At 72.3% G+C, this 56,205-nt stretch carries 51 protein-coding genes (2 of these 51 cut by a window edge); 30 read left to right on the top strand and 21 right to left on the bottom strand.

Annotated features, from left to right (window positions below; genetic code table 11):
- From sufD to ACQPZZ_RS24335, 8 genes are all read left to right on the top strand, one after another.
- Nucleotides 1–159 carry the 3' end of a Fe-S cluster assembly protein SufD gene (gene sufD, locus ACQPZZ_RS24370; RefSeq protein WP_363641100.1) on the top strand. 966 nt of this gene lie to the left of the window's left edge, so 159 of the gene's 1,125 nt are visible here — the last part of the coding sequence; its start codon lies beyond the left edge, outside the window; it ends in the stop codon at nucleotides 157–159.
- Nucleotides 156–485: a non-heme iron oxygenase ferredoxin subunit gene (locus ACQPZZ_RS24365; protein WP_346228942.1), complete on the top strand. Its 330-nt coding sequence runs from the start codon at nucleotides 156–158 to the stop codon at nucleotides 483–485. The genes sufD and ACQPZZ_RS24365 overlap by 4 nt, the downstream gene beginning before the upstream one ends.
- A gap of 6 nt (nucleotides 486–491) precedes the next feature.
- On the top strand, nucleotides 492–1,244 hold the full coding sequence (gene sufC, locus ACQPZZ_RS24360; protein WP_432922414.1) for a Fe-S cluster assembly ATPase SufC: 753 nt from the start codon (nucleotides 492–494) through the stop codon (nucleotides 1,242–1,244).
- Nucleotides 1,244–2,506: a cysteine desulfurase gene (locus ACQPZZ_RS24355; protein WP_432922411.1), complete on the top strand. Its 1,263-nt coding sequence runs from the start codon at nucleotides 1,244–1,246 to the stop codon at nucleotides 2,504–2,506. The genes sufC and ACQPZZ_RS24355 overlap by 1 nt, the downstream gene beginning before the upstream one ends.
- 3 nt (nucleotides 2,507–2,509) lie before the next feature.
- Nucleotides 2,510–2,947, top strand: a complete 438-nt coding sequence (gene sufU / locus ACQPZZ_RS24350; RefSeq protein WP_363641106.1) for a Fe-S cluster assembly sulfur transfer protein SufU — start codon at nucleotides 2,510–2,512, stop codon at nucleotides 2,945–2,947.
- A gap of 67 nt (nucleotides 2,948–3,014) precedes the next feature.
- Nucleotides 3,015–3,404 (top strand): metal-sulfur cluster assembly factor, encoded by a 390-nt coding sequence (locus tag ACQPZZ_RS24345; RefSeq protein WP_432922408.1) that lies wholly within the window; start codon nucleotides 3,015–3,017, stop codon nucleotides 3,402–3,404.
- Between the two features lie 552 nt (nucleotides 3,405–3,956).
- Nucleotides 3,957–5,504: a DEAD/DEAH box helicase gene (locus tag ACQPZZ_RS24340; protein WP_432922405.1), complete on the top strand. Its 1,548-nt coding sequence runs from the start codon at nucleotides 3,957–3,959 to the stop codon at nucleotides 5,502–5,504.
- Between the two features lie 306 nt (nucleotides 5,505–5,810).
- Nucleotides 5,811–7,622, top strand: coding sequence for an alpha/beta fold hydrolase (locus ACQPZZ_RS24335; RefSeq protein ID WP_432922402.1), 1,812 nt, complete (start codon nucleotides 5,811–5,813; stop codon nucleotides 7,620–7,622).
- A gap of 6 nt (nucleotides 7,623–7,628) precedes the next feature.
- On the opposite strand, the gene ACQPZZ_RS24330 is transcribed toward ACQPZZ_RS24335, so the two are convergent.
- The 3 genes from ACQPZZ_RS24330 to ACQPZZ_RS24320 form a co-directional block, all read right to left on the bottom strand.
- A complete protein-coding gene (locus ACQPZZ_RS24330; RefSeq protein WP_432922399.1) occupies nucleotides 7,629–8,582 on the bottom strand; it encodes a carbohydrate ABC transporter permease in 954 nt (317 codons plus the stop codon).
- Complete coding sequence (locus ACQPZZ_RS24325) at nucleotides 8,582–9,496, bottom strand: carbohydrate ABC transporter permease (protein WP_363641114.1); 915 nt, start codon at nucleotides 9,494–9,496, stop codon at nucleotides 8,582–8,584. The genes ACQPZZ_RS24330 and ACQPZZ_RS24325 overlap by 1 nt, the downstream gene beginning before the upstream one ends.
- Nucleotides 9,497–9,650: 154 nt before the next feature.
- Nucleotides 9,651–10,907, bottom strand: coding sequence for an extracellular solute-binding protein (locus tag ACQPZZ_RS24320; protein WP_432922396.1), 1,257 nt, complete (start codon nucleotides 10,905–10,907; stop codon nucleotides 9,651–9,653).
- 329 nt (nucleotides 10,908–11,236) lie between these two features.
- On the opposite strand from ACQPZZ_RS24320, the gene ACQPZZ_RS24315 reads away from it, so the two are divergent.
- The 3 genes from ACQPZZ_RS24315 (at nucleotide 11,237) to hisG (ending at nucleotide 13,504) form a co-directional block, all read left to right on the top strand.
- Nucleotides 11,237–12,202, top strand: coding sequence for an acetylxylan esterase (locus ACQPZZ_RS24315; RefSeq protein WP_432922393.1), 966 nt, complete (start codon nucleotides 11,237–11,239; stop codon nucleotides 12,200–12,202).
- A 134-nt stretch (nucleotides 12,203–12,336) separates the two neighbouring features.
- Complete coding sequence (locus tag ACQPZZ_RS24310) at nucleotides 12,337–12,600, top strand: phosphoribosyl-ATP diphosphatase (RefSeq protein WP_030507281.1); 264 nt, start codon at nucleotides 12,337–12,339, stop codon at nucleotides 12,598–12,600.
- Nucleotides 12,601–12,658: 58 nt separating this feature from the next.
- Nucleotides 12,659–13,504, top strand: coding sequence for an ATP phosphoribosyltransferase (gene hisG / locus ACQPZZ_RS24305; protein WP_363641121.1), 846 nt, complete (start codon nucleotides 12,659–12,661; stop codon nucleotides 13,502–13,504).
- A gap of 22 nt (nucleotides 13,505–13,526) precedes the next feature.
- Here the strand turns inward: hisG and ACQPZZ_RS24300 are convergent, their stop codons facing one another.
- Complete coding sequence (locus ACQPZZ_RS24300) at nucleotides 13,527–14,636, bottom strand: PP2C family protein-serine/threonine phosphatase (protein ID WP_432922389.1); 1,110 nt, start codon at nucleotides 14,634–14,636, stop codon at nucleotides 13,527–13,529.
- 195 nt (nucleotides 14,637–14,831) lie between these two features.
- Here ACQPZZ_RS24300 and ACQPZZ_RS24295 point away from each other — a divergent pair, with 195 nt between their 5' ends.
- The 4 genes from ACQPZZ_RS24295 to ACQPZZ_RS24280 all read left to right on the top strand — a co-directional run bounded on the left by ACQPZZ_RS24295 (nucleotide 14,832) and on the right by ACQPZZ_RS24280 (nucleotide 18,309).
- Complete coding sequence (locus tag ACQPZZ_RS24295; RefSeq protein ID WP_432922386.1) at nucleotides 14,832–15,716, top strand: ABC transporter ATP-binding protein; 885 nt, start codon at nucleotides 14,832–14,834, stop codon at nucleotides 15,714–15,716.
- Nucleotides 15,717–15,718: 2 nt separating this feature from the next.
- Nucleotides 15,719–16,456: an ABC transporter permease gene (locus ACQPZZ_RS24290; RefSeq protein WP_432922383.1), complete on the top strand. Its 738-nt coding sequence runs from the start codon at nucleotides 15,719–15,721 to the stop codon at nucleotides 16,454–16,456.
- 84 nt (nucleotides 16,457–16,540) lie between these two features.
- On the top strand, nucleotides 16,541–17,707 hold the full coding sequence (locus tag ACQPZZ_RS24285; RefSeq protein WP_432922380.1) for a sensor histidine kinase: 1,167 nt from the start codon (nucleotides 16,541–16,543) through the stop codon (nucleotides 17,705–17,707).
- Nucleotides 17,704–18,309, top strand: coding sequence for a response regulator transcription factor (locus tag ACQPZZ_RS24280; protein ID WP_432922377.1), 606 nt, complete (start codon nucleotides 17,704–17,706; stop codon nucleotides 18,307–18,309). The genes ACQPZZ_RS24285 and ACQPZZ_RS24280 overlap by 4 nt, the downstream gene beginning before the upstream one ends.
- Before the next feature lie 215 nt (nucleotides 18,310–18,524).
- On the opposite strand, the gene ACQPZZ_RS24275 is transcribed toward ACQPZZ_RS24280, so the two are convergent.
- Nucleotides 18,525–19,904: an EAL domain-containing protein gene (locus tag ACQPZZ_RS24275; protein ID WP_432922374.1), complete on the bottom strand. Its 1,380-nt coding sequence runs from the start codon at nucleotides 19,902–19,904 to the stop codon at nucleotides 18,525–18,527.
- Nucleotides 19,905–20,022: 118 nt separating this feature from the next.
- Here ACQPZZ_RS24275 and ACQPZZ_RS24270 point away from each other — a divergent pair, with 118 nt between their 5' ends.
- The 5 genes from ACQPZZ_RS24270 to ACQPZZ_RS24250 all read left to right on the top strand — a co-directional run bounded on the left by ACQPZZ_RS24270 (nucleotide 20,023) and on the right by ACQPZZ_RS24250 (nucleotide 25,937).
- Nucleotides 20,023–20,841: an acVLRF1 family peptidyl-tRNA hydrolase gene (locus ACQPZZ_RS24270; protein ID WP_432922371.1), complete on the top strand. Its 819-nt coding sequence runs from the start codon at nucleotides 20,023–20,025 to the stop codon at nucleotides 20,839–20,841.
- A 147-nt stretch (nucleotides 20,842–20,988) separates the two neighbouring features.
- Nucleotides 20,989–22,587 carry an ABC-F family ATP-binding cassette domain-containing protein gene (locus ACQPZZ_RS24265; RefSeq protein WP_363641137.1) on the top strand — a complete coding sequence of 533 codons (1,599 nt, stop codon included), beginning with the start codon at nucleotides 20,989–20,991 and terminating at the stop codon, nucleotides 22,585–22,587.
- A 115-nt stretch (nucleotides 22,588–22,702) separates the two neighbouring features.
- On the top strand, nucleotides 22,703–22,918 hold the full coding sequence (locus tag ACQPZZ_RS24260) for a helix-turn-helix domain-containing protein (RefSeq protein WP_030507271.1): 216 nt from the start codon (nucleotides 22,703–22,705) through the stop codon (nucleotides 22,916–22,918).
- 199 nt (nucleotides 22,919–23,117) lie between these two features.
- The gene (locus ACQPZZ_RS24255) at nucleotides 23,118–23,972 is read left to right on the top strand and encodes an enoyl-CoA hydratase/isomerase family protein (RefSeq protein WP_363641140.1); all 855 of its coding nucleotides are present in this window, start codon (nucleotides 23,118–23,120) and stop codon (nucleotides 23,970–23,972) included.
- A 78-nt stretch (nucleotides 23,973–24,050) separates the two neighbouring features.
- Nucleotides 24,051–25,937, top strand: coding sequence for an ABC transporter ATP-binding protein (locus tag ACQPZZ_RS24250; RefSeq protein ID WP_432922366.1), 1,887 nt, complete (start codon nucleotides 24,051–24,053; stop codon nucleotides 25,935–25,937).
- Between the two features lie 19 nt (nucleotides 25,938–25,956).
- On the opposite strand, the gene ACQPZZ_RS24245 is transcribed toward ACQPZZ_RS24250, so the two are convergent.
- Nucleotides 25,957–26,835: a sulfotransferase family protein gene (locus ACQPZZ_RS24245; protein ID WP_432922363.1), complete on the bottom strand. Its 879-nt coding sequence runs from the start codon at nucleotides 26,833–26,835 to the stop codon at nucleotides 25,957–25,959.
- A 31-nt stretch (nucleotides 26,836–26,866) separates the two neighbouring features.
- Here ACQPZZ_RS24245 and ACQPZZ_RS24240 point away from each other — a divergent pair, with 31 nt between their 5' ends.
- On the top strand, nucleotides 26,867–27,829 hold the full coding sequence (locus ACQPZZ_RS24240; RefSeq protein ID WP_432922360.1) for a S66 peptidase family protein: 963 nt from the start codon (nucleotides 26,867–26,869) through the stop codon (nucleotides 27,827–27,829).
- Nucleotides 27,830–27,874: 45 nt separating this feature from the next.
- Nucleotides 27,875–28,780 carry a hypothetical protein gene (locus tag ACQPZZ_RS24235; protein ID WP_363641148.1) on the top strand — a complete coding sequence of 302 codons (906 nt, stop codon included), beginning with the start codon at nucleotides 27,875–27,877 and terminating at the stop codon, nucleotides 28,778–28,780.
- A 20-nt stretch (nucleotides 28,781–28,800) separates the two neighbouring features.
- Here the strand turns inward: ACQPZZ_RS24235 and add are convergent, their stop codons facing one another.
- Both add and ACQPZZ_RS24225 read right to left on the bottom strand, forming a co-directional pair.
- Nucleotides 28,801–29,802, bottom strand: coding sequence for an adenosine deaminase (gene add, locus ACQPZZ_RS24230; protein ID WP_432922357.1), 1,002 nt, complete (start codon nucleotides 29,800–29,802; stop codon nucleotides 28,801–28,803).
- Complete coding sequence (locus ACQPZZ_RS24225; protein WP_432922354.1) at nucleotides 29,799–30,752, bottom strand: nucleoside hydrolase; 954 nt, start codon at nucleotides 30,750–30,752, stop codon at nucleotides 29,799–29,801. The genes add and ACQPZZ_RS24225 overlap by 4 nt, the downstream gene beginning before the upstream one ends.
- A gap of 124 nt (nucleotides 30,753–30,876) precedes the next feature.
- Between ACQPZZ_RS24225 and ACQPZZ_RS24220 the strand changes: the two genes are divergently transcribed.
- Nucleotides 30,877–31,860 (top strand): LacI family DNA-binding transcriptional regulator, encoded by a 984-nt coding sequence (locus ACQPZZ_RS24220; protein ID WP_432922351.1) that lies wholly within the window; start codon nucleotides 30,877–30,879, stop codon nucleotides 31,858–31,860.
- Nucleotides 31,861–31,913: 53 nt separating this feature from the next.
- A complete protein-coding gene (locus tag ACQPZZ_RS24215; protein WP_432922348.1) occupies nucleotides 31,914–32,795 on the top strand; it encodes a GNAT family N-acetyltransferase in 882 nt (293 codons plus the stop codon).
- Here ACQPZZ_RS24215 and ACQPZZ_RS24210 read toward each other — a convergent pair.
- The 4 genes from ACQPZZ_RS24210 to ACQPZZ_RS24195 are packed head-to-tail and all read right to left on the bottom strand — an operon-like array spanning nucleotide 32,777 to nucleotide 37,654.
- Entirely contained in the window at nucleotides 32,777–34,549 is a 1,773-nt protein-coding gene (locus tag ACQPZZ_RS24210; protein WP_432922345.1) for a glycoside hydrolase family 15 protein, read from the bottom strand. The genes ACQPZZ_RS24215 and ACQPZZ_RS24210 overlap by 19 nt on opposite strands.
- A gap of 32 nt (nucleotides 34,550–34,581) precedes the next feature.
- Nucleotides 34,582–36,384 carry a glycoside hydrolase family 15 protein gene (locus ACQPZZ_RS24205; protein ID WP_432922343.1) on the bottom strand — a complete coding sequence of 601 codons (1,803 nt, stop codon included), beginning with the start codon at nucleotides 36,382–36,384 and terminating at the stop codon, nucleotides 34,582–34,584.
- Nucleotides 36,385–36,419: 35 nt separating this feature from the next.
- Complete coding sequence (locus ACQPZZ_RS24200; protein WP_432922340.1) at nucleotides 36,420–36,956, bottom strand: hypothetical protein; 537 nt, start codon at nucleotides 36,954–36,956, stop codon at nucleotides 36,420–36,422.
- The gene (locus ACQPZZ_RS24195; RefSeq protein WP_432922337.1) at nucleotides 36,953–37,654 is read right to left on the bottom strand and encodes a YczE/YyaS/YitT family protein; all 702 of its coding nucleotides are present in this window, start codon (nucleotides 37,652–37,654) and stop codon (nucleotides 36,953–36,955) included. The genes ACQPZZ_RS24200 and ACQPZZ_RS24195 overlap by 4 nt, the downstream gene beginning before the upstream one ends.
- A 64-nt stretch (nucleotides 37,655–37,718) precedes the next feature.
- Between ACQPZZ_RS24195 and ACQPZZ_RS24190 the strand changes: the two genes are divergently transcribed.
- Nucleotides 37,719–39,140, top strand: coding sequence for a PLP-dependent aminotransferase family protein (locus ACQPZZ_RS24190; protein WP_432922334.1), 1,422 nt, complete (start codon nucleotides 37,719–37,721; stop codon nucleotides 39,138–39,140).
- A gap of 10 nt (nucleotides 39,141–39,150) precedes the next feature.
- Here ACQPZZ_RS24190 and ACQPZZ_RS24185 read toward each other — a convergent pair whose 3' ends face one another.
- A complete protein-coding gene (locus ACQPZZ_RS24185) occupies nucleotides 39,151–40,656 on the bottom strand; it encodes a peptide MFS transporter (RefSeq protein ID WP_432922331.1) in 1,506 nt (501 codons plus the stop codon).
- A gap of 178 nt (nucleotides 40,657–40,834) precedes the next feature.
- Between ACQPZZ_RS24185 and ACQPZZ_RS24180 the strand changes: the two genes are divergently transcribed.
- From ACQPZZ_RS24180 to ACQPZZ_RS24160, 5 genes are all read left to right on the top strand, one after another.
- Entirely contained in the window at nucleotides 40,835–41,248 is a 414-nt protein-coding gene (locus ACQPZZ_RS24180; RefSeq protein WP_432922328.1) for an Imm7 family immunity protein, read from the top strand.
- Nucleotides 41,249–41,686: 438 nt separating this feature from the next.
- A complete protein-coding gene (locus ACQPZZ_RS24175; protein ID WP_432922325.1) occupies nucleotides 41,687–43,528 on the top strand; it encodes an AMP-dependent synthetase/ligase in 1,842 nt (613 codons plus the stop codon).
- A 79-nt stretch (nucleotides 43,529–43,607) separates the two neighbouring features.
- On the top strand, nucleotides 43,608–44,579 hold the full coding sequence (locus ACQPZZ_RS24170; protein WP_432922322.1) for a hypothetical protein: 972 nt from the start codon (nucleotides 43,608–43,610) through the stop codon (nucleotides 44,577–44,579).
- Nucleotides 44,580–44,751: 172 nt separating this feature from the next.
- Entirely contained in the window at nucleotides 44,752–45,591 is an 840-nt protein-coding gene (locus ACQPZZ_RS24165; protein ID WP_432922319.1) for a hypothetical protein, read from the top strand.
- Between the two features lie 186 nt (nucleotides 45,592–45,777).
- Entirely contained in the window at nucleotides 45,778–46,434 is a 657-nt protein-coding gene (locus ACQPZZ_RS24160; RefSeq protein WP_363641180.1) for a response regulator transcription factor, read from the top strand.
- Here ACQPZZ_RS24160 and ACQPZZ_RS24155 read toward each other — a convergent pair.
- The 8 genes from ACQPZZ_RS24155 to ACQPZZ_RS24120 form a co-directional block, all read right to left on the bottom strand.
- Complete coding sequence (locus ACQPZZ_RS24155) at nucleotides 46,336–48,225, bottom strand: ATP-binding cassette domain-containing protein (protein WP_432922316.1); 1,890 nt, start codon at nucleotides 48,223–48,225, stop codon at nucleotides 46,336–46,338. The two genes, ACQPZZ_RS24160 and ACQPZZ_RS24155, sit on opposite strands and share 99 nt — an antisense overlap.
- Nucleotides 48,222–50,192, bottom strand: coding sequence for an ABC transporter ATP-binding protein (locus tag ACQPZZ_RS24150; protein ID WP_432922312.1), 1,971 nt, complete (start codon nucleotides 50,190–50,192; stop codon nucleotides 48,222–48,224). The genes ACQPZZ_RS24155 and ACQPZZ_RS24150 overlap by 4 nt, the downstream gene beginning before the upstream one ends.
- 101 nt (nucleotides 50,193–50,293) lie before the next feature.
- Nucleotides 50,294–50,428, bottom strand: coding sequence for a SapB/AmfS family lanthipeptide (locus tag ACQPZZ_RS24145; protein WP_363641186.1), 135 nt, complete (start codon nucleotides 50,426–50,428; stop codon nucleotides 50,294–50,296).
- Nucleotides 50,429–50,489: 61 nt separating this feature from the next.
- The gene (locus ACQPZZ_RS24140; RefSeq protein ID WP_357045027.1) at nucleotides 50,490–50,615 is read right to left on the bottom strand and encodes a SapB/AmfS family lanthipeptide; all 126 of its coding nucleotides are present in this window, start codon (nucleotides 50,613–50,615) and stop codon (nucleotides 50,490–50,492) included.
- A 6-nt stretch (nucleotides 50,616–50,621) separates the two neighbouring features.
- Entirely contained in the window at nucleotides 50,622–53,237 is a 2,616-nt protein-coding gene (lanKC, locus tag ACQPZZ_RS24135) for a class III lanthionine synthetase LanKC (RefSeq protein ID WP_432922307.1), read from the bottom strand.
- A 481-nt stretch (nucleotides 53,238–53,718) separates the two neighbouring features.
- Nucleotides 53,719–54,441 (bottom strand): sensor histidine kinase, encoded by a 723-nt coding sequence (locus ACQPZZ_RS24130; RefSeq protein ID WP_432922304.1) that lies wholly within the window; start codon nucleotides 54,439–54,441, stop codon nucleotides 53,719–53,721.
- A gap of 234 nt (nucleotides 54,442–54,675) precedes the next feature.
- The gene (locus tag ACQPZZ_RS24125) at nucleotides 54,676–55,812 is read right to left on the bottom strand and encodes an NAD(P)/FAD-dependent oxidoreductase (RefSeq protein ID WP_432922301.1); all 1,137 of its coding nucleotides are present in this window, start codon (nucleotides 55,810–55,812) and stop codon (nucleotides 54,676–54,678) included.
- Nucleotides 55,809–56,205, bottom strand: partial view of an isoprenylcysteine carboxyl methyltransferase family protein gene (locus ACQPZZ_RS24120; RefSeq protein WP_432922298.1) — the 3' portion only. Its footprint extends 191 nt past the window's final position; the window shows 397 of its 588 coding nt (coding positions 192–588); the start codon falls outside the window, past its right edge — the gene reads right to left on this strand; it ends in the stop codon at nucleotides 55,809–55,811. The genes ACQPZZ_RS24125 and ACQPZZ_RS24120 overlap by 4 nt, the downstream gene beginning before the upstream one ends.

Here is a 56,205-nt window from a genome sequence, read left to right as displayed (position 1 = left end):
GACGAGCACATCTTCTACCTGCAGGCCCGCGGCATCCCGTTCGACGAGGCGCGCCGCCTGGTCATCCACGGCTTCTTCGCCCAGCTGCTGGAGAAGATCGAGGTGCCGGAGATCCGCGAGCGCGTCCTGTCCGCGGTCGAGGCGGAGCTGGCCCGATGAGCTCCGAGATCGCCCACTGGGAGAAGGTCTGCCAGGTCGGGGACATCCCCGACGGCGGCGTCATCGGCCTGGAGGTCGGTGAGACGCCCGTCGCCCTGGTCAGGACCGGCGGCGAGGTCTTCGCCCTGCACGACGTGTGCTCCCACGCCGAGGTGCGGCTCAGCGAGGGCGAGGTCTACGACCACACCCTGGAATGCTGGCTCCACGGCTCCTGTTTCGACCTGCGCAGCGGCAAGCCCACCGGGCCGCCCGCGACCAGGCCCGTCAACGTCTACCGTGTCAAGATCGAAGGCGACGACGTGTACGTCTCGCTCTCGAAGGAGTAAATACTCGTGTCCACTCTTGAGATTCGTGACCTGCACGTCGCCGTGGGCGACAAGGAGATCCTGCGCGGCGTCGACCTGACGGTCCGCAGCGGTGAGACGCACGCCATCATGGGCCCCAACGGCTCGGGCAAGTCCACGCTGGCGTACGCCGTCGCCGGTCACCCGAAGTACACCATCACCTCCGGTTCCGTGCTGCTCGACGGCGAGGACCTGCTGGAGATGTCGGTGGACGAGCGCGCCCGCGCCGGCCTCTTCCTGGCCATGCAGTACCCGGTCGAGGTCCCCGGCGTCACCGTGTCGAACTTCCTGCGTTCGGCGATCACCGCGGTCCGGGGCGAGGCGCCCAAGCTGCGCGACTTCGCCAAGGAGCTGAAGGGGGGCATGGAGGCGCTGTCCATCGACCCGGCCTTCGCGCAGCGCAACACCAACGAGGGCTTCTCCGGCGGCGAGAAGAAGCGCCACGAGATCCTCCAGCTGGAGCTGCTCAAGCCCAAGATCGCGGTGCTGGACGAGACCGACTCCGGCCTCGACGTCGACGCCCTGCGCGTCGTGTCCGAGGGCATCAACCGGTTCCGCGCCTCCGGTGACACCGGCGTGCTGCTGATCACCCACTACACCCGCATCCTGCGCTACGTGAAGCCGGACTTCGTCCACGTCTTCGCCGGCGGGCGCGTGGTGGAGGAGGGCGGCCCCGAGCTGGCCGACAAGCTGGAGTCCGAGGGCTACGAGGCGTACACGGCGAAGGCGGCGTCCGCCTGATGAGTGCGCCCGGCTTCGACGTGGAGAGGATCAGGAAGGACTTCCCGGTCCTCGGCCGCGAACTTCCCGGAGGCAGGTCGCTGGTCTACCTCGACTCCGGCAACTCCTCCCAGAAGCCGACCCAGGTGGTCGAGACCATGCGCGACCACCTGACCTGGCACTACGGCAACGTCGGCCGGGCGCTGCACGTGCTGGGCAGCGAGTCGACCGAGGCGTACGAGGCGGCGCGCGACAAGATCGCCGCATTCGTGCAGGCCCCGTCGCGCGACGAGATCGTCTTCACCAAGAACGCCTCCGAGGCCCTCAACCTCGTGGCGTACGCCTTCGGCAACCCCATCGGCGAGGACGAGCGGTTCCGGCTCGGCCCCGGCGACGAGATCGTCATCTCGGAGATGGAGCACCACTCCAACATCGTGCCGTGGCAGCTGCTCGCGCAGCGGACCGGCGCGACGCTGCGCTGGTTCCCCGTGACCGACGAGGGCCGCCTCGACATCGGCGGCCTGGAGGAGCTGGTCAACGAGCGCACGAAGATCGTCTCGATCGCCCACCAGTCGAACGTGCTCGGCACGGTCAACTCGGTCTCGCCGGTCCTGGCCCGCGTGCGCGAGGTCGGCGCGCTGATGATGCTCGACGCGTCGCAGTCGGTGCCCCACCAGCCCGTTGACGTGACCGGGCTGGGCGTCGACTTCGTCGCGTTCACCGGCCACAAGATGGCCGGGCCGTCCGGCATCGGCGTGCTGTGGGGCCGCCGCGAGCTGCTCGACGCCATGCCGCCGTTCCTCGGCGGCGGCGAGATGATCGAGGCGGTCTGGATGGACCGCTCGACGTACGCGCCGGTGCCGCACAAGTTCGAGGCGGGGACGCCGCCCATCGTCGAGGCGATCGGCCTCGGCGCCGCGGTCGACTACCTCACCGCCGTCGGCATGGACCAGATCAAGGCGCACGAGAAGGAGCTGGTCGCGTACGCGCTGGAGGCGCTGCCGGAGGTCCCCGGGCTCAGGATCATCGGCCCGCGCACGCCCATCGCCCGCGGCGGCACGATCTCGTTCACGCTCGAAGGGATCCACCCGCACGACGTGGGGCAGATCCTCGACGACGTGTACGGGATCGCCGTCCGGGTAGGTCATCACTGCGCCCGGCCGCTCCACCTCAGGTTCGGAATTCCGGCGACCACGCGGGCGTCTTTCTACCTGTACAACACGACGGCCGAGATCGACGCACTGGTCCGCGGCCTCCACCACGTGCAGAAGGTGTTCGGCTGAGCCATGATCGGTGAATCCATGTACCAGGAGCTGATCCTGGAGCACTACAAGCATCCCCAGGGCCGGGGCCTGCGTGAGCCGTACGACGCGGAGGTGCACCACGTCAACCCCACCTGCGGCGACGAGCTGACGCTGCGGGTGAAGGTGGCCGACGGCGGCAAGGTGCTCGACGTGTCCTACGACGGCCAGGGCTGCTCCATCAGCCAGGCCGCCGCCTCCGTGCTGCACGAGCTCGCCACCGGTTCCACGGTGGAGGAGTCGCTGTCGGTGGTGGAGGAGTTCACCCGGCTCATGCAGGGCAGGGGTCAGGTGGAGCCCGACGAGGACGTGCTGGGCGACGCGGTGGCGTTCGCCGGGGTGGCGAAGTTCCCCGCCCGCGTCAAGTGCGCGCTGCTGGCCTGGATGGCCTACAAGGACGCGCTCATGAGGAGCCAGGGATGACCGGCGGCCTCCGCCGTGTTGGGAAGTACGGCGCCGCGCCGCGGGCGCCGCGAGGTGAGGAGACGACGTGAGCAAGCCGACCGAGACCCCGACGGGAACCGCGACCGAGGCGGCGACCGGAACCTACGACGGGGAGAGCTCCCTCGACGACGTGCTCGAGGCGCTGAAGGACGTCGTGGACCCCGAGCTGGGGATCAACGTGGTGGACCTCGGCCTCGTGTACGGCGTCAACCTCGACCCGGCCGGCGAGGGTGAGCGGCCGATCGCCACCATCGACATGACGCTGACCAGCGCCGCCTGCCCGCTGACCGACGTGATCGAGGACCAGGCCAACTCGGCGCTCGCCGACCTGGTCTCCAGCGTGGTCATCAACTGGGTGTGGCTGCCGCCGTGGGGCCCGGACAAGATCACCGACGAGGGCCGCGACCAGCTCAGGATGCTCGGCTTCAACGTCTGATCGTCCTTCGCCTCCCCACGCCGCAACGACCCCTTGCCGTGATTTTTTAATTTGTCGCAGTCGCCTGCGCCGGCCTGCCTGGGTGAACCCTGTTCGTGATCGTGCAGTCGCACGGGCGAAGATGCGGGCCGGACAGGGAATGCTGCGATGAACTGCAGGATCACGGCGTGTTTGTGCCCGGGTCACGAGCATGATGTGCGGCAAACTGCACGATCACGGCGGGTTCGATCGCAGGCCGGCCGCGTGGTCTGCGCCAAGCTGCGCGATCACGGTGGTCGGCGCGGTGGCGGGGATGAGTTGTGCGGGAATGCCGTACAGTTGTTCTTTGCTCTTCCTTTTGCGACGTGAGTGAAAGGCGTCCGTGAGAGCCGCCGCCCGGCGGTCTGCACATCTGCGGGACGCATACTCACGGCATCTGCGGGCGCAGGCCGCCGCTGTCTCCGGCCCGCCCTATTGGCACGGCACGCCTGCCGTGCCTGACCTGGCTCGTCCTTTCGCAGAAGTGACGCGCCCGCGTGTTCCGGCACGTCTTTCTTCGAAAGGCACGATTACGTGACCATCTCTGACCTTGGCGAGGGCACGACGACCTCCGCCGAGTTCGCGGCGCTGGGGCTGCCCAGACCGCTCGTGACAGGGCTTGCCCGGCAGGGCATCACCACGCCGTTCCCGATCCAGAGTGCGGCGATTCCCGACATCCTCGCCGGGATGGACGTCCTGGGCCGTGGCCGGACCGGCTCCGGCAAGACCCTCGCCTTCGGCCTGCCCACGCTGGCCAGGCTCGCGGGGGAGAAGGCGGCGCCGCGGCGGCCCCGCGCCCTCGTCCTGGTGCCGACCCGCGAACTCGCGTTCCAGGTGGCCGCCACCATCGAGCCGCTCGGCCGGGGGCTGTCGTTGCGCACCAGGACGGTCGTCGGCGGCATGCCGATGGGCCGCCAGATCGAAGACCTGCGCCGGGGGGTCGAGATCGTGGTCGCCACGCCCGGCCGCCTCACCGACCTGATCGAGCAGGGCGCCTGCGCGCTGGACGACATCGAGATCACCGTCCTCGACGAGGCCGACCACATGTGCGACCTCGGCTTCCTCCCCGTGGTGAGCGCGCTGCTCGCCCGCACGCCCGCCGACGGTCAGCGTCTGCTGTTCTCCGCGACCCTCGACGGCGATGTGGACACGCTGGTCCAGCGCTTCCTGACCGACCCGGTGGTCCACTCGCTGGACCCGGCCACCTCCCCGGTCGAGACGATGGAGCACCACCTGCTCCAGGTGCAGCGCGACGACAAGGCGGACGTGACGGCGGAGATCGCCAACCGGGGCGGCCGTACGATCATGTTCGTACGCACCCAGCACGGTGTCGACCGCATCGTCAAGCAACTCGCCCGGGCGGGCGTCCGCGCGGGCGGCCTGCACGGCGGCAAGCGGCAGAACCAGCGCACCCGCATCCTCGACGGGTTCCGTCAGGGCGACATCGGGGTGCTCGTGTGCACGGACGTCGCGGCACGCGGCATCCACGTCGACGACGTCAGCCTGGTGCTGCACGTGGATCCGCCCGCCGACCACAAGAGCTACCTGCACCGGGGCGGCCGCACGGCACGTGCGGGCGAGCGCGGCGTGGTGCTGACGCTGGTGCTGCCGAGTGAGCGGCGCTCCACCGAGTCGATGACCCGAAAGGCCGGGGTCACCGCGTCACGGCACCGGGTGGCGCCGGGCGACCCGATCCTGGCCGAGATCGCCGGGGCCCGGCGGCCGAGCGGCGCGTCCGTGCCCGTGTGGGAGCCCGACGTGCGCGCGCCGCTGCGGCCCAGGCGGGATGACAGGCCGCGCGACGACAAGCCGCGCGGCCGTTCCCGGCGCTTCGGCGACCGTCCCCGCGGCGGCGACCGCCCCGGTGACCGCCCCGGCGAGGGCGAGGCCCGGCGCAGGTGGTCCGACCAGGGCGAGCGGCCGAGTGTGGCGTGGGCCGGCGACGGCCGCGCCGACGGCCGCGGCGAGTCCCGAGGAGGGCGGGGCGGCGGTCACCACCGCGGCCACGCCGGCGGGCAGGCCGGGTACGGCGCGGGCGAAGGCGGCCGTGGCGGCCGCGGACGCCGCTTCACCGGCCGCTGATCCACCCCGTTTTTCACGTTTCTCCACCACCGGGCCGTCCGTATGGGCGGCCCGGTGGCGTGTGGGGCCGATTGTGCCGTCCCACGCCCTCGTTCTCAGTCGCCTCGTCCTCTACTTCGCACGGCGTGAGGAACCGGCGCCCGCCCGAGCGTGCTTCAGGGCACTGGCTTGACTCTAACTATATAGACCGGTCTATTGTGTCCTCGTGATCGGAACAACAACCGGGATCGGCGCGCGGCTTGTGACGCCGGTGCCCGAACCGGTGCAGCGGCAGGGCCACAGCGGCACGGGCACGGGGGTGTCGCCGTGAGCGCCGCGGACCGGCACGCACTGGTCCTGGGGGCGACCGGGTTCGTCGGACGCCACCTGGTTCTCGCACTCGGCCGGGCCGGCGTCCGGGTGAGCACGGCCAGCCGGAGCCACGAGTCCTTCCGGAGGCTCGCCCACTGGCTCGCCGAGCACGGGCACGACGAACCCCCGGCGGACCTGCGGGTCGATTTCACCGGGCCGTCGCCGATCGAGGGCGAGTGCGACGGTGTGACGGAGATCTACAACTGCGCCGGCGCCTACCGGTTCGGCATGCCGGCGGACGAGGCCCGCCGTGCCAACGTCGGGAGTGTCCGCGCGGTCGTCGCCTTCGCGGCGCGGCTGCCGCGTCTGCGCCGCCTCGTCCACGTCTCGGGATACCGCGTGGGCGGACAGGATCCCCGTCCCTGGACCGAGGAACGGCGGCGGGAGGCCTACCGCACTCTGGGCGCGTACGAGGCGTCCAAGGCGGAGGCGGACGCCGTCTTCCAGGCCGAGGCGGAGCGGCTGGGCGTGCCCTGGTCGATCGTCAACCCCGCCAGCGTGATCGGCGACAGCGCCACCGGCGAGGCCGGTCAGTATCTCGGGCTCGCGACGACCCTGCGCGACCTCTGGCAGGGCGGTCTCCCGGCGATTCCCGGGGACGCGCGGACGTTCGTGCCCGTCGTGGCGGTCGACTATCTCGCCCGGTTCATGACCCTGCTGCCGGTCGACGGGACCGCCGAGCGCGCCTCCTACTGGCTGCTGGACGACGAGACGCCCGCGCTGCCCGGCCTGCTCGCGCTCGTCGCGGAGCACTACCGGGTCAAGGCGCCCCGTGTGCGGGTTCCGGTGGCACTGGTCAAGCGCCTGCCCCGCCGGCTCACGAAGGCCGATCCCGAGACGCTGACGTTCCTGTCGGGCGACCGCTATCCCACCGGTTCGGCGCGGGCCTTCGCCGCCCGTCACGGGCTGGTCATGCCGGACACCGTCACGACGATCCGCCGCTGGGCCGACGACCTGGCGGCGAGCCGCTTCGGGGACGCTCCGGCCCGCGGCAGGCGGTTCACCCACCCGGGCGGGGTACGGACGTTCGAGACCGGCGAACCGGGCGCGCCCACGGTGGTGCTGCCGGGACTGCCGGTCAACGCCGACACATGGGCGCCGGTCGTCGCGGCGATGGGCCGCGCCCGCGCCGCCGACCTGCCGGGGCTCGGAATGAGCGCGGGACACCACGACGACTGGCCGTCGTGGCTGGCCGCCCTCGTGACCGAGACCGGCGCGCGTCACCTGATCGGTCACTCCATCGGCGCCGCGGCCGCGGTCGAGGCGGCGGCCGCCCATCCCGGCGCGGTGGACCGGCTCACGCTCGTGGCGCCGTTCTTCCTCCAGGCACGCCCCGCTCCCATCCCCCGGCTCCTGGCCCGCCGGTACCTCGGCCGGGTGTCCTCCCACGCGCTGGCCGAGCGGCTCACGGGGGATCCGGCCCACGCGCCCGCCCTCGAATCGAGCGTGGCGGATCTGCGCCGCGGCGCAGCCGCCACCGCCGCCCGCCTCCTGGCGGCCACGGCGTCACCGCGGTGGCGGGCGAGGCTGCGGGCCGAGCTGGCGCGGTACCCCGGGCACGTGCACGTCGTCGTGGGCTCCCACGACCCGCTCAGCCCGGAAGGACGAGCCTTCGCCGACGCTCTTCCACGGGCCACCGTGACGGTCGTCGACGGCGCGGGCCACCACCCCCAGCTGACGCACCCGGAGGAGGTGGCCCGAGCCGCTGCCTGGAACGCCTCCCCCGGCGCGTCCGCCGTTCCGCCCGTGAGACCGCTCAGCCCGTGAGACCACTCAGCCCTTGATGCCGCTCAGCACGATCCCCCGGGTGAAGTAGCGCTGGAAGGCGAGGAAGAAGGCGATCGACGGCAGGGAGGCGAGCATGCCGCCCGCCATGATCGCCCCCTGGTGCTGCGCGCCCGTGAAGTAGGAGTTGAGTCGGGCCAGCGCGACAGGGATGTTCGCCATCTCGTCGCTCTGCACGATGATCAGCGGCCAGAGGAAGTTGTTCCACTCCGCGAGCACGATGAAGATCGACATCGCGGCGAGGGCCGGGCGCAGCAGCGGCAGCACGATCCGCCACCAGATGCGCCACTCTCCGGCGCCGTCGACCCGGGCGGCCTGGATGAGCTCGTCCGGGATCGAGTGGAGGAACTGCACCAGGAAGAACAGCACGAACGCCTTGGCCAGCGCCGGGACGATGTAGCCCTGGTAGGTGTCCAGCCAGCCCAGGTTGCGCATGATGACGTAGTTCGGCACCAGGGTGGTCTGCCAGGGCACCATCATCGAGGCGACGATCAGCAGGAAGATGAGCCGTCGCCCCGGCACGCGGTGCTTGGTGATCACGTACGCCGCCAGCGAGGCGATCAGCAGCGACCCGGCCGTGATCGCGACGGTGATCACCAGACTGTTGAACATGAAACGGGCGAACCCGAAGTCCACCTGGAACCGCTGGAAGATGCCCTGGAGGTGGCCCGGGTTGACCCGGGCGGGGGAGTAGCCGGGGTCGTAGAAGTTGCTCAGCGTGGGATGCTCGGGCACGAACGACGGGGGTTGCCGGTTCAACTCCGTCACCGGCTTGAACACCGTGATCAGCATCCAGTAGAACGGCGCGACCATGGTGAGCGACAGCAGGTAGAACGGCAGGCGCAGCAGGTGGTTCCGCCAGGTGGTGCGCGCCCCGGCAGGCGCCCGCCGGGGCGCGGCGGGGCCGGTGACGATCGGTGCGGTCGTGGGGGCGACGGCCATCACAGCTCCTTCAGGGCGCGGCCGATGCGGAGGTTGACCATGCTGAGGGCGAAGATGATCAGGAAGAGCACCCACGCGATCGCCGATGCGTAACCGAGCTTGAAATGCGTGAAGCCCTGGTCGTAGAGGTAGGGCACGATCATCAGGCCGGAGTCGAGCACACCGCCGATGTTGTTGGTGCCCCGGAACACGATGTAGACGGCTTCGAAGACCTGGAAGGCCCCGATGAGACCGGTCACGACCACGTAGGTGGTGACCGGGCGCAGCAGCGGCAGCGTCACCCGGCGGAACTGCTGCCAGGTGCCGGCGCCGTCGATGCGGGCCGCCTCGTAGTACTCCTGCGGGATCGTGTTGAGCCCGGCGACGTACAGGACCATGCCGTAGCCCATCCCGCCCCACACCGACATGAGCACGAGGATCGGGATCGTGAGCCCGGGGGTGGCCAGCCATTCGACGGCCCTGCCGCCGAACCAGCTCGCGACGGTGTTGGCCAGGCCGAAGTCGCCCGGATTGAAAATCCACTTCCAGAGCAGCATGAGCGCGATCGACGAGGTCACCGAGGGCAGGAAGAAGATCGTCCGCATGATGCGATGGGGCCAGCTCGATCCGCTGAAGGCCAGCGCGAGGCCGAGCGACAGCAGTGTGCCGATCCCGACGGACGCCACGACGTACAGGAACGTGTTGCCGAGGGCGTGCCGGAACCGGTCGTCGTCGAACAATAGATGCCGGAAGTTCTCCAGCCCCTCGAACTCCGGGGCGTTCACGCCGTCGAACTTCGTGAAGCTGAGGTAGAGCGAGTTGGCCAGCGGCCAGACCAGGAAACCGGCGAACAGGCCGAGGAACGGCAGCAGCATCAGGTAGGAGGTGCCGTAGCGGCGCCATCGTCGCCGGGGCGCGGCGGCGTGAATTGCCATGTCGTCTCCAGTCGGGTCGTTTCCAGTCGGAGGGAAACCGTGGGCGGACCCGGGCCGGTGAGAGGTCAGGTGTCACCGGCCCGGGCGGGTGTGGAGGACGGAAGCCGCGGCCGGTGAGGGGTCAGGCGTCACCGGCGAGCCACGGCCGTCCCGGCTATCCGGCGTTGCGCTCCATGACCTTGGCGGCCTCGGCCAGGGCCGTCTTCACGTCGGCCTTGCCGAGGATCGCGGCCTGGAACTGCTTGGCCACGTCGGACGCGCTCTCGTCCCAGCCGGGACACCCGGGCGCCGCCGCGCCGGTCTTGATGATCTCCGCGAACACCGCGGAGTGCTCCGGCGTGAACGGGGAGTCGGCGACCTTGTCCGGGCGGGGCGGGACGTAGGCGACGTTGCGGGCCTTCGACTCCGCCGTCACCGCGTCGACGGCCTCGTCGGTGTAGAGGTACTTGACGAAGTCCGCCGCCTGCTGGATGTGCTTGCTGTAGGAGGTGACCCCGACGGCCCGGCCGCCGATGAAGGCCGTGGGCGCCGCCGGGCCGGCCGGCAGGGGGGCGATCGCCCACTTGCCCTTCAGCTCGGGCTTGCTGGTGTCGATGGCGAGGGCGTTCCAGTTGCCGCCGTAGACCATCGCGGTGCCCGTGCCCAGCGCGTCGGAGGTGGTGATCGTGTCGGTGGGCGCGCCGTACTTGCGGTGCAGGTCGATCCAGTACGACAGCGCCCGCTCGGCCTGCGGGGTGTTCAGCGAGGGCTTGCAGTCCGGCGTGTAGAAGCTGCCGCCGGCCTGGTAGAGGAAGTTGAAGTAGCCGATCCAGTCGAGGTTGCCCCAGTCGATGCTGAACGGCGTCTTGACCCCCGACTTCTTGAGCTGCTCGATGTCGGCGGTCAGCTCGTCCCAGGTCTTGGGCGGCTCCTTGATGCCCGCCTTGTCCAGCAGGTCGGTCCGGTAGTAGAGCGCCTCGGTGGACATGTCGAGCGGAATGCCGTAAATGGTGCCGTCGGGGGAGACGGCCGACTTCCACTGGGCGGGCTGCGCCTGGGCCTGGAGTTGCTCGACGCCGTATTTGCGCAGGTCCACCATGCCGCCGCGCAGGCCGAACTGGATGGTCCAGGTCATGCCGCCGGAGATGATGTCGGGCCCGCTGCGGCTGGTCGAGGCCGCGAGCAGCTTGGCGTACGCGTCGTCCCAGGCGAGCGTCTGCACCTTGATCGTCACATTGGGGTGCGACTTCGTGTACAGGTCGGCGGCCTTCTGGAAGGCCGCGCTCTCGTCGTCGCCCCCGGTGGACCACCACGTGATGGCGGCGGGGGCGTTCGCGTCCGCCTGCTTGGTCTCCGACGTGCCGCTTGTCGCGCAGCCGGCGCCGAGGGCGGCGATCAGGGCGGCGCAGGTGGCCGCCGTCGTTCGTCGCATGAACGTCTCCGATCTCTACGGAAAGTGATCGACTGACATGTCGTGCCCCCCGAGAGGCGGCCCGCCGCGAGACCGTGCCGGTGCGGCGCACCCCCGCTTCGAATTGGTGCAGAGTCCAGCACTAAACCGGATTAGTTTCAAGGGGGTGTTTCATTCCGTCAATGCGGACATCGCGCCGTTATGGGGGCTTACTTGCAGGTCAGAAGTGTTCTCGGCAATAGAGAGAGCAGTGGTGTACCGCCCTTAACCGGGTCAGAGGTCTGAAACAAGGCACTTGTGTACCCTTGCGGCGTAACCCGAGCCAGGCCGATCACCCACGGGAGTTCCCCATGTTCGTCGACATGCCTCTCGACCAGTTGCGCGCGTACCTGCCCGAGCGCCGGGAGCCCGCCGATTTCGACGCCTTCTGGGACCGCACACTGGCCGAGGCCCGTGCGCACGGCCTGAACCCCGTCTTCGAGCCGTACGAGGCCGAACTCGCGCTGATGGACGTGGCCGACGTGACGTTCGCGGGGTTCGGCGGGCATCCGATAAAGGGATGGTTCGTCGCGCCGGCGGGCGCGCCGGGGCCGCTGCCGTGTGTGGTGGAGTTCATCGGGTACGGCGGCGGCCGGGGCCGGCCGCACGACTGGCTGCTGTGGCCGGCCGCCGGATACGCGACGTTCGTGATGGACACCCGCGGACAGGGCGGCACCTGGCGCTCCGGCGACACTCCCGACCCCGTCGGCGGCAACGGCGCGCAGATCCCCGGCAAGCTCACCCAGGGCGTGTTCGACCGGGACGACTACTACTACCGGCGGCTCTACACCGACGTCGTACGCGCGATCGAGGCGGCCAGGTCGCACCCCCGCGTGGACGCCGATCGCGTCGTGGTGACCGGCGGCAGCCAGGGCGGCGGCATGGCGCTGGCCGCCGCCGCGCTCGTGCCGGACCTCGCCTACGCGTTCGTCAACGTGCCATTCATGTGCGACATCCGGCGCGCGGTCGAGATCACCGACGAGGACCCGTACGGCGAGCTGGGCCGGTTCTGCGGCATCCACAGGACCCGGGTCGAGGAGATCTTCGCGACCCTCGACTACTTCGACGGCCTGCACTTCGCGGCACGGGCCCGTACGCCCGCCCGGTTCTCCGTCGCCCTGCGCGACGGCGTCACCCCGCCCTCGACCGTGTTCGGGGCGTACAACCACTACGCGGGACCCAAGGACATCACGGTCTGGCCGTTCAACGGCCATGAGGGCGGTGAGTCGCAGCAGGCGCTCGAGCAGCTGAGACTGGCCAGGAAGATTCTCGGCTGAGCCCGATCTCGCGGGGTCCGATCTCAGAGGGCTCGATCTCGCAGGGTGGACGCGGGGCGCGGCCGCCCGCCCCCGCGACTACCCTGGGGCCCGATACCCTGGACACGACTTAGGCCCACGACCCGAGAGAGACCATGAAGACCTTCGAAGAGCTGTACGCCGAGCTGGCAGAGAAGGCGCGCACCAGGCCCGCGGGGTCCGGCACCGTGGCCGCCCTGGACGCCGGCGTCCATGCCATCGGCAAGAAGGTCGTGGAGGAGGCCGCGGAGAGCTGGATGGCGGCCGAGCACGAGTCGGCGGACCGGGCGGCCGAGGAGATCTCCCAGCTGCTCTACCACGTCCAGGTGCTGATGCTGGCTCGCGGGATCGGGCTGGACGAGGTCTACAAGCATCTGTAGCCGCCGCGGCGGCCCCGGATCTCGACCACCTCGCTCCGCTTGAAAGGATCTCCCACTCATGCTGCGCATCGCCGTACCGAACAAGGGCGCGCTCTCCGAGGCCGCCCAGACCATGCTCAAGGAGGCGGGCTACCGCCAGCGCAGGGACAGCAAGGAGCTCGTGGTCGTCGACTCCGACAACTCCTGCGAGCTGTTCTTCCTGCGCCCCCGCGACATCGCGGTCTACGTCGGCGAGGGCACCCTGGACGCCGGGATCACCGGGCGCGACATGCTCTTCGACTCCGGCGCCCCCGCCGAGGAGATCATGCCGCTCGGCTTCGGCCGGTCGACGTTCCGCTTCGCGTCCACGCCCGGCGCCTACTCGGGCGTCGCCGGTCTGTCCGGCCTGCGCATCGCCACTTCGTACGCCGGGCTGCTCGGCAAGTACCTCGCCGACCAGGGGGTGGACGCCCGGGTCATCAAACTCGACGGCGCGGTCGAGACGGCGATAAGGCTCGGCGTCGCCGACGCGGTCGCGGACGTGGTGGAGACCGGCACGACGCTGCGCAACGTCGGCCTGGAGGTGTTCGGGGAGCCGATCGCGCACTCCGAGGCCATTTTGATCAAGCGGGCCGGGGCCCCAGAGGCCAACGGGTTCCAGCAGCTCATCCGCCGCCTGCAGGGCGTGCTCGTGGCCCGCGACTTCGTGATGATCGACTATGACATCCGGGCCGAGCGCATCGACGAGGCCATCGCCATCACCCCGGGCATGGAGGGGCCGACCGTCTCCCCGCTGCACCGCGAGGGATGGGTGGCCGTACGGGCGATGGTCCGGCGCAAGGGCCACCAGCAGGTGATGGACCAGCTCTGGGACCTCGGCGCGAAGGCGATCCTGGTCACCGACATCTACGCCTGCCGCCTCTGACCTCCCCGGCGGCGCCCGCGGCTCAGGGGCCCGGCGCCGGCAGGCGCTCGATCGCGATCATGACGGTGTCGTCGTCGGGCCGGCCGTCCACGTGGAGGAACAGGTGCTCGCGGATCCGTTCGACGAGGGTGTCGACGTCGTCGCCGGCCCGTTCGCCCAGGCGTGCGGGGAGATCGAAGAACTCGCCGGTACGGTCGCGGGCCTCGATGACGCCGTCGGTGTACAGCAGGAGGACGTCGCCGGGTCCGAAGGGGTAGGTAGCCGGCCGGGGTTCGGACGCCTTCAGCAGTTCGAGCCCCAACGGGGGACCGACCTGGTCGGGCTGCAGGGTCAGCACGCGGTTCCCGCGGAGGAGGAGCGGCGGCGGGTGGCCGCAGGCGATCACGTTCACCGTCGGTTCGGTGTCCGGGATCTCGACGACGGCCGCGGTGACGAAGCACTCCTGGACGTCCGGATCGGTCTCGGCGCGCTCAGTGAGGTTCTGGCAGATGCTGGTCTCCATCCGCGTGATCAACGTGGAGAGGCTCAGATGGCGGTGTGACGCCTCGCGGAAAGCGCAGAGCGACGCCGCCGCGTCATTGATCGCGGCCAGTCCCTTTCCCCGCACGTCACCGATCAGAAGACGGGTGACGTTGTCCGCCCGAGCGGCCGCGTACAGATCACCACCGATTTTCGCCTCAGCGGCCGCGGCCAGATAGATCGACGCGATGCGCAAGGGGCCGACCCGCCGGGGCAGCGGTCGCAGCAGGACGCGCTGGGTGATCTCGGAGATCGACCGCACCTGGTGGAGCACAGCCTGGTGCCGTTCGTGGATCGCGCGGAAGACGACCACGACGGCCGTTACCGCGAACAGGGCGATCATCTCGACGTGGTGTTCGAAGCGTCCAAGGACGCCCTGTCCCAGGCCGTCCACCACTTCGGCGGCCATGGCCAGCGCCCCGATGACCGCGGTGCACCACGGGCCGGCGAACGACGCGGTGAGTGCGGGGGCGACGACGAGCAGCGGCCCCAGGTGAACGCTCCTCGGAAGCGCGAGGTCGAGGGCCGTGATGATCACAATGAGCCCGAGCGGGATCACCACCAGGAAATGGCTCGCCTGGAGAACCCGGCGGAGACCTCGGAAGGTCGCCATACGGCGCATCTCTCCTGGTTATCACGCTGCGGACATCGTCCGGCAGCCAGGGCCGGATGTCGCGGAGAAGGAAAGCCGGCTGCGCGGGCGGGCAGAGGTCCGGCGGTCCGGCGGCTCGGCGGATGACAAATGTCATCGCGAAGGACGGAGACGCGGCACTGATGGCCGGACCCGCCCGATCCTTACCGTGAGGGCATGAACGCCATCGCCTTCACCGACGTGACCAAGAGATACGGGGACGTGCTCGCGGTCGACGGTCTCGACCTCGAGGTCCCGGCCGGCGCCACGGTCGCCCTCCTCGGGCCGAACGGGGCCGGCAAGTCCACCTCGATCAACATGCTGCTCGGCCTGCTGCGGCCCACGTCCGGCGAGATCCGGATCTTCGGCGAGCGGCCGGAGACGGCGGTCGCCAACGGCGAGATCGGCGCGATGCTCCAGGAGGGCACGCTGATCCCCGAGCTGACCGTCACCGAGACCGTGGAGTTCGTCCGCAGGCTCTATCCGAACCCGCTGCCGCTGCAGGAGATCCTCCGGCTCGCCGACCTCACCGAGATCGCCCGCCGCCGGGCCGACCGGCTGTCGGGCGGGCAGACCCAGCGGGTCCGCTTCGCGCTGGCGATCGCGGGCGGGCCGAGGCTGCTGCTGCTCGACGAGCCGACCGCGGCCATGGACGTCGAGTCCCGCCGTACGTTCTGGGACAACATGCGGGCGTACGCCGCGCAGGGCCGCACGATCCTGTTCGCCACGCACTACCTGGAGGAGGCCGACGAGAACGCCGACCGGGTCGTCGTGATCGCGCGCGGCCGGGTCGTCGCCGACGGCAGCGCCGCCGAGATCAAGGCCGGGGCCGCCGACCAGGCGGTGAGCTTCCTGCTCGGCGAGCAGCCGGTCGCCGGGCTCGACGCGCTGCCGGGGACGACCGGAGTGGAACTCCAGGGCGGCCGCGTCACGCTGCGCACGACCGACCTCGACGCCACCGTCGCCGCGCTGTATCGCAAGACCACCCTCGACATCCGCGACCTCCAGCTCCACGGGGCCGACCTGGAGGACGCCTTCCTCGCACTCACCAAGGAGGCCTGACGATGCGTCACTACATCAAGGTCGAAATGCTGCGCATGGTGCGCAACAAGCGCTACATAATCTTCGTGATCGCCTTCCCCGTCGGGTTCTACCTCCTCTACTCCAACCTCTGGGGGGCGGAGTCCGACCAGGCGACCGGGCTGCGGGGCAGCGTCCTGCTCATGGTCTCGATGGCCGCGTACGGCGCGCTGGCCGCCTCCATCATGTCGACGGCCGTGCCCTGGTCGCAGGAGCGGCACAGCGGCTGGCTGCGGCAGCTCCAGATCACCCCGCTGCCGGGCCGGGCGATCATCTTGACGAAGCTGGTCTCCTCGTTGCTGCTGGTCCTGCCGTCGCTGCTGCTGGTCGGCCTGGCCGCGGTGCTGACCCAGCACGTGTCGCTGTCACCGCTGCAGTGGGTGGATCTGATCCTGGTGATGTGGGCGGGCACGATCCCCTTCGCGGCGCTGGGCCTGGCGATCGGATCCCTGCTGCCGCCCGACACCGCGCAGCCCGTCGCGATGATCGGCATGTTCGGGCTGGCCCTGCTCGGCGGGCTCTGGTTCCCCGAGAGCATGATGCCCGCGGCCATGAAGAGCATCGCCCACGTGACCCCGTCGTACGACTACGCGCGCATCGGCTGGCGGATCGCGGCGGGCGAGGCCCCGCACGCGGCCGACGCGGCCGGCATCCTCGCCTGGGGGGTGGCCCTGGTGGCGCTGGCCCTCGTCGCCTACCGTCGTGCGACGGTGCGCGCCTGACAGAACAGCGCGACAGTGCGCGCGCCTGAAGGAACAGCGCAGCGGTGCGCGCCTGACATCCACCATGTTCGGAGGGACAGCGGGATGAGCCGGTTGGCCAACGTGTTCACCTTCGGCGGGATCGACGAGCGTCCCTCCCGCCTGAGGCGCCTGATGGGCATGTCGCTGGGTCTGATCTACCTCTTCTACCCGGTGTCCGAGGTGGCCGACGGCACGGTGAGCGGCGCGCGGGCGGTCTGGTGGATGGTCTCGCTCGCGGTCTTCGTGGCCGTCTACCTGGCAATCGTGCTGGGGCCGCGCGATTTCAACCACCACCCCCGGTGGATGTTCCCCCTGCTCGGCGTCGTGACGACGATGGCGGCCGTCTTCCCGTTGATCTTCCGGAGCCCTTCCTGGCTGACCCTGTCGGTCTACATGGTGGTCGTCTACGCGATGGGCCTGCCGCCCCGCCGCGCCCTGCTGGGGATCGCGGCGATGGCCGGGCTCGTCGTCGCCGAGGGCAAGGTCATGGGCGCCGACAACGGCACGGTGTGGGCGCTCGTGCTGCAGATCATCACGCTCGGCGTGCTGTTCGTGAGCGTCCGCAACACCCGCGTCCTCGTCGTCCAGCTCAGGCAGGCGCAGAGCGAGGTCGCCAGGCTGGCCGCCACGGAGGAGCGGCTGCGGATCGCCCGCGACCTGCACGACCTGCTGGGACACAGCCTTTCGCTCATCGTGCTCAAGAGCGAGCTGGCCCGCCGCCTGGGCGAGCAGGGCTCGCCGAAGGCCGCCGGAGAGGTGGCGGACATCGAGTCGGTGGCGCGGCAGGCGCTGGCCGAGGTGCGCGAAGCCGTCAGCGAATATCGCCGGCGCCGCCTGTCGGAGGAGATCGACGGCGCCAGGTCGGCGCTGGGCGCCGCCGACATCGCCCTCACCGTGCGCACCCGCGGCACCCCGCTGCCCGGGGACCTCGACGGCCTGTTCGCCTGGGCCGTGCGCGAGGCCACCACCAACGTCGTGCGGCATTCCGGGGCCACCCGCTGCGAGATCGACGTGTCGTACGGCGAGGAGGGTGCGGTGCTGGAGATCGCCGACAACGGCGGCGGTGCGTACGAGCCGGGCAACGGCCTCACCGGGCTCGGCGAGAGGGTGCGCGCGGCGGGCGGGAGCCTGGAGGTCGAGGCCGGCAAGCACGGGTTCAGGGTGCGGGTGGCGGTTCCGCCGCCCCTGGACCGTACGGCCGAAATGATCGCGGATAGGTTGGGCCAGTGATCAGGGTCGTGCTGGCGGAGGACCAGAGCATGGTGCGGGGAGCGCTCGCCTCCCTGCTCGGCCTGGAGCCCGACATCGAGGTGGTCGGAGAGGCGGCGGACGGCGACGAGGTGATCGGCGTCGCCGAGGCGACCAGGCCGGACGTCGCGCTGCTCGACATCGAGATGCCCGGCAGGGACGGGATCTCCGCCGCCGAGGAGCTGCGCCGGCGGGTCCCCGAATGCCGGATCGTGATCCTCACGACTTTCGGCAGGCCCGGCTACCTGCGCCGGGCGATGGAGGCGGGGGCGGTGGCCTTCCTGGTGAAGGACAGCCCCGCGAGCGAACTGGCCGCCGCGATCAGGCGGGTGCTGCGGGGCGAGCGCGTGATCGATCCGGGGCTGGCCGCCGCCGCGCTCAGCGCCGGGCCGAACCCGCTGTCGCCGCGCGAGCGCGACGTGCTGTCCGCCGCCGCGGACGGCTCGACCATCAACGACATCGCGCTGAAGCTGCACCTGTCGGAGGGCACCGTGCGCAACTATCTGTCGGCGGCCATCCACAAGACGGGCGCGCGCAACCGCATCGAGGCCGTCCAGAAGGCCCGCACACAGGGCTGGCTCTGAAACGGGCCGTCCGGCCACACGGCGATCCCGGCGGGCGCATCGGCGGCCCCCGGGCGCGCGGCCGGCCGGGCGGGCACGGGCCGCCCCGGGGCGGCACAAGGCGGCGGGCGCAGCGTGCGGTCCAGGGCGGCGGGCTCAGCGTGCGGTCCAGGGCGGCGGGCTCAGCGTGCGGTCCAGGGCGGCGGGCTCAGCGGGCGGCCCGCAGGTCGGCGGGCTCAGCGGGCGGCCCGCAGGTCGGCGGCGTGCCGCAGCAGGTCACCGACCCGGACCACGCCCATGCACCTGCCGACCTCGTCGACCACAACGAGGTCGTCGTACACGCGGGCGTTGTCCCGCCCCGCCACCTGCATGGCCGCGATCACCGGGGTCGTCTTCGCCACGATCTTCGCGGGGTCCGCCAGGCGGCCGGCCGGCTTCCTCGCGTGCAGCGCGTGGCCGTACGCACCGGCCATGAACAGCAGGAAGCGGCTGCGGTCGATGCTGCCCAGTGGCCGCTGGTACTCGTCCACCAGAATCACGCTCGTGATCGACGGCTCGGCGCTCAGCACGGCGACCACCTCCTCGGCCGTCGACTCGGCCGGCAGCGTCACCGCGGGCAGCAGGATCTCCTGCACCCGGGGCCCCAGCGTGGCCGTGGGGGTGGTGGCCTCGGTCACCGGCAGCGGCACGTGGACGCGGTTGTATCCGTGGGAGGGCCGCCAGTCGAACGGCGCGAGCAGGGGACCCTGGGCGAGCCTGATGCCCCAGCCGCGTACGGCCGCCAGCTGGGTCTCGTCCCGCACGCCGGGGGCGAGCACGTGCGCGCCCACGCCGCGCGCCAGGCGGACCAGCGACTCCGCGAGCGCGCCGCGCCGGTGGTCCCGCGGCCCCCGAGCCACCAGGTCGGCGGACAGCGCGATCACGTACGGCGAGGCGTCGGCGAGCAGGTCGAGCGGCAGCGCCGCGGCGCCGAGCCCGCCGAACGCGATGAGGTAGCCCACCGCACGCAGGCCGTCGATCGCGGACAGCAGGGCCATGCGCTCCACCAGGGCCGGCTCGCCTTCGATCACGAGGATGACCTCGCGCGGGCGCCGGTTGCACATGCGGATCGCCTCGTGGAGGGGCGCCAGACCGGCCGAACCTCCGGCCACCGCGGCCGCGGAGATCGGCAGCACCAGCGGCAGCAGGGCCTCCTCGCGGGCGGCGGCCAGCACGCCGTTCACCGTGGCGTTCACCGTGCCGGTCGCCGGGCCGTTCACCATGCCGGTACCTGGGCCGGTTCCTGGGCGGGTCGCTGGGCCCGCCGCGCCCGGAGCGCCGGGGGAGGCGCCCTCGGCGATCACCTCGACGGCCACGGCGCCGCCGGTGTCGAGGTCGACCACGGGGAGGAAGAGCGGGGCGGACGGAGGCCGGTCGGGGAAGCCGGGCACGGGCTCGTAGGCATGCTGGTCGTACGGCTGGGCGGCGGCCGCGGGGGCGTATCTGCGCGCGATGCTCGCCGGGCTGTGCTCCTGCACGTGCTCCCCGGAGAACGGGGTCGCCGGGACAGGGCCGGGCACCGGGACGCGCTGAGGGGTCGCGGCGAGCGGCGCCGCCGGGGAAGAGGGGAGCGACACGATTGAATTGTGAGACGCGAGGCCCCGGACGTTGACGCTCGGCGAAGGAAATTCACCTATATTTCCCCGTGAGTTGGACGGAATATGGCGAACCGGTGCGCCGATAGGCTGATCAGCCATGACGGCACGGCCGGCCGCGGGCGGCGGCAGATGGATCTCGGTCGCCCCCGGGCGGCTCGCGGGATGGATCGCGCGCTTCGCCGAGCGGCACGGCGCGATCGAGGCGGTCGTCCTGCGGGACATGGTCCGCCTCGACGCCGCGGACGGCGCGGTCGCCGAGTGTCATGTGCCGTTCCCACCGCTGCGCTCGTCCACGGTGCCACCGCCGCGTTCGCCGTCCCCGCCGCCGGCGCCCGTGCCGCCGGAGCACTGCCGTGTACCGTCCGCGCGGCCCTTCGCGCCGCCGGAGTCCGTGCCGCCGGAGCCCGTGGCACCCGGGCCCGCAGTGCCGGGCGGCGGGCGCGAGGGTGAGTTCCGCCTTCCTCCGCCTGCCGCCGCGCTGGTGGCCCACGCGTGCCGTGACCGGACCGTCGGCGTGCTGCTGGCCCGGCTCGGCGGGCACGCCGCCGGCGTTTTCACCGGCGCCCGCCTCGTGGTGGCCAAGGTCGGTTCGCGGCAGGTCCACGGGCGCAGCGCGGCGGGCGGGTGGTCGCAGCGGCGCTTCGCCCGGCGCAGGGACAGGCAGTCGGCCGAGGCGCTGCGGGCCGCCGCCGACGTGGCCGTCCGGGTGCTCCTGCCGAGGCTCACGGACCTGGAGGCCGTCGTGCTCGGCGGAGACCGGCGCTCCATCGAGGAGATCAGACGGGATCGGCGCCTCGCGCCGCTGTTCGCCCTGGAGACGGGCCCCTTCCTCACCGTCCCCGACCCCAGGCTGGCGGTCCTGGAGGGCACGCCGGGCCGGTTCCGCGCCGTACGGATCCGCCTGATCGACCCCTGACCGGCCGCGCGGCGACGGGGCGCGGGCGGAGATTCGCCGCAGGCGGTGGTGCGGACGACGGCACTACACTTGAGCCATGCGCACTCCCGATTGATCGCTCCCGGCCCCGATCCTGACCGCATCACCTACGGGAGTGTCCCCTTCATCATGATCATCGCTACCGACGTCGAACTTCGCGCGGGCTCACGCCTGCTCATCGAGGGCGCCTCGTTCCGGGTGAACCCCGGCGACAAGATCGGTCTCGTCGGCCGCAACGGAGCCGGCAAGACCACGCTCACCAAGGTCCTGGCGGGAGAGGGCCTGCCCGCCACGGGCACGGTCACGATCTCCGGCAGCGTCGGCTATCTGCCGCAGGACCCCCGCACCGGCGACCTGAGCGTGCTGGCGCGCGACCGGATCCTGTCGGCCCGCGGCCTCGACGACGTGCTCCGCGAACTGCGCGAGGCCGAGGCCGGCATGGCGGCCGACGACCCGCGCGTACGCGACCGGGCGGTCCGCGCCTACGGCCGTCTGGAGGACCGCCTGCACGTCCTCGGCGGCTACGCCGCGGAGTCGGAGGCCGCCTCGATCGCCTCCAGCCTCGGGCTGCCCGACCGCGTCCTCGGGCAGCCGCTGCAGACCCTGTCCGGCGGGCAGCGCCGCCGGGTGGAACTGGCCCGCATCCTGTTCTCCGGAGCGGAGACTCTCCTGCTCGACGAGCCCACAAACCACCTCGATGCGGACTCGATCGGCTGGCTTCGTGAGTTTTTGCGCTCCCACCAGGGCGGCTTGGTGATCATCAGCCATGACGTAAACCTTCTTGAGGCGACGGTAAACCGGGTGCTCCATCTGGACGCGAACCGCTGCGTCATCGACACCTACAACGTCGGCTGGAAGGCGTATCTGGCCCAGCGGGAGACCGACGAGAAGCGGCGCAAGCGGGAGCGGGCCAACGCCGAGCGGCAGGCGTCCGCCCTGCTGTCCCAGGCCGACCGCATGCGGGCGAAGGCCACCAAGGCCAAGGCGGCCCAGGACATGGAGCGGCGCGCCCGGCGGCTGCTCTCGGGCGTCGAGGGCGAGCGCCGGTCCGACCGCGTCGCCAAGCTGCGCTTCCCCGACCCCGCACCCTGCGGGAAAACCCCGCTGACGGCCCGCGGCCTGTCCAAGTCGTACGGCTCGCTCGAGGTGTTCACCGATGTCGACGCCGCGGTCGACCGCGGGTCGCGGATCGTCATCCTGGGCCTGAACGGCGCGGGCAAGACCACGCTGCTGCGCCTGCTCGGCGGCATCGAGAAGCCCGACACCGGCGAGGTGGTGCCCGGCCACGGGCTCAAGCTCGGCTACTACGCGCAGGAGCACGAGACGCTCGACGCCGGCCGTACGGTGCTGGAGAACATGCGGTCGGCCGGGCCCGATCTGGCCGACGTCGACCTGCGCAAGGTGCTGGGGTCGTTCCTGTTCACCGGCGACGACGTGGACAAGCCCGCGGGGGTCCTGTCCGGCGGCGAGAAGACCCGTCTCGCCCTCGCGACGCTGGTGCTGTCGAGCGCCAACGTGCTGCTGCTCGACGAGCCCACCAACAACCTCGATCCGGCGTCCCGCGATCAGGTGCTGAGCGCCCTCGGCTCCTACACGGGCGCGATTGTGCTGGTCACGCACGACGAGGGCGCCGTGGAGGCGCTGAAGCCGGATAGGGTGATTCTGTTGCCAGACGGAGTAGAAGACGCATGGAGCGACGAATTTTCCGATCTTGTGGCGCTTGCCTGATCTTAATTTGAGCGGGTAGGGATCTTTTCCCGCGGAGTAGGTAGCCGATCCCGTCCAAATGACTGATCATGGGCTGAAGTAACGCTGCGGAAGTCTGGCACTACAGGAGGTACTCGTGGCCGAGACTCTGAAGAAGGGCACCCGGGTGACCGGGGCCGACCGGGAAAAGCTGGCCGCTGATCTCAAGAAGCGCTATTCCGCGGGTGAGAGCATCCGCGCTCTGGCTGCTTCCACCGGCCGGTCGTACGGGTTCATCCACCGCATCCTGAGCGAGTCCGGGGTGACTCTGCGCGGGCGCGGCGGCGCGACCCGGGGCAAGTCCAAGCGCTAGAGATCCACCTCAAGACGCGCGACCGCAGCCGCTCGTTCCTGCAGGAGGAGCGGTCGCGTCCGACTCGCCAGAACGATATTCGGTAAGCTCGGGCGCGACCGCGGGATGAACAGGAGGGCGGACGCCGGCACGGACGGTGCGCCGCACCGGACCGGCCGTGCGAGGCGACGTCGCTCCACACAGGACGCAGGAGCAAGGCATGGCGGAAGCGGCAATGGGGGGGAATCTGGAGCACGCCCGTGAGACGGGCGGCGGCTCCGATGTGTCGACGATCTCGGCGGCCGCGCCGGCCGAGGTCGGAGTGCGCTTCGAGGTGGACGGCGAGATCGCGACCGTCACTTTGGACCGGCCTGACAAGCGCAACGCGCAGACGTTCGCGACGTGGTCGGCCCTGGCCCGGATCGGGGAAACCCTTCCGGAGCAGGTGAGAGTGGTCGTGGTCAGAGGCGAGGGGCCGTCCTTCTCAGCCGGGATCGACCTGCGCATGTTCACGCCGGAGGGAGTGCCGGGGCAGGAATCGTTCACGAGCGCCGCCGCGCTCGGCGACGCCGAGTTCGAGCAGCGCATCGCGGAGGCCCAGAAGGGCTTCCTGTGGCTGCGCAGGCCGGAGATCGTGTCGATCGCGGCCGTTCAGGGCCACGCGATCGGGGCGGGCTTCCAGCTCGCACTCGCGTGCGACCTGCGTGTCGTCGCCGACGACGTCAAGTTCTGCATGAAGGAGCCCGCGCTGGGGCTGGTTCCCGACCTGACCGGGACCAAGCCCCTGGCCGACATCGTGGGGGTGTCCCGGGCTATCGAGATGTGCCTGACCGCGCGTACCGTGGGGGCCGCCGAGGCCGTACGGCTCGGCCTGGCCGAGATCGCGGTGCCCGCGTCCGAGCTGGCCCAGGCCGTGGAGGATCTGGCCGCCGCACTGCTGGCCACCGATCGCGCCGCCTCGGCCGCCACCAAGCGGCTGCTGCAGGCCGCGCCGGGACGCACGCTGGAAGAACAGGCCGCCGCCGAGCGGGCCGAACAGATGATCCGCATCAAAGCGTTGTTCGCATCGAACTGATGGCGCTGTTCGCTTCCAGCTGACCTGGGAATCGGGGGAGTCCTCCCACCGCTGCACGCCTGGGAGGATGTACGGCATATGTCGATGATGAACGGAGGCTACGGTCTCCAGGTGATGCGGTCCTTACGGCGTGACAGCTCCGTGACGAAGGAGCGGCTCACGCCGGGGACCGTCCGGCGCATCGCCGGCTACGCCCGGCCGTTCCGCACCCAGATCGCCGGGTTCCTCGCGCTGGTCGTGGTCGACGCGGTCATCGTGGTCGCCAACCCGCTGCTGATGAAGGCGATCATCGACTATGGGATCACCCCCAAACGGGTCGACGTGGTGGTGTGGCTCGCCGTGGCGATCGGGGCGCTCGCGGTGCTGGACGCCGGGCTCGGCCTGCTGCAGCGGTGGTATTCCGCGCGCATCGGCGAGGGCCTGATCTACAACCTGCGCACCGAGGTCTTCGACCACGTGCAGCGCATGCCGGTGGCGTTCTTCATGCGCGCCCAGACCGGCGCGCTGGTCTCCCGGCTGAACACCGACGTCATCGGGGCGCAGCGGGCTCTCACCAGCACGCTGTCGTCCGTGGTGTCCAACGTCATCAGCCTGGTCATGGTGCTCGGCACCATGCTCGTGCTGTCGTGGCAGGTCACGCTGGTCGCGCTGGTCCTGTTGCCGATCTTCATCTTCCCGGCCAAGTGGGTCGGCCGCCGGATGTCCGCGCTCACCCGCGAGCAGATGCAGCTCGACGCCGAGATGAGCTCGGTGATGACCGAGCGGTTCAACGTCGCCGGAGCGATGGTCGCCAAGCTGTACGGCAGGCCGGACGACGAGGCGGCCCACTTCGCGGAGCGCGCGGGGCGGGTCCGCGACGTGGGTGTGATCGTCGCCATGTACGGCGCGGTGTTCCGCATCGCGCTCGGCCTGGTCGCCGCGCTGGCGACCGCGCTCGTCTACGGTCTCGGCGGCGCGCTCGCGATCTCCGGGGCCTTCGCGCTCGGCACCCTGGTCGCCCAGTCGTCCCTGCTCATGCGCCTGTACGGCCCGCTGACCAGCCTGTCGAACGTCCACGTGGACGTCATGACGGCGCTGGTGAGCTTCGACCGGGTCTTCGAGGTGCTCGACCTCAAGCCGATGGTCGCGGAGAAGCCGGACGCGCGGCCGATCCCCGAGGGGCCGGTCACGATCGAGTTCGACGACGTCCGCTTCGGCTACCCGGCCGCCTCCGAGGTCTCGCTGGCGTCGCTGGAGTCGGTGGCCCGCCCGGACACGGGGCCCTCACAGGAGGTGCTCAAGGGCGTGTCGTTCACCGCGCACCCGGGCGAGCTGGTGGCGCTCGTCGGTCACTCGGGCGCGGGCAAGACGACCATCACCCAACTCGTGTCGCGGCTGTACGACGTGAACGAGGGCGCCGTGCGGATCAACGGCATGGACGTCCGCGACGCCACCCTCGACGGCATCAGGGACACGGTGGGGGTGGTCATGCAGGACGCCCACCTGTTCCACGACACGATCGGCAACAACCTCCGCTACGCCCGCCCGGAGGCGACCGACGAGGAGATCTGGGACGCCCTGCACGCGGCCCAGATCGCCGACCTGGTCAAGAACCTGCCCGAGGAGCTGGAGACGGTCGTGGGCGACCGCGGCTACCGGCTGTCGGGCGGGGAGAAGCAGCGCATCGCCCTGGCCCGCCTCCTGCTGAAGGCGCCGCGCGTGGTGGTGCTGGACGAGGCCACCGCCCACCTCGACTCCGAGTCCGAGGCCGCGGTGCAGCAGGCGCTGAAGACCGCTCTGCGGGGGAGGACGTCGCTGGTGATCGCGCACCGGCTGTCGACCATCCGCGAGGCCGACACCATCCTGGTGATCGAGGACGGCCGGGTGGTCGAACGCGGCCGGCACGAGGAGCTGCTGGAGCGGAGCGGCGCGTACGCCGAGCTGTATCGCACCCAGTTCACGGGCTCGGGCCCGGGCGGCTCCTGAGACGACCTGAGGCCGCTCCTCAGCGGTAGCCGAGACGGGTGAGCTCCTCCCTGGCCACCTTCTCCACCAGCTCGGCGTCCTCGGCCGGCAGCCGCCTGCGCCAGCTCCCCGGACGGGGGATCGCCGCGCCGTACAACGCGATCGTGGAGACCTTGGCGTCGAGGAAGGACGACACCGCGTCGATCGCCTCTCCCGGCGAGGCCACCATGTCCTCGTACCGGAGGGTGAGCAGATGTTCGGCGGGCAGTTCGCGGCGCAACGCGGCGTTCAGCCGTACGGCACCGCGCCAGCGCAGGGCGCACTTGCCCGCGGGCGGCATCCCGGCCCAGCGCTCGCGGTGCTCGGCCGACCGCACGCCGAGGAACGGGTTGGGAAACTCCGCGTCCTCGCTCAGCATGGCGGGCTTGACCCAGGTCATGCAGGCGGGGTCGGTGAGCATGTCGGCGACGACGTCGCGGCCGTCGCGGATGATCTGGATGAGCCGGGCGTCGGGGAACGCCCGCAGCAGCACCGGCGCGCTGTAGAGCAGGTCGGGGCTGGCGTCGCCGAACCGGGACGGCGTGCCCGGCCCGGCGCACGGCCCCGCGCCGACGATGCCGCCCGCCTCCCGGCAGGCGGCCGTGCACTCCGCGCAGGCTCCCGGGACCACCTGCCACGCCTCCGCCAGCACGTCCCGCAGCACCTGCGGGGCGCCGCCGCTGCGGGCGATCGACGGCCTCCTGGCGAAGGCGTAGACGACCCGGGCGACCGGGCCCCTGCCCATGGTCACGTGGAAGCCGGGCGAGCGTTTGAGGGCACGGCCCAGCAGGTCCGCGCCGGAGTGCGGCGCCGCGACAACGAACACCGGACGACGGACCTTGACACCGTTGACCACGAGGATGTGCGTCGGAGGTCGCATAGATACCGCTAAGTCTGACACCCTTTGAAGGGTGAGCGAGCGCTTCCGCGGCGGGGCGGACGGTGACGCCTCGGTAACGGTCCCGGGCCTGCCCCGGCGGCTGCGGCCCGGGGACACCGTCGCGCTGGTCGCGCCGGCCGGCCCGGTCGATCCCGTACGGGTGGAGCGCGGCACCGAGGTCCTGACCGGGCTCGGGCTGCGGGTCGTGCACGGGGCGTCGATCCTCGCGCGGGACGGCTACCTCGCCGGGCCGGACGCCGCACGGGCGGCCGACCTCCAGGACGCGTGGTGCGATCCCGGGGTGGCGGCGGTCGTCTGCGCCAGGGGCGGCTACGGCGCCACCCGGCTGCTCGGGCTGCTCGACTGGGACGCCATGGCGGCGGCCGGGCCCAAGATCCTGCTCGGGTCGAGCGACATCACCGCCCTGCACCGGGCCTTCGCCGACCGGCTCGGCCTGGCGACGCTGTTCGGGCCGATGCCGGCGACCAATTCGATCGGCGGCCCGGAGGGGCCCGAGCCGGCCACCTTCGCCCACCTGCGGGAGGCCCTGTTCGAGGGCGGCACGCCCCCGCCCGTCACCGGTGACCGGGTGATCGTGCCGGGCCGTGCCGAGGGCCGGCTCACCGGGGGGAACCTCGCCCTGCTCGCGGCCCTGTGCGGCACGCCGTACGCGCTGCGGGGGCGGGGTCGTGTCGTGCTGCTCGAGGACGTGACCGAGGAGCCGTATCGGATCGACCGCATGGTGACACAACTGCTGCAGGCGGGCTGTCTGGACGGCGTGGCGGGGATCGTGCTGGGATCGTGGGTGGACTGCGGCGACCCGCTGCCCGTGCTGGCCGAACTCCTCGCCCCGCTGGGTGTGCCGACCATCGCGGGCCTGCCGGTAGGCCACGGCGCACCACAGTTGGCGATGTGGTTGGAGACGAATGTGGCTATTGTGACCGAATCGTGCTCTGTCGCGGGCACCTTCCGCGACTCTGACGCGGCAACCTGAGACGCGCCCGGATATGTGCCCGGGCCGTGGCGAAGGGATGGTGCGTTGGGACTCTTGCGGCGACTGCTCAGCCGGACGCGGCCGGACCATCCCGCCCCGAGAGCCGTCGAGGACGTCGATCTCGACTCCCTGCTGGCCCTGGTCGCCGAGACCATGGGCTATTCCTGCGTGTTCGCGGCCGACGGCACGTCGCTGACGCTGAACTCGCCGGAGCGTGAGCGGGTCGTGAACCTCGTCGGCCTTCGCCGGGAGGCCGGGCGCCGCGCCCGCGAGGACTGGCCGATGCTGGTCTCCGAGCATCTGGCCCACGCCGTGTCGGGCGAGCCGTTCGACGCCTGCAACCTCACGCCGATCAAGCCGCTGCTGCGGACGCGGGTCCACGCCGCCGACGACCCCGCCTTCCCCGACCCCTCCCGGATCATCGGCCGCCACCTCAGCGCCGATCTCATCGAGGTGCTGACGATCGGCGCCCGTCCGGTGCGCCCGGAGGAGGCGTTCTGCTGGCCGATCCCGCCGGCGGAGGCGCTCGACGTGGCGATCGGCAACGCCCTGACCGACGAGCGGCCCACCGTGTCGCGCCTCGACCTCGGCGGCACCGAGGTGTCGCTGCTGACCGCGCCCAGCGCGGCGGCCCACCTGCGTCGTCTCACGGCGTACATGGACGTGCCCGAGGACGGCATGCTCGCGGTGCTGCCGCACCGGGGCATGGTCGCGGTGCATCCGGTGGCCGGCATCGGCGTCGTCCGTGCGATCGAGCGCCTGCGCATCTTCGCCCACCGGGAGCACGCCTGCCGGGCCGACGGGCTGAGCCCCCACGTCTACTGGTGGCGCCGGGGCAAGCTGACCCGCATCCAGGCCGACCTCATCAGCCACGACGGTCAGACCCGGCTGGTCGTCGCGCCGCCGCCGGAGTTCGCCCGCCTCCTCGCCCGCATCGCCGGCCAGGGGTAGCCCACACCCGGGGGCCGCGATCAGGCCCTTCCCGCGCCCTGCCGGGTGTCCCGCGGGGCCGCGGGCCAGGCGAAGGCGGCACCGGCCGCGTGCGTCTGGCAGGCCGTCTCCTCGCGGGCCGTCCAGCCGAACTCCTCCCGCAGTGCCCCGAACTCGCGGCGCAGCGTCGTCCCCGAGGTGGTACGCGTGTCGGTGCTGATGGTGACGCTCAGGCCCGCCATCAGGAGCGCGTGAGCCGGGTGATCGGCCAGCCGGGGCACCGCGGCGGTCTGGACGTTGCTGGTGGGGCACATCTCCAGCGCGATGCGCTCGCGTCGGAGCCGGTGGAGCAGGGCGCGGTCGGAGGCGGACCGCACGCCGTGGCCGATGCGGCGCGCGCCCAGGACGTCGATCGCCTCCCAGACGCTCTCCGGGCCCGCCGCCTCGCCCGCGTGGACGGTGCAGGGCAGTCCCGCCGCCTGGGCGACCGCGAAGGCGGGGCGGTGCGGAGCGCCCGGATGCAGGCGTTCGTCGCCGGCCAGGTCGAGCCCGGCCACCTTGTCCCGGTGGCGCACCGCGGTCTCCGCGACGGCGACGCTCTCGTCCGGCGTCTGATGCCGCAGGCAGCACAGCACCAGCCCGGTGCGTACGCCGGTCGCCGCCGCGCCGGAGGCGAGACCGGCGGCGACCGCCTTCACCGCCTCATCCTGGGTCAGGCCCTGACGGCCGTGCAGCTGCGGGGCGAAACGCGCCTCCCCGTACACCACGCCGTCCGCGTGCCAGTCCTCGACGAGCTCGTGTGCCGCGCGTCGCAGCGCGTCCGGCGTCTGCAGGACGCGCAACGGGAGGTCGATGAACGTGAGGAACCGGGTCAGGCTGCCGCATCGGGCGGGCGCGGTCACGAGCGTGTGCGCGGGGCGCGTCAGCGTGATCCCCTGAGCCCTGGCGAGGTCCGCGACCGTGGCGGGGCGGACCGAGCCGTCGAGATGGCAGTGCAGCTCGAAGCGCCCTTCCGCCCGTGGGATGGACGATGGGAGCGTCATGCGGCCCGGCCCGTTCCGGCGCACGTGGCGAACAGCAGGTCCTTGAAGCCGGCCTCGTCGACGCGGCGCACCATGGTCAGATTGGGCTCAGGTGCCGCACGGCGGCGATCGACGATCATCTGCCCGCGGGTCTCGTCGCCGAGCGCGACCGTCACGTGTGCCCGCTCCTGTTCGAGGACCAGATCGGGCCGCAGCGCCACGGCCATGGCGATCGGGTCGGGCAGGTCGTAACCGGCCAGGCCGGTGACCTCGCGCGCCCATTCTGCGACCGTCCGGTTGATCCGATGGGCGAAGGCGGCGATGGGGGTGCCCAGCCGTTCGAGCCGCCGCTGGTCCTCCGGCGTCATCACGGCGTACTTGCGGGAGACGTCCCAGCCGATCCAGGTGACCTTGTCCGGGCGCGCCGCCCGCAGGACCACGCCCGCCGCCTCGGGGTCGGCCCACACGTTGAACTCCGCGGTGGCGGAGACGTTGCCGTGGGCGTCCGCCGCGCCCGCCATGCAGTACACGTGCCGGAAGCCGCCGAGCAGGCCGGGCTCCCGCAGGAGGGCGGCGGCGAGGTTGGTCAGCGGGCCCAGGGTGACCAGGGTCAGCTCGCCCGGGAACCGCCGGGCGTGGGACAGCAGGACGTCGGCCGCGTGGCCAGGTTCGGGACCGCGCCGCGGGCCGGGCAGGCCGATGTCGCCCATGCCGTCCTGCCCGTGCACGTGCTGGGCCGTGGACAGGGGTCTCAGCAGCGGGCGGTCGCACCCCGCGTGGACGGGGACGTCGGCCGCTCCCGCGATCTCCAGGGAGATCAGCGCGTTGCGGGTGGCCGTCGGCAGCGGGACGTTGCCGGCCACGGTGGTGACGGCCCGCACGTCGGCCAGGCCGCCGGCGGCCGCCAGGAGGAGGGCCACGGCGTCGTCGGACCCGGTGTCGGTGTCGATCAGGAGAGGTATCGGGGGCATGCCGCGACTTTCTGGACGGAGGGTGACGGAACTGGAGGAGGTGGAGCCGATCGCAAAGAACGTCGGATGGCAGTTCTAATCGTTTAGATGAGAGGATGCAAGCCGTACAGGAAAGGAGCGTCCATTGGCCGTCACGCTCGCGGACGTCGCCCGACGGTCCGGCACGTCCACGGCGGTGGTCAGTTACGTGATGAACAACGGCCCGCGCCCGGTGGCTCCGGCGACCAGGGAGCGGGTCCTCGCCGCCGCCGCCGAGCTGGGCTATCGCCCCAACCGGATAGCCCGGGCGCTGCGGGCCGGCACCACCGGGGTCGTCGGCCTGGTCCTGGCCGACGCATCCAACCCTTACTTCGCCGCCCTGGCGCGGAGCATCGAGCGTGCGCTGGACCGGCGGGACACGCTGATGATGACGGGCAACGCGGGCTACCGCCCCGACCGGCAGCAGCACCTGGTGGAGCGCTTCCTCGCGGCGCAGGTCGACGGTCTCGTCGTGGTCTCCGCCGACGGCGGCGGCGACGTCGCGGCCGAGGCGGTCGAGGCGGGCGTGCGGTCCGTCTACGTCCATCACCGGCCGGTCCCGGGTAAGGCTCCGCTCGTGTCCGCCGACAACGACGCCGCGGTCCGCGCGGCCGTCGAGCACCTCCGGGGCCACGGGCACCGGCGCATCGCCTTCCTGTCCGGTCCCCACGACGCCGGTCCGGTCGCCGAACGCCGGGACGCCTGGCACCGCCTCGTCTCCTCCGCGGGCCTCGAACCCCTGCTGCTGCGCTGCGACTACTCGCGGGACGCGGCGGCGCGGCTGACGGCCGAGCTGATCGCCGGGGGGACGATGCCGGGCGCCCTGATCGCGGCAACCGACGAACAGGCCATCGGGGTCCTCGCCGCCGCGTCGGCCGCGGGGCTGGCCGTCCCCGCCCGACTCGCCCTGATCAGCTGCGACGGGACCCCGGACAGCGCCTACACCGCCCCCGCGCTCAGCGTGACGGAGCAACCGCTGGACGACATGGCCGAGCAGGCCGTCGCGCTGCTCCTCGACCGCGAGCCCCCGAACGCGTCGCTTCCCGCCGCACGTCTCGTCCCGCGGCGCAGCTGCGGCTGTGACGCATGACCCGCGCCGAAAATCGCGTGCGGGGGACGCCCGCGCGGGATCAGACTGGCCGCATGGCGATCAAAGACTTCGACCGCAGGCCGTACGCCGGCGCGGAGGATCTGCGTGCCATGCAGGATCTCGCCGGACGGGTGTGGTCACCCGGGGCGACCTGGCACGTCGGCGACCTGGCGTGGGAACGCTTCCAGCACACCGGCAGGAAGCATGAGTGGGCGACCATGCTCTGGAGTGCCGGCGGCCGGACCGCGGCCTGGGGGTGGGCCGATGCCGGGCATCTGAGTCTGCTCGCCGATCCCGCGCACGCCTCGCTGGCCGACGAGGTCCTGGACTGGTTCGCCGCCCAGGCTCCGGGGCCGGCCCGCACGGTCGTGGTCTCCAGCACCGAGACCCACCTGTTTCCGGCGCTCGACCGGCACGGCTACCGCCGTACAGACGAGGGCCCCTTCTTCCTGCACATGGTCATGGACCTGGACGACGGCCTGCCCGATCCGGGCCCGCCCGCCGGATACCGCCTGCGCGCGGTGGGCGACGCCGACGTCCCGGGACGCGTCGCCGCGCACCGGGCGGCGTTCCATCCGTCGCGGGTGACCGAGGAGAGCTACCGGGCCGTACGGGAGGCCTGGCCGTACCGGCCGGACCTGGACTGGATGGCCGAGGCGCCGGACGGGAGCGCCGCGGGGTTCTGCCTGGTGTGGCTGGACGAGGCCAACCGGGCCGCCCGGATCGAACCGGCGGGCACCGTGCCGGGCCATCGCCGGCACGGCGTCGCGCGGGCCGTCTGCCTGGCCGCGCTGCAGGCGGCGCGGCGGGCGGGCGCACGGAGGGCGGTGGTGAGCCCGCGCGGCGACGACGCCTACCCGGTGCCCGCGCGCCTGTACCGGTCGCTGGGGTTCCGCGAGTGCGCCAGGAGCCTCGGCTACCGCCTCTCGGCGTAGCGGGCCAGCGCCTGGGCCGTGCGGATCAGGTGGATGTGGGTGAAGGCCTGGGGGAAGTTGCCGAGTTGACGGCCTGATCGGGGGTCGTATTCCTCGGCGAGGAGGCCGACGTCGTTGGCGAGGGCGACGAGGCGTTCGAACAGTTCGACGGCCTCGTCGTGGCGGCCGATCATCGCTCTGGCCTCGGCCAGCCAGAAGCTGCAGGCGAGGAAGGCGCCTTCGCCGCCGGGCAGGCCGTCGACGGGGTTGACTTCCGCCACCGGGTAGCGCAGGACGAAGCCGTCGGTCATGAGCTCGCGTTCGACGGCCTCGACGGTGCCGATGACGCGGGGGTCGTCGGGGGGCAGGAAGCCGACGATGGGGATCTGCAGGAGGGCGGCGTCGAGCTCGCGTGAGCCGTAGGACTGGGTGAAGGTGTTGCGTTCGGGGTCGTAGCCCTTGTCGCAGACCTCGGCGTGGATGCGGTCGCGCAGGGCGCGCCAGCGCTCCACGTCGCCGCGCCGGCCCAGCTCCTCGATGACGCGGACCATCCGGTCGGCGGCGACCCAGGCCATGACCTTGGAGTGGACGAAGTGGCGGCGGGGGCCGCGCACCTCCCACAGCCCCTCGTCGGGCTGGTCCCAGTTGTGCTCGAAGAACTCCATGACCTTCGTCACCAGGGCCCAGGCGTGGTTGTCCGGCGTCATGCCCTGCTTGCGCGCCTGGTAGAGGGCGTCGACGAACTCCCCGTAGATGTCGAGCTGCAGCTGGGTGGCGGCGCCGTTGCCGATCCGCACGGGGGCCGAGTTCTCGTAGCCCGGCAGCCAGTCGAGGGTCATCTCCGGAAGGCGGCGTTCGCCGGCCACGCCGTACAGGACCTGGACGTCCTCGGGACGGCCGGCGATGGCGCGCAGCAGCCAGGATCGCCAGGCGGCGGCCTCCTCGACGTATCCGGCGCCGGTCAGCGCGTCGAGCGTCATCGCCGCGTCGCGCAGCCAGCAGTAGCGGTAGTCCCAGTTGCGTACCCCGCCGAGATGCTCGGGCAGCGAGGTGGTCGGCGCGGCCACGATGCCGCCGGTCGGGCTGTAGGTGAGCGCCTTGAGGGTGATCAGCGAGCGGACCATGGCCTCCCGCCACGGGCCCCGATAACCGCACCGGGAGACCCACTCCTCCCACAGGAGCCTGGTCTCGGTGAGCTGCTCCAGCGGGTCGATCCGCTCCGGCTCCGGCTGATGTGAGGGGTGCCAGGTGAACACGAACGGCACCCGCTGCCCGGCGGTCACCGTGAAGGTCGCCTCGTGCCGGTAGTCGCCGCCGCGCAGCGGGACGCCCGAGTGGATCCAGACCGAGTCGGGGCCGCCGATGGCGTGCAGGTGCCCGTTGCTGCGGCGCACCCAGGGGACGATGCGGCCGTAGTCGAAGCGGATGCGGATCTCGGTCGTCATCTCGACGGTGCCGGACAGGCCCTCCACGATCCGTACGAGGTCGGGGTTGGCGTGCCGGGGCGGCATGAAGTCGATCACCTTGACCGCGCCCGTGGGCGTCTCCCAGACGGTCTCCAGGATGAGCGTGTCCTCGACGTACGCGCGGCGCGCGGCCCGCTCGCGGCCCGCGGGGGCCAGGCGCCAGAAGCCGTTGGACTCGTCGCCGAGTAGCCGCGTGAAGCAGGAGGGGGAGTCGAACCTCGGCAGGCACAGCCAGTCGATCGAGCCGTCACGGCCGATCAGGGCGGCCGACTGCATGTCGCCCACGAGGGCGTAGTCCTCGATCCGCATGCCCGTCACGCTACCCGCAGGAGGCGGTCCTCTCATCGTGGACGCGTACGGCGCACCTGCGACAGACCCCCGCCGACCTCTTCGCTCAGCGCCTGGGCGGTGTGGATCAGGTGGACGTGGGTGAAGGCCTGGGGGAAGTTGCCGAGTTGACGGCCTGTTTCACGGTCGTATTCCTCGGCGAGGAGGCCGACGTCGTTCGACAGGGCGACGAGGCGTTCGAAGAGTTCGACGGCCTCGTCGTGGCGGCCGATCATGGCGCGTGCCTGGGCGAGCCAGAAGCTGCAGGCGAGGAAGGCGCCTTCGCCGCCGGGCAGGCCGTCGACGGGGTTGACTTCCGCGACGGGGTAGCGCAGGACGAAGCCGTCGCTCGTGAGCTCGCGTTCGACGGCCTCGACGGTGCCGATGACGCGGGGGTCGTCGGGGGGCAGGAAGCCGACGATGGGGATCTGCAGGAGGGCGGCGTCCAGTTCCCGTGAGCCGTAGGACTGGGTGAAGGTGTTGCGTTCGGGGTCGTAGCCCTTGTCGCAGACCTCGGCGTGGATGCGGTCGCGCAGGGCGCACCACCGGTCGAACGGTCCGGTACGGCCCAGCTCCGCGGCCCCCTGGGTCATGCGGTCCATGGCGAGCCACGCCATGATCTTCGAGTGGACGAAGTGGCGGCGGGGGCCGCGCACCTCCCACAGTCCCTCGTCCGGCCGGTCCCAGTTGTGTTCGAGGAACTCGGCCCCTTTCACCAGCAGCGCCCAGGTGTAGTCGTCGGGCGGCATGCCCCGCTTGCGCGCCCGGTAGAGGGCGTTGACCACCTGGCCGTAGACGTCGAGCTGGAACTGGCCGGCGGCGCCGTTGCCGATCCGCACGGGGGCCGAGTTCTCGTAGCCGGGGAGCCAGTCGAGCGTCATCTCCGGCAGGCGGCGTTCGCCGGCCACGCCGTACATGATCTGGTGGTCCTCGGGGCGGCCGGCGATGGCGCGCAGCAGCCACACGCGCCAGGCGTCCGCCTCCTCGACGTACCCGGCCCGCAGGAGCGCGTCGAGCGTCATCGCCGCGTCGCGCAGCCAGCAGTAGCGGTAGTCCCAGTTGCGTACCCCGCCGAGTCGTTCGGGCAGCGAGGTGGTCGGCGCCGCGACGATGCCGCCGGTCGGGCTGTAGGTGAGCGCCTTGAGGGTGATCAGCGAGCGGACCACGGCGTCACGCCAGGGCCCGTGGTAGCCGCATCGGGCGGCCCAGTCCTGCCACGCTCGCACGGTCAGGCCGAGCTCGGCGAGAGGGTCGATGGCCCGGGGCTGCGGCTGATGTGAGGGGTGCCAGGTGAACACGAACGGCATCCGCTGCCCGGCGGTCACCGTGAACGTCGCCTCGTGCCGGTAGTCGCCGCCGCGCAGCGGAACGGGCGAGTGGACCCAGACCGAGTCGGGCCCGCCGATGGCGTGCAGATGGCCGCCCGCCCGGCGGGCCCACGGCACGATCCGGCCGTAGTCGAAGCGGATGCGGATCTCGGTCGTCATCTCGACGATCCCCGACAGGCCCTCCACCACCCGGACCAGGTCCGGGTTGCCGGACCTGACCGGCATGAAGTCGATCACCCTGGCCGTTCCCGTGGAGGTCTCCCAGTCGGTCGCGAGCACCAGCGAGTCCTCGATGTAGGCCCGTCGGGCGGCCCTGTCCCGTCCCGCGGCCGCCAGCCGCCAGAAGCCGTTGGACTCGTCGCCGAGCAGCCGGGCGAAGCAGGAGGGGGAGTCGAAGCGCGGCAGGCACAACCAGTCGATCGAGCCGTTCCGGCCGATCAGGGCGGCCGACTGCGTGTCGCCGATCAGTGCGTAGTCCTCGATCCGCATGCGCTCACCTCCTCCGCGCCGTACGGCGTGTCCCCTCAGGGCCGGGCGTGGGCCTCCTCCCTCGGCAGCGGCCCGACGTCCGCCTGCCGCCCCGGGCGCATCCGCGCGTGCCGCTGCCCCGGGCCCGGTCCCGTACGGCCCGCCAGAGCGTCGGCCACGACCCCGGTGGCCAAGGCGTAGACGGTCTTGTGCAGCAGATCGACGGCCAGTTCGAGACGGGGCCAGGAAGGAGGCGGTGCGCCGACTCCCGTGGCGTTCTCCAGGATCTGGTCGTTGGTGAGCCGCACCACGGCGAACTTCGCCGACGACCACGGGCCCCGCAGCCCGGCATGGGCCATCACGGAGCGCAGGACCCCCAGCAGCGCGCCCTCGCCGTAGTGCATGGCCCAGTTCACGACGTCGGACGCGCGCCCGGAGCGCTCGGCCATGCCGGTCAGGCGTTCGAGGACCCGCGCCGGGACGTGGGAGCCGGGCCGCCCGGTCAGGCGCTGCTCCACCTTCTCGCCGAGGGTCATCACCGCCGCCCCGGCCGCCCCGGAGACCAGGCCTTCCCACACCGCGCGCCTCATCATGACGGCTTCGTACCCGGTGGCCGGGCGGTGTCCCCGGCGGGAGCCCACAGCTTCATGAAGACCTGCGTCACCGGGCCGATCGCCAGGGCGAACACGACCGTGCCGATCCCGACCGTGCCGCCGAGCAGCCAGCCCACGGCGAGCACGCCGATCTCGACGACCGTGCGGGCGAGCCGGATCGACAGGCCGAGCCGGTTGAGGCCCGTCATCAGGCCGTCGCGCGGCCCCGGGCCGAAGCCCGCGTGGATGTAGAGCCCGGAGGCGGCGGCGATGGCGACGATGCCGCTCAAGAGGAAGGCCCACTGGACGGGCCAGGCCGCGGGCGCCGGGACCAGCGCCATCACCCCGTCGGCGCTGGTGCCGACCACCAGGACGTTGCTGATCGTGCCGAGGCCGGGCCGCTGCCGCAGGGGGATCCACAGCAGCAGCACCAGCGCGCCCACCAGGTTGATGCACAGGCCGATCGACCACCCGGTGCGCACCGACATGCCCTGGTGGAAGACCTCCCAGGGGTCGAGGCCCAGCCCGGACCTGACGAGCAGGGCGATCCCGGCGCCGTACAGCACGAGCCCGGCGTAGAGGCGGACGAGCCGCAGCGCGAGCGAACGGGGGCGGGGGAGGGAGAAGCGGGAGCGAGCGGGGGTGGGGGAGGGGGAAGCGGGAGCGAGCGGGGGTGGGGGAGATGGGAGTTCGGTCATAGTCGGCCCATCGTGCAGGCCGGTGGGGTTGCGAGAAAAGAGCCAATCGGAGAAATTGGCCTTTATGGATCGGCATCTCAGTGCTCCCCAGCTCGCCCGGCTCGTCCGGGTGCCCTCCGAGGCCCGGCCCTACTACAGGGCGCTCGCGGAGGCCGTGCGCGGCCTGGTCCTCGACGGGCGGCTCGCCGTCGGGGTGCGCGTGCCCGCCGAGCGGCACCTGGCCGAGGCGCTCGGCGTGAGCCGCACCACCGTGACCGCGGCGTACGACCGGCTGCGCGAGCAGGGCTACCTGGAGAGCAGGCAGGGGTCCGGCAGCCGCACGGCCCTGCCCGACGCGGGTGTGCTCGGCACCGACAATCCGTGGCTCGCGTCCGACGACGACGGGCTGCTGCCGCTGCACGCGGCCGCGCCCCCGGCGACCGCGCTGCTGGGCGAGGCCATCGAGGAGGCGGGCCGGGCCTACCACCGGTACGCGCTGGGCATGGGCTACCACCCGTCCGGGCTCGCGCCGTTGCGCGAGGCGATCGCCCGCAGGTACGGCGAGCGGGGGCTGCCCACCCGGCCCGAGCAGATCCTCGTCACGGCCGGGGCCCAGCACGCCGTCCATCTGCTGATGACCGCGTTCGCCGGCGCGGGCGACGCGGTGATGGTCGAGTCGCCGACCTATCCGCACGCGATCGACGCGGCGCGGCTGCGGGGAGCCCGCCTGGTGCCGGTGGGCGTCCAGGAGGACGGCTGGCATCTCGACCTGGTGAGCTGCGCGATGCGCCAGTCGGCCGCCCGCCTGGCCTACGTCATCCCCGACTTCCAGAACCCGACGGGACATCTGATGTCCGACGCCGACCGCGGCGCGCTGGTGGACGCGGCCCGCCGCCACGGCGTCACGCTGATCGCCGACGAGAGCTGGGCCGAGATGGCGCTGGACGACGCGGCGCGTGCGGCGCCGCTGGCCGCGTTCGACACCGACGGCCGGGTGATCAGCGTCGGGTCGGCCTCGAAGCTGTGGTGGGGCGGCCTGCGGGTCGGCTGGATCCGGGCGGGCGCCGCGACCGTCCGCCGCCTGGCCGGGCTGCGCGCCGCCGTGGACATCGCGGGCGGCGTCTTCGAGCAGCTCGTGGTCGCGCACCTGTTCGAGCGCATCGAGGAGGCGCGCGCCGAGCGCCGCCGCACGCTCGGCGCGTCGTGCGCGGCGCTCGCCGCGGTCCTGCGCGAGGAGCTGCCCACCTGGGCGTTCACGCCGCCGCGCGGCGGCGGCTCGCTGTGGGTGCGGCTCGACGGGCCGGTGGCGCGCTCGGTCGCCGAGGCCGCCGCGGCCCGCGGCGTACGGCTGGCGCCGGGGCCGTGGTTCGGCGTGGACGGCACGCTGGAGCGGCACCTGCGGCTGCCGTTCACTCAGCCGCCGGCCGTGATGGAGGAGGCGGTGCGCCGCATCGCCCGCGACCCCGCCGGCTATCGCCCGCGGGAGCCGCTCACGCCGACCCTGTGAGCACTGCCGCTCAGGTGGACGTGGGTACGGGCGGCAGGTGGTGCTCGGCCATCAGCGCGCGGAGCCTGCGGACGAACATCAGCATCACGAGCCCGGCCGCGATCGCGGCGAGCGCGAGGGTGAGGAAGTACACGGGCATCGGCACGACCCTGGTCAGCCGGTAGGCCTGACCGCCGACGGAGTCGCCGAGGGCCATCGAGAGGAACCACAGGCCCATGAGCTGGTTCTCGAACGCCCGGGGTGCGAGCTTGTTGGTGACCGACAGCCCGGCCGGGCTGAGGAACAGCTCGGCGACGGTCTGGATGAGGTAGACCGACAGCAGCCACATGATCGAGACCTTCACCCCGCCCGAGGCGACGCCGGCCGCGACCGACATGACGACGAAGCTCAGCCCGACGATCACCAGGCCGACCGCGAACTTGAGCGGTGTGCTGATCCGGGTGCCCGCCTTGAGGAACATCTGCGCGAAGAGAGGGGCGACGATGATGATCGCGAGCGAGTTCACGTTGCCCACCCAGCCCGGCGGGATCGCGAAGCCGAGCACGTTCAGGTCGGTGTCGTGCTTGGCGAACAGCAGCAGTGCGCTGCCGGCCTGGTCGTAGACGAGCCAGAAGATCGCGGCGGCGAGGAACAGCCACACGTAGGCGGACAGCCCCCTGCGCTCCTCGGCGGTGACCTCGCGGGAGGAGAACAGGAAGACGAAGTACGCGACCGGCACGGCCGCCGTCACGACGGTGAGCGCCAGGGCGAAGCGGTCGACGGTGAGCGTGCCGCTGAGCGCCCACAGGGCCAGCGCGCCCGCGCCCGCGGAGAGCGCGACGCCCGCGACGCGCTTGAAGCGGCGCTCCTCCTCGGGCGTGAGCCGGTGGTCCGGCTCCTCGCCGGCGCCGCACAGGGTCGCCCGGCCCCGTACGTACTGCGCGAGGCCGAGGGCCATGCCGGCCGCCGCCGCGCCGAAGGCGAGGTGCCAGCGGCCGCCCGTCTGGAGCCAGGGCACGATCATGATGCCGAGGAAGGCGCCGAGGTTGATGCCCATGTAGAAGATCGTGTAGCCGGAGTCGCGCCGCGCGTCGTCCTCGTGCCGGTACAGCTCGCCCACCAGCGCCGACATGTTCGGCTTGAGCAGTCCGCTGCCCAGCGCGATCAGCACGAGACCGAGCCAGACGAACCCCCCGCCGAGGGGCATCGCCATGCTGACGTGGCCGCCCATGATGACCAGGGCGCCGCACAACACGGTCCTGCGGGCTCCGAGCAGCCGGTCGGCGAGCCAGCCGCCCACCAGGGCGAGCAGGTAGACCGAGGCGATGTAGACGCCGTAGATGCCGACCGCGGTCGTCTCGGGCAGGCCCATGCCGCCGCGCGCGACGGGCGCGGTCAGGAACAGCACGAGGACGGCGCGCATGCCGTAGTAGCTGAAGCGCTCCCACATCTCCGTGCCGAACAGTGTGGCCAGCCCCCGTGGATGGCCGAAGAACGTCCGCTCGCCCACCGGCGGATTCGATCTTCCGGATGCCATGCGTTCTCCCCCCGGTCACGCATCGTCCCCGTACCTTACCTGCCTTTATGTCCTATTTGTCCGGATGTCGTGCCGGCTCGGACGCGATCGAGGGGGTCCCCGGCCCCGGGCGCGCGGAGGCCGGGACAGGGACGCGGCCGAGCACCGCAGCCAGGTCGAGCGTGACTAGCCTGGGCGCATGTTCCTGTATCACGGGTGGGTGACCATCCGCGAGACGGCCGGCCTCGATGACGACGACGAGTCGCTGCGGAGACAGGTCGCGGCCATCCGGCGCCTCGTCGACGATCTGGGGGACGGCGCACTGCTCGATCTACGCTGGATGAACGGCACCCCCTTCCTCCATGTGGGCGGCATGTCCAACCATCGGGGGACGTGGGGGAGGATGATCCTTGACCTGTTCGCCCGCGTCGGCGACATCGCCCCGGGTTCGTTCGGCCTGCTGTACGTGTGGGACGACGAGGATCCCGAGCACCACAACGAGTTCCGCGTCTTCAGGCTGGTACGCGGCGCGGTAACCGAACACGCCGACGTGCTGCTGTCTCCCGCCGTTCCGACGCTGGAAGACGAGTGGGACGGTTCCGTCTCCGGGTGAATCCGCTCGATGGGCGCGATCATCGGCCGAATGACCCCGCCTCAGCCGGAAGCCGTCTGCCTGAGGGGCACGCGATCGAGGCCGGCGGCAGGACCCTGTTCCGGCTGTGGCAGCCGTGGTCGCCCGACGACGCGTGGTCCGTCGAAACGGAAACGGCCACAGGCCCGGCGTGGGAACGTCTTCGTGAGCAGGCCCTCCACCGCCCTGACCTTGGGTGACGGAACTCCGGCCCACGCTCTCGCCTTCGGGCGCCATACCGAGCCGACGCTGAACTCCCCGCTTCTCGGCGTGCCGATCCTCAACTGCAACGGCAACGACCGCACGCCGGGCATCTGGTTCTTCTCTTTGCCGCCCGCGTCGCCCTTTGGGTCTTGTCCGCGGTGATCTCCTGTGGTGCGATGCATGCCACGCGTGCGAGATGCCCCGTCGGGAGGCGCGATGACCGGCGTACTTGAGGAACGGGCCGCGATCGAGCGGGAGATCGCGGGCAGGACGGTGTGCGAGCAGCTCAGGTGGGCCGCGCAGGAGCATCCGGACGCGCCGGCCTACTCCGATCCCGCCGGTGACGGCTGGACGACGCTGACCTACGCCGAGGCCCGCGCGAGGGTGCTGGAGATCGCCGCGGGTTACGCCGCGCTGGGCCTGCGGCCGGGCGACGCCGTCGCGCTGATGCTGGTCAACCGCGGCGAGCACGTGCTGGCCGACCTCGGGGCCGTCCACGCGGGCGCGGTCCCCTGCTCCGTCTACGCCACCTTCGCCCCGGAGCAGATCGCGTACGTCGCCCGCGACGTCGGGGCGCGCGTCGCGGTGCTGGGCGGCCCGGCCGACCTGGCCCGCTGGGAGCCGATCCTCGGCGAGCTGCCCGCGCTGACGAGGATCATCATGCTGGAGGGCGCGCCCGAGGGCGACGAACGCTTCCTGAGCTGGGAGGCGTTCCTGAAGCTCGGCGCCGACGCGCTCGCGGCCGGCCCGGCCGCCGTGGACGAGCGCTGGCGTGCCGTGACCCCCGGCGACACGCTGACCGTCCTGTACACCTCGGGGACGACGGGCGCCCCCAAGGGCGTCCCGCTGACGCACGCGAACGTGCTGTTCGAGATCGTCACGACCCAGCGGATGATCGACCTGCCCATGCACGGCACGCAGATCTCCTACCTCACCTACGCCCACATCGCCGAGCGGGTACTGAGCCTCTACCTGCCGCTGGTCAAGGTCAACCACGTCTACTTCTGCACGGACATGGCGAACCTCGGCGCGACGCTCGGCCAGGTGCGCCCGGTGCTGTTCTTCGGCGTCCCCCGCGTCTGGGAGAAGATGACGGCCCGGCTGCAGGCGCTGCTGGCCGGCCAGCCACCCGAGCGGCAGGAGAGCGTGCGCGCGGCCATGGCCGCCGGGCTCGCCTACGTCGAGGGGCTGCAATATGGCCACACGGTCACGGACGAGGTGCGGGAGGCGTACGAACGGGCCGACGCCGCGCTGCTGGCGACGGTCCGCGCCCTGATCGGGCTCGACCGGGCCTGCTGGTGCGCCACCGCCGCCGCGCCGATGCCGGCCGAGGTGCAGCGGTTCTTCGCCGGTCTCGGCCTGAAGGTCATCGACGTGTACGGCATGACCGAGACGACCGGCGCCTTCACGGTCAACACGCCGGAGGTGTTCAAGCTCGGCACGGTGGGCCGGGCCGAGCCGGGCGTCGAGGTGCGGATCGCCGAGGACGGTGAGATCCTCACCCGCAGCCCGCTCAACACCCGGGGCTACCTCGGCCTGCCCGAGGCGACCGCCGAGCTCCTCGACGCCGACGGCTGGCTGCACACCGGCGACGTGGGGTCGATCGACGAGGACGGCTTCGTGCGCATCGTCGACCGGAAGAAGGAGCTGTTCATCACCTCGGGCGGGGAGAACGTCTCCCCGGCCGTCATCGAAGGCCATCTGACGGAGCACCCGCTCATCGGGCAGGCTCTCGCGTACGGGGACCGCCGGCCCTATCCGGTGGCGCTCCTCACCCTGGACGGCGAGGTGGCGCCCGAGTGGGCGCGGGCGCGCGGCATCCCCTTCGGCTCGCCGGCCGACCTGGCGGAGCACCCGGACGTGCTCCGGGAGATCGAGGCGGCGGTCGAGGCCGCCAACCGCAAGCTCGCCCGGGTGCAGCAGGTCAAGCGGTGGCGGCTGCTGCCCGTCGAGTGGACGGTCGAGACCGACGAGCTCACGCCCAGTCTCAAGCTCAAGCGCCGGGTCGTCCACGGCAGGTACGCCGAGGTGCTCGAGGAGCTGTACGCGACCGGCTGATCCACCGCACACGGTTTTTACCGAGCCGGGAGTGTGTCGGGGGCGGGACGGCCCGCGGGCGTGCGTACGGTCACGGGGCATGATGAGACCTCTGCTCGCGACGCTGGTCCTCGCGACCGCGACGACGGCGGCGGCGGCCGCGCCGGCCCCCGCCTCCGGCGACCTGGCCATCCGCTCCGTCGAGGTGCGCCCGTCCGACCCGGTGGTCGGCCCGAGCGGGTCGGTGCGGCTGGTCGTCGACGTGGTGGCGCGCGGCGCGGACCGCGTCTCGGTCGTCCTGGAACCCGGCCGTGCCCCCTCGGCCCCCTCGGGAGGCGACGGGCCCGGAGGGGAGCCCGGCAAGGAGCCCGAACCGGACGCCACCCCCTCGCCCGGCGACGCCGTGCCGATGCCGTCCGTCCCCTCCGACCCGGTCTCCCCCGAACCGGTCAGCCCGGGCGCCGCCGTGCCCGCCGCCGTGCCCGCGGCCCTGCCCGCGGTGCCGCTGCCGGGCCTGGGCGGGCTGGCGTCCGGCGCGATGCCCCGTGTGATGCCCGGCGTGGTGAGCGCGTCGCCGCCGCGTGGGCGGCCGGCCCGGCGGATCTCGCCGGCCCGGCCGGGTGAGTCGTCGGGGGAGTGGGAGACCTGGCGGTTCCTGCCGGACAAGCCGCTGTCGCGGTGGTACCCGAGCGGCCCCTGGACGGTCACCGCGACCGCGGTGAACGCGCGAGGCGAGCGGGCCGTCGCCCGGACGGAGTTCAACCTGCGTCGGGCGACCGAGATCGAGGGGCTCAAGGTCACGCGCGACGGGGACGGCGTACGCGTCACCGGGACGCTGCTGCGGGTGGATCCGGTCGGGAGGGTCGACTACCGGCCCTTCGCCGGGCAGCGGGTCAGGATCTGCTTCCGCCCCGCCGGGTCGTCCCGGTGGAGGACCGTCGGGGAGGCGGTCACCCGGAGGGACGGCTGGTTCAGCGCCCGGGTCCGCGCGGACGGCGAGGGCACATGGCGTGCCGCGTATGCCGGTACGTCCCGCTACGCCGCCGACGCCAGCCCGCAACGAGAAGCCTAAAACGCTACTAATGCCCTATAGGGATGTAAACCAGACATAAGAGACAGTTATCGTTTTGTAACCTCTTTATTCAGAAGTTCCGGCAACTTTTCCCTCCCTTGTGACGTCTATGACGTAGGCGCGCCCCAAACCGGGGGTGCGTTCCTGAACGGGGAGAGGAATTACCCTCATGGTGAAACGAGTCGCTACCACCCTGGTAGCGGTCGCCATGGGCGCCACGGCGCTCGCGACTGCGCCCGCCTATGCGGCCCCTGTCGCGCCTTCGCCGTCGCCCGGGACTGACTCCATCCATGCGGACAACGCCCGGAAGGCCTACACGCCCGACCCGCGCATCCTGTCGGTCGACGTCGACCCGAACGTGGTCGTGGTGAGCAGGGGCCGGTCCGCCCAGGTCACCGCCCGGGTCACGACCAAGGACGTCCAGAGCGTCGACATCGACCTGTGGAGTCCGCGGGGTCGTGGCGACCACGGCGGCGACCACTGGTTCGGCAAGCGCAAGAACGGCCGCCACGACGGTCCGAAGTTCGACCACGCGTCGCGTTCGTGGAGCTTCGACTACAACGACCGGGCCGGCACCTACCGGGTGCACGTCGAGGCGATCGGCCTCGACGGCAAGAAGTACACCGCCGACCGGTCCTTCACGGTGAAGCGCAACGAGTGGCACTCGCCGCGTCCGACCGGTCCGAAGGCGACCCGCATCGCCGGCTTCGACGCCACGCCCAACCCGGTCCGCAAGGGCCGCACGCTGTTCCTCAAGGGCAGGCTGCAGGTCGCGTTCGACGGCCACGGCCGCTGGCAGTGGCTGGGCTCGCAGGACGTGAAGGTCTACTTCCAGTCCTCGGGCTCCCACCGCTGGCAGTACGTGGACACCGTCGAGACCGAGGGCGACGGCGACTTCGCCGCCAAGGTCCGGGCCTGGAAGTCCGGCACCTGGGCGGTGCGGTTCGACGGCAGCCGCGGCCTCAAGGGTTCCGAGGCGACCGACTACGTGAAGGTCTGGCACCGCTGGTAGACCCGGCTGTCGACGCCCGGCCTCCGTTGGGGGCCGGGCGTCCGGCTTTCTCTGACGCGGTTCCTGATTAAAGGTGACAGTTCGGGTAGAGAGGTCACGGCGTGCGCGCGGAACCCTCATAGTGAGTGGAGCGTCGCGGTCACCAAGGGCGAGCACCCGCTCGCACCGCGTGTAGGGGGGTCTGGCTTGATCCGACTGATGCTCGCCGAGGACATGCACCTCATCCGCAAGGCGCTGGTCGCGCTGCTGTCGAGCGAGGACGACCTCGATGTGGTGGCCGAGGCGGACAAGGGCGAGGACATCGTCCGGCTCGGCTGCCTGCGGCGTCCCGACGTCGCGGTGCTCGACATCGGGATGCCCGGTGTCGACGGCCTCACCGCCGCCGCCGAGTTGCACCGCCGATTACCCTCCTGCAGGACCGTCGTCCTCACCGGGCTCGGGACGCCGATGGCGTTGCGCAAGGCGCTGGACGCCGGTGTGCGCGGCTTCGTCGTGAAGGACGCCTCGCCGAGCCACCTCGTGGACTGCATCCGCCGGGTGGCGGGGGGAGAGCGGGTCATCGACCCCGAACTCGCGGTGGCCGCGCTCGACGCGGACAGCAACCCGCTGACCGCCCGCGAGCTGGACGTCCTGGAGACCGCGGCCCGCGGCGCCACCGTCGGCGAGATCGCCGACCGGCTGTCGCTGTCGCGGGGCACGGTCCGCAACTACCTGTCCCGCATCCTCACCAAGGTCGGCGCCCGCTCACGCGTCGAGGCGATCCAGATCGCCTCCGAGTGCGGCTGGCTGTGGCCCGCCGCCGGCCGCGACATCGGCATCCTGCGCTACCGCCCCCGCCGGTAGTCCCTCCGGGCCCTCCCAGCGGCCCTCCCAGTGGCCCACCAGGTCGGCGTACAGGGGGGAGGCGGCGACCATCTCCTCGTGCGTGCCGACCAGGACATGGGTGCCGTCCATGACCAGCACCCGCCGGGCCCGCAGGGCCGAGGAGATCCGATGGGCCACCACGATCACCGTGCCTGACCTGGCCGCGAACGCCGCCTCCGCCCGCGCCTCCGCCGCGGGGTCGAGATGGCAGGTCGACTCGTCTAGCACGACCAGCCGGGCGGGGGACAGATAGGTCCTGGCCAGCGCGACGAGCTGCCGCTCGCCCGCCGACAGCTCGGCCGGGTCGAGCGGTCCGCCCGCGGTGCGCTGCGCGAGCTCCGTGAGCCCGAACGCCGCCACCGCCTCGTCCACCCGCTCGGGAGGCGTCCCCGGCGCGAGATAGGTGAGGTTCTCCGCCAACGTGCCGGGGAAGACGTACGCCTCCTGGGGGATCAGCGCGCGGGCGGCCGGGTGGACGCGCGCGGCCGGGACCCCGCCGACCAGGACCTCGCCGTCGTCCGGGGTCAGCAGGCCGGCGACGAGCGCGGCCAGCGTGGACTTGCCGATCCCGCTCGGACCGACGACGGCCAGGTGGTCGCCCTCGGGCACGTCGAGGTCCAGGCCGTCGATCACCGGCTCGGGGGCCTTGTGCCGCCGCGTTCCGTAGGCGAAACGCACCCCGCGCAGCTCCAGGCGGACCCCGTCCGGATCACGGTCGCCGTGCGGCACCGGCGGGCCGGGCGCGTACAGGATGCGCTCCAGCGTGACGGCCAGGCGCACCCCGCTGACACCGAGGCCCTGGACGAGACCGCCGAGCGCGGGGGCGAGCGACTGCATCACATAGGTCAGCGAGCCGAGGATCACCCCGCCGGTGACGCCCTGGCGCACCAGCCAGGGCGCGCCCGCGAGCAGGAGCACGACCGGCAGCCACGCGCCCACCGCCAGCGAGAGCGTCCGCGACGCCGTCACCCGGGCGAGCGCCCGCGCGGCCGCCGCCTGTCGGGAGACCTCCCGCCCGACGCTCGCCGCGACGCGCGCCTCGCCGCCGCAGGCGGTCACATCGCGCAGGCCGCCCGCCATCGCCGCCACCGCGGCGGCCGTGCGCTCGTCGGCCACGATGAACTCGCGCTGACGGCGGGCCAGGGCGGGCAGGGAGACGAGGAACAGGCCGAGCCCAAGGGCCACCGGCGCCAGCACGAGCGGGACGACCTCGGGAGCCAGGGTCATCAGTCCCACCGCCACGCTCACCAGCGTGAACACGAAGGTCCTGACCACCGTGATGATCGCGCCCAGGGCGTCCCTGGCCAGCTCGACCTGATGGTTCATCCGGGCGACCGCCGAGCTGTCGCCGCCCCGCCCGGCCCGCAGCGCCCCCGTGACCACGCGCCGGAGCAGCTCGTCGCGGAACGGCTCGACGATCCCGGCGACGAGCAGCAGCACCTGCCGGGCGGCCACCGCGGCCGGCGCCCACGCAGCGGCGAGCGCGCCCAGCCACAGCAGGCCGGCGCCGGGCCGCCCCGCGGCGAAGCCGTCGTCCACCGCCCGCGCGATCGCGTATCCGCCGGTCAGCGCGGGCAGGGCCTCCGCCAGCGACCAGCAGGCCAGCCACAGCAACCGGGAGGGTTCGCGCAGCAGCGCGCTCGCGATCACCCGCCGGGCGTCCGCCCGTGCGGCGGTCCGCGCGCCGGTCCCCGGGCCTGCCGTCACGCGCGTCTCGACGGTCTGCTCGCCCTCTTCCGCCGGCGGTGCCGTGGGCGTGCGGCGTCTCACGACGCCTCCACGGCCTGGAAGACGGCCCGATAGGCGGGGTCCTCCCACAGCCGGTCGTGTGTGCCGGTCGCTCGGACACGCCCGTCCTCCAGCCACACGACCTGGTCGGCCTGCGCCGCTGTCGCCACCCGGTGGGCCACCACCAGGCGGGTGTGACCGGCCAGGCGCCCCGTGAGCGCGCGCCCGACCTGCCGTTCGGTCACCGTGTCCAGGCTCGACATGGCGTCGTCGAGGATCAGCAGCCGGCCGGCCTGCGCGAACGCGCGGGCGAGGCCCACCCGCTGGATCTCGCCCCCGGACATCGGCGCCTCGCCGACCGGGGTGGCGTACCCGAGCGGCAGCCGCCGGATGAAGGCGTCCGCGCAGGCCGCGGCCGCCGCCGCCCGCACCGTGTCAGCCGACGCCGTGTCAGCCGACGCCGTGTCGGCCCGTGCCGTGTCAGCTGGCACCGTGTCAGCCGACGCCGTGTCGGCCCGTGCCGTGTCAGCTGGCACCGTGTCCCCGGGCGACGCGGTTGGGGCGCGGCCGGCGTGCGGCCGGCCGTCGCGGGCGGGCGGCCGGTGCGGCGCGTCCGGCGCCGCGAGCCCGAAGGCGACGGCCTCACCCAGCGTCTCGCCGAACAACGCGGGCCGCTCGAAGGCGTACCCGACCGCCCGTCGCAGCGGCTCCCTGCCGATCTCCCGCAGGGGCACGCCGTCCAGCAGGACGGCGCCGCGTTCGGGGTCGACGAGCCGGCCGGCGACGGCGGCCAGCGACGACTTGCCCGAGCCCGACCGGCCCACGATCGCCGTGCACGTGCCGCCGGGCACGACCAGGCTGACACCGCTCAGCACGCGTGCGCCGTCGACCCGTACGGTCACCTCGCGCAGTTCCAGGGCCCCCGGGCCCGGTGGCAGCGGCCGGTCCCCGTATCCCGGGGGCGGCACGGTGAACAACTGCTCCAGGCGCCCGGCGGCCGACCGGGCGCGGGCGATGCGGGCGGCGTACCCGAGCGCGGACCCCAGGCCCGCGCCGAGCACGACGTAGCGCGCGGCGGCGAGCAGCTCCCCGACGGTGAGGCCCCCGGCCGACAGGCGCAGCCCGCCGACGGCGAGCACCGCGATCTCCAGGAGCGGGACGACGACGGCGGCCTGGACGCCGGCCCGCGCCTGCAGCCGCCACAGCGCCATGCCGTGAGCACTCAGGCGGGGGAGCGGGGCGAGCACGCGCGCGGCCTCCCGGTCCTCGGTCCCGGCCGCGGTGATGGTGCGGGCCCCGGCCAGGGCGCCGACGAGCATGGCCGCGATCTCCCCCTGGGCCTGCTGGTAGCCGCCGGAGGCCGCGGTGGTCCTGCGCATGAACGCGCGCAGCACGGCCACGATCAGCAGGAGCCCGGCCACCAGCGTGACCGCGAGCCACGGGTCGATCAGCGCGAGGGCGACGACGCTGCCCGCCGCCGGGATGATCAGGGTCGCGGCCGTGACCACGGCCTCGGGGGTTCGCCCGGCCTCCTCCACGTTCACCCCGGCCCGGGTGACGATCTCACCCGGCGTGAAGTGGCGGGTCATGCCGGCGCCGACGGACAGGGTGTGGGCCACGACCCGGGAGCGCAGCCACTGCGCGGCCCGCGCACCGCTCACACCGGCCGCGAGCACGCGCAGCGCGTCACACGCGACGATCAGCGCGACCAGCAGCGCGGCTGCGGTGAGCGGCCCGGTGAGCGGCCCGGTGAGTGGCCCGGTGAGCGGCCCGGTGAGTGGCCCGGTGAGTGGCCCGGTGAGCGGACCGGTGGGCCCGGCGCCGGCCTGTGCCCCCTCCGCGGCCCGCGCCTGGGTCCGCACCACGGCGTCGACCGCGCCGCCGAGCGCCGCGGGGAGCAGCAGGTCGGCCGCGGCGCCCAGCAACGCCGCCGCGCTCAGCGCCGCGAGCCAGGGGCCGCCGCGCCGTACGGCCCGCGCGATCAGCAGGTCCGCCGGACGAGAGCTCACGTGGTCCTCCATAAGCGAGGTCGGGGGCAGGGCGGGACGGCGCCGGAAACGCGGAAGCCTGGGCGGCCGCGACGACCGCCCAGGACTCCCTCAGCGTGCTATCAGCCGCAGATGAGGCTGAGGCTGCTGTTCTCGTGCGGGGTGCAGCCCAGCAGGCTCAGGTTGCTGCCGCCGCCACCGCCGTGGCCACCGGGGGCCTCGAGGGTCTGCAGGTCGAGAAGCGCCATTTCGATCATCTCCTTGTATGAGTGTCGTCAGCCGGGATAAGGCTGAAGTTCGTGTTCACCGGAGGGTCCGTCAGCCGCAGATGAGGCTGAGGCTGCTGTTCTCGTGCGGGGTGCACCCGAGCAGGCTCAGGTTGCTGCCGCCGCCACCGCCGTGGCCACCGGGGGCCTCGAGGGTCTGCAGGTCGAGGAGCGCCATGTGCGTTCACCTCCTTACGGGGCTGGTCGGGACGGATGACCCGGCGGCGGTGCGCAGGGGCCCCTGCGCCTGGGACCGTCCGGGGGGCTCGAGGAACGGGAGGCCGACCGGCTCGTCGTGCAGCGCGGTGCCGAGCGCGAGCAGCACGCCGGCGCTCCCTGTGGCGAGGTCCATGGACATGCGGAGCAACTGCGCTCCGGGGAAGGCCAGCCCGCCCTGGTGGGGAAGCTCGTGCCAGGCCAGCCGGGCGATCTGCGCCGCGGCGGCCGCGGGGTCGGGGCGGGAGCCGGACGACAGGCAGGCGATCATGCCGGCCCGGCCCGCGAACAGCCCCGGCTGGACGTAGTAGTGCAGCGTCGTGACCGGCCGGATGGCGGCCAGCGACTCGGCGAAGACCTCGTCGTGCCGGTGGGCGAGGTAGCGGTCCAGCACCAGGCCGATGCCGGCCGACCCCTCGTCGAGGTAGGGGTTGGTCCGCCAGCCCTGCTGCACCTGGAGCTGGCCGTCCTCGCGGCCGACGCACCGGCGCAGGTCCTGCCGCAGTGCGGTGGCCGCGAGGTCGAGCAGCCCGGGGTCGCCGGTGCGCTCATAGGCGTGCAGGAACATCAGGGCGGGTCCCGACGAGCCGTACATCAGCCCCGCGTGCGGGTACCTGCCGCCGCTGATCTCGGGGACGTCGTCCGGGCCTCCGAGCCGGTCGGCGACCTCCGTCACGAGGCGCGCGGCCCGCTCGCGGAACCGGGGCTCGCCGGTCCCGTCGTGCAGGTGCATCAGGGCGAGGGCGACGCCGGACAGGCCCCGGTAGAGGCTGAGGTCCAGCCCTTCCCACGACTCCCGCGCGCACCGCTCGGCCACGTCGAGCGCGTCCTCGCGGCGGCCGAGCGCGTCCAGCGCGTACGCCACGCCGTGGAGGCCGTTGTAGAAGCCGGGCCCGATACCGGGCTTGGCGGCCTGCCTGAGCAGCCATTCCTCGTGCTCCGGGAAGCGCCCGGCCCCGGTCGCGGCCAGTGCGTACAGGACGCCCGCCGCGCCGTTGGCGAGGCTCACCCCGCCGCCGGGCTCGAACTGCACGATGTCGCCGGGGAACAGCCGGTCCTCGCGATCGGGCGTCGCCGAGGCGAGGATCGCCGTCGTCAGCGCCTCCCGCACGTCGGGCCAGCCCTCCCGCGAACGGCCCGGCCGCGGGAGCCGGCTCGGCTGCGGCGCGGACGCGTTCTGCCCGAGGATCGTCCGTACGGCGTCCTCGATCAGCGCGGGGGGCACGGGGAACGTCTCGATGACGAGCCGGCCGAGCTGGGCGGCCTTGGGCCGGTGCAGTTGCAGCAGCATGGTGGTCATCGGGGCGAACACCCCGAGATGCAGGCAGGCCAGCGCGTACTCGTCCGCCTCGACGCCGGCGAGCTCGCGCGGCGGCACGAAACCGGGGTTGGCGAGCGTGGGCCGTCTGCGCTCCTCGACCGGTGAGGAGACCTCGAAGTCGATCAGCACCACGCGCTCGTCCTCGACGAGGATGTTGAAGGGGTGCAGGTCGCCGAACACCACGCCGCGCTCGTGCAGGGCCGACAGTGCCGCCCGCACCTTGGCGAGCATCCCGACGGCCCACTCGGTGTAGTCCGCGTCCGTCTCCGGGGTGCGGTCGGCCCGCGTGAGAGGGTGCTTCTGGGCGATGAGCTGGCTGAGCGAGGTGCCGTCTATGTGTTCCTGGACCAGGAAATGGTGCTCGCCGACGGTGAAGTAGTCGTGCAGGGCGGGCACGGCGTCCAGGCCGGCCAGGCGCTCCAGGATGGCGGCCTCGTGCCGCAGCCGGGTCACCGCGTCGCGTCCCTCGACGTCGAGCCCGGCGTGCGGGCGGGCCTCCTTCAGCACCACCTTCTCGCCGGTGCGCTTGTCGCGCCCGAGATACACGCCGCCGCCGTTCGAGAAGTGCAGGACGCTGTCGACCGCGTACGGCACGCCTTCGAGCGTCACCGCGTTGCGCGCGGCCAGGTGCGGTTCGAGGAACGCCGGCAGGGGCACCCAGGAGGGCAGGGAGAACGCGGGGTCGCGCACGTCGGGGACGAGCGTGCCGTCGGCGTCCTCGATGGCGAGCACCCGCTCGCCGTTCTCGTCGAGGCAGTGGCGCTCGGCGAACCCGCCGTACCGGACGAACAGGGGCCCTTCGCCGTAACGCAGGTCGCTGAGGATGTACGGGCCCGCGACGCCGTCGAGGATCTCGGCGAGCTCCTTGAGCGTCAGCTCGAGCTGGGCCTCGTCCACGGGATAGATGGTGACCAGCTTGCCGCTCGACCCGCGGAAGGCGTACTTGGAGTTCTGCATCGTCATCACGCGCCGGCCGCGCAGGAACTTGAAGGCCAGCCCGCGGGGCACGCAGTAGTCCCAGGCCGCCGCGATCACCCGCTCCGCCTCCGGCACGGAGGAGGAGATGTGGATCTTCCATCCCTGTGTGGGCAGCTTCGCGCCGGCCGGTGCGTAGTGCAGCCAGGTCTCGCCCGCGAGGTGCGCCCATCCGTCGGGCGTGGGCCGGGCGGCGATGGCGAAGTCGGGATGCTCCGCGCGCTTGGCGTCGAGGGTGTCGTAGAAGAAGGGATCTGCGAGGCAGTAAATCTCATACTTACTAATCACCAGATGTCCCCTTAGGCCGGTCACATCAAAGAATTCCGGAAATGAAGAGAAGGGCCTAGTTACGCCCGTCAACTGCGCTATGTGAAATCCGCATATAACGAACCGTGACGCAGTCATGGGTCGATGGTGATGCCGTTGACGGCCAAATCTGGGGTTCCAAGCGAGGTATTCGGTCAAGTGACTGGTCAAAGGCCGCGGCGGCGGTAAGGGCCGCGACCGGCGGGGGAGGTGGCGGGTGCGCGCGCAGGGGATTGGGTGATGCGCGGCCGGCGCTCGAAGCGCGGGGAGGGGTGTCGGGGCGCCTCGCCGCCCTGGCCGGGCGACCCCGGCGTGAGCCGGCCGGGATGGGCGAGGTGGTCCCCGCGGCCGGGAGTTCGCGGTCCAGGGGCCATGCCGGGCACGGCGGGCCCCGGCGACGCGGGGGAACGGAAAGACCGGGCCCGGGGCGGCCTTCGCCGGTCCGGCGCGACGGCGGCCGGGGTCAGCGGCGGTCGCCGCCCCTGCGGGGAATCTCGGCGACGAGGCGGAACCAGCCGTCGGGGTCGAGGACCGTTCCCACCATGCCGTTGAGCGCTGCCGCCCGCTTGCGCAGGTTGCCCAGGCCGGTGCCGTCGCCGGGCGGCGCGGTGGGGTCGACGCCGTCGTTGGCGACGGTGAGTGTCGCGACGCCGCCCCGCACGACGATCTCGATCGTGCACAGGGTCGCCCTGCTGTGACGCAGGACGTTGGTCACCGCCTCCCGGACCATGATCGCGAGGACGGCGCTCACCTCGTCGCCCAGCTCGGCGTCGGCTGTTTCGATCTTGCAGTCTGTTCCGTACGCCCGGAGCACGGCGCGGGCGTTGGCCAGCTCAGAGGCGAGCGAGACGTCCCGGAAGGAGCGGGTCACGTTGCGGATGTCGGCGGACGCCTGGCGGATCGACTGCACCACGTCGGCCAGCGCCGGCCGCAGCGGGCTGTCGTCGTCCGCGAGGCGGTAGGCGAGTTCGCTGCGCAAGGTGGCCAGCCACAGGCGGCTGCTCACGAGGTCGTGCACGTCGCGGCCGAACTGCTCACGGGCTTCTGCCGCCGCCTGCCGTACGGCCTCGGCCTGCATGACGCGCAGCCGGCGCAGACGGACCGCGAGGACCAGCAACGCGGCGATCAGGAGCGTACCGAGGAGAGCGAGCAGGGCGAGCAGGACGATGTGCGGCAAGTGGGGCAAGTAACGACCCTCCAGTCATCCTTGCCGTAACATCGGCCTCGCCATTCGGTACACACGTCAGATCATTGCATACCGATCAGGAAATATGGCCAGTCCATTCATATTAAATTAGGTTCTATTACCAGTGTGTATAGGATCTCCGGATGGCCCTAAAAACGGGCGTTCATCAACTGTGAATCCGGATGTAACAATTTCCCGACGCCGTGCCCGCTTCACGACGGGAGGCGTAGGGGCTCAGGCGAGCGACCGCACCGCCGCCCCGAACACCGCGGGCAGGCGCCGCGCGGCGGGCACGATCATCCGGGCCGCGGAGGGATGCCGCCGGGCCCGCACGAGCGCGGCCGTCAGCAGCCGGGAACGCCACGACAGCCGCCGCCATGCGGTCTCGTACTCCTCGGGGCGGCCGGCCCGCAGACACCCGACCAGCGCGCGGGCCGACAGCAGCGCGAGCGAGATCCCCTCGCCGGTGAGCGCGTCCACGTAACCCGCCGCGTCGCCGACGAGCAGCACCCGCCCGGCCACCCGCCGCCGCACCCGCTGGCGCAGCGGCCCGGCCCCGCGCACGGGGGTGGCGGGCGGGCCGCCCAGCCGGGCGAGCAGGCCGGGGAACCGCGCCAGGTGCTCGTCGTAGGGCCGCCGCTCGCTGCTGAGCACGGCCACGCCGACCAGGTCGTCGCCCACCGGCGTGACATACGCCTCGCCGCCGGGGGCCCAGTGCACCTCCACGAAGTCCGTCCACGGCGCGACCCGGTAGTGGCGGCGCAGGCCGTATCTGCGCGGGCCGCCGGACGGCAGGTCCAGCCCGAGCCGCGCCCGGATCGGCGAGTGCAGCCCGTCGGCCGCGACCAGCCACCGCGCGTCCAGTTCGGGCGCGTCCAGTTCCGGCCGGCGGGGTTGGGGACGGCAGGGTTCGGGACGGCAGGGTTCGGGACCGCAGGGTTCCCGCTCGTACGGTTCCGGCCCGTCCGGTTCCCGCCGGGTCGTCACGCGGGCGCGTACGCGCTCGCCGGTGGCGCGCACGGCGTCCACCCTGCCGGGCACGACGCGGACGCCGAGCTCCCGCGCGCGGAGGGCGAGCGCGGCGTGCAGGGCCGTCCGGCGCACGCCCAGCCCGGTGCCGTCGCGGAACTCCGCCTGCACCCGGTGCCGCCCGTCCACGTAACGGATGCCGCGAAACGGCCTGCCCTCCGGCGCCGCCACCCCGAGCTCCGCCAGGGCGGCGGCGCCGGTGGGCATCAGGCCCTCCCCGCACGCCTTGTCGACCGGGCCGGGCCGCGGTTCGATCACCACCGCCTCCATGCCGGCCAGCGCCGCGTGGATCGCGGTGGCCAGCCCGGCGGGCCCGCCGCCGGCCACCAGCACGTCGATCACGCCGCGGTCCCCGTCCCGGCGCCGGGCCCGGCGTGCGCGGGGGCGGCGGCCAGGGCGGCGTTCTCGCAGCGCAGGCGCACGGCCATGAGAGGCACGTTGAGCAGGGTGAAGGCCAGCGCGGTCAGCCAGGCGGAGTGCACGAGCGGCAGCGCCGCGCCCTCCACCGCCACGGCGACGTAGTTGGGGTGGCGCAGCCATCCGAACCGGTACGGCCCGCGGGTCACGAGCGGCATGCCGGGCACGACGATGACCTGGGTGTTCCACTGCGGGCCGAGCGTCGTGACGCACCACCAGCGCAGCGCCTGCGCGGCCAGGACCAGTCCGAGCATCGGCCAGCCCAGGCCCGGGAGGAACGGCCGGTCCGCCAGCCACACCTCGAGCAGGCATCCGGCC

This window comes from Microbispora sp. CA-135349 (assembly GCF_050947365.1).
In the GTDB taxonomy this organism is placed as follows: domain Bacteria; phylum Actinomycetota; class Actinomycetes; order Streptosporangiales; family Streptosporangiaceae; genus Microbispora.
Note: the sequence above shows the minus strand (reverse complement) of the source record. Positions and strands in the feature narration are given on the sequence as shown.

What these genes read in the sequence shown, in the direction of transcription:
- ACQPZZ_RS24365 (WP_346228942.1), top strand. Translation starts at nt 156, where the DNA reads ATGAGCTCCGAGATCGCCCACTGGGAGAAGGTCTGCCAGGTCGGGGAC.
- ACQPZZ_RS24355 (WP_432922411.1), top strand. Translation starts at nt 1,244, where the DNA reads ATGAGTGCGCCCGGCTTCGACGTGGAGAGGATCAGGAAGGACTTCCCG.
- sufU (WP_363641106.1), top strand. Translation starts at nt 2,510, where the DNA reads ATGATCGGTGAATCCATGTACCAGGAGCTGATCCTGGAGCACTACAAG.
- ACQPZZ_RS24330 (WP_432922399.1), bottom strand. Translation starts at nt 8,582, where the DNA reads ATGGCCGTCGCCCCCACGACCGCACCGATCGTCACCGGCCCCGCCGCG.
- ACQPZZ_RS24325 (WP_363641114.1), bottom strand. Translation starts at nt 9,496, where the DNA reads ATGGCAATTCACGCCGCCGCGCCCCGGCGACGATGGCGCCGCTACGGC.
- ACQPZZ_RS24320 (WP_432922396.1), bottom strand. Translation starts at nt 10,907, where the DNA reads ATGCGACGAACGACGGCGGCCACCTGCGCCGCCCTGATCGCCGCCCTC.
- ACQPZZ_RS24315 (WP_432922393.1), top strand. Translation starts at nt 11,237, where the DNA reads ATGTTCGTCGACATGCCTCTCGACCAGTTGCGCGCGTACCTGCCCGAG.
- ACQPZZ_RS24310 (WP_030507281.1), top strand. Translation starts at nt 12,337, where the DNA reads ATGAAGACCTTCGAAGAGCTGTACGCCGAGCTGGCAGAGAAGGCGCGC.
- hisG (WP_363641121.1), top strand. Translation starts at nt 12,659, where the DNA reads ATGCTGCGCATCGCCGTACCGAACAAGGGCGCGCTCTCCGAGGCCGCC.
- ACQPZZ_RS24300 (WP_432922389.1), bottom strand. Translation starts at nt 14,636, where the DNA reads ATGGCGACCTTCCGAGGTCTCCGCCGGGTTCTCCAGGCGAGCCATTTC.
- ACQPZZ_RS24295 (WP_432922386.1), top strand. Translation starts at nt 14,832, where the DNA reads ATGAACGCCATCGCCTTCACCGACGTGACCAAGAGATACGGGGACGTG.
- ACQPZZ_RS24290 (WP_432922383.1), top strand. Translation starts at nt 15,719, where the DNA reads ATGCGTCACTACATCAAGGTCGAAATGCTGCGCATGGTGCGCAACAAG.
- ACQPZZ_RS24285 (WP_432922380.1), top strand. Translation starts at nt 16,541, where the DNA reads ATGAGCCGGTTGGCCAACGTGTTCACCTTCGGCGGGATCGACGAGCGT.
- ACQPZZ_RS24270 (WP_432922371.1), top strand. Translation starts at nt 20,023, where the DNA reads ATGACGGCACGGCCGGCCGCGGGCGGCGGCAGATGGATCTCGGTCGCC.
- ACQPZZ_RS24265 (WP_363641137.1), top strand. Translation starts at nt 20,989, where the DNA reads ATGATCATCGCTACCGACGTCGAACTTCGCGCGGGCTCACGCCTGCTC.
- ACQPZZ_RS24255 (WP_363641140.1), top strand. Translation starts at nt 23,118, where the DNA reads ATGGCGGAAGCGGCAATGGGGGGGAATCTGGAGCACGCCCGTGAGACG.
- ACQPZZ_RS24250 (WP_432922366.1), top strand. Translation starts at nt 24,051, where the DNA reads ATGTCGATGATGAACGGAGGCTACGGTCTCCAGGTGATGCGGTCCTTA.
- ACQPZZ_RS24245 (WP_432922363.1), bottom strand. Translation starts at nt 26,835, where the DNA reads ATGCGACCTCCGACGCACATCCTCGTGGTCAACGGTGTCAAGGTCCGT.
- add (WP_432922357.1), bottom strand. Translation starts at nt 29,802, where the DNA reads ATGACGCTCCCATCGTCCATCCCACGGGCGGAAGGGCGCTTCGAGCTG.
- ACQPZZ_RS24225 (WP_432922354.1), bottom strand. Translation starts at nt 30,752, where the DNA reads ATGCCCCCGATACCTCTCCTGATCGACACCGACACCGGGTCCGACGAC.
- ACQPZZ_RS24215 (WP_432922348.1), top strand. Translation starts at nt 31,914, where the DNA reads ATGGCGATCAAAGACTTCGACCGCAGGCCGTACGCCGGCGCGGAGGAT.
- ACQPZZ_RS24210 (WP_432922345.1), bottom strand. Translation starts at nt 34,549, where the DNA reads ATGCGGATCGAGGACTACGCCCTCGTGGGCGACATGCAGTCGGCCGCC.
- ACQPZZ_RS24205 (WP_432922343.1), bottom strand. Translation starts at nt 36,384, where the DNA reads ATGCGGATCGAGGACTACGCACTGATCGGCGACACGCAGTCGGCCGCC.
- ACQPZZ_RS24200 (WP_432922340.1), bottom strand. Translation starts at nt 36,956, where the DNA reads ATGATGAGGCGCGCGGTGTGGGAAGGCCTGGTCTCCGGGGCGGCCGGG.
- ACQPZZ_RS24195 (WP_432922337.1), bottom strand. Translation starts at nt 37,654, where the DNA reads ATGACCGAACTCCCATCTCCCCCACCCCCGCTCGCTCCCGCTTCCCCC.
- ACQPZZ_RS24190 (WP_432922334.1), top strand. Translation starts at nt 37,719, where the DNA reads ATGGATCGGCATCTCAGTGCTCCCCAGCTCGCCCGGCTCGTCCGGGTG.
- ACQPZZ_RS24185 (WP_432922331.1), bottom strand. Translation starts at nt 40,656, where the DNA reads ATGGCATCCGGAAGATCGAATCCGCCGGTGGGCGAGCGGACGTTCTTC.
- ACQPZZ_RS24180 (WP_432922328.1), top strand. Translation starts at nt 40,835, where the DNA reads ATGTTCCTGTATCACGGGTGGGTGACCATCCGCGAGACGGCCGGCCTC.
- ACQPZZ_RS24175 (WP_432922325.1), top strand. Translation starts at nt 41,687, where the DNA reads ATGACCGGCGTACTTGAGGAACGGGCCGCGATCGAGCGGGAGATCGCG.
- ACQPZZ_RS24170 (WP_432922322.1), top strand. Translation starts at nt 43,608, where the DNA reads ATGATGAGACCTCTGCTCGCGACGCTGGTCCTCGCGACCGCGACGACG.
- ACQPZZ_RS24145 (WP_363641186.1), bottom strand. Translation starts at nt 50,428, where the DNA reads ATGATCGAAATGGCGCTTCTCGACCTGCAGACCCTCGAGGCCCCCGGT.
- ACQPZZ_RS24140 (WP_357045027.1), bottom strand. Translation starts at nt 50,615, where the DNA reads ATGGCGCTCCTCGACCTGCAGACCCTCGAGGCCCCCGGTGGCCACGGC.